41 protein-coding genes, 1 pseudogene and 1 riboswitch are annotated in these 48,343 nt (G+C 71.7%); of the genes and pseudogenes, 15 read left to right on the top strand and 27 right to left on the bottom strand.

Annotated features, from left to right (window positions below; all coding sequences use genetic code 11):
* Nucleotides 1-268 precede the first annotated feature (268 nt).
* On the bottom strand, nucleotides 269-1,693 hold the full coding sequence (locus ACZ44S_RS37115; protein ID WP_466937471.1) for a tetratricopeptide repeat protein: 1,425 nt from the start codon (nucleotides 1,691-1,693) through the stop codon (nucleotides 269-271).
* 172 nt (nucleotides 1,694-1,865) lie between these two features.
* Here ACZ44S_RS37115 and ACZ44S_RS37110 point away from each other — a divergent pair, with 172 nt between their 5' ends.
* From ACZ44S_RS37110 to ACZ44S_RS37100, 3 genes are all read left to right on the top strand, one after another.
* Nucleotides 1,866-2,366, top strand: coding sequence for a DUF6668 family protein (locus ACZ44S_RS37110; protein ID WP_466937468.1), 501 nt, complete (start codon nucleotides 1,866-1,868; stop codon nucleotides 2,364-2,366).
* A gap of 56 nt (nucleotides 2,367-2,422) precedes the next feature.
* Nucleotides 2,423-3,505 (top strand): amidase family protein, encoded by a 1,083-nt coding sequence (locus ACZ44S_RS37105; RefSeq protein ID WP_466937465.1) that lies wholly within the window; start codon nucleotides 2,423-2,425, stop codon nucleotides 3,503-3,505.
* An 81-nt stretch (nucleotides 3,506-3,586) separates the two neighbouring features.
* Nucleotides 3,587-4,171: a flavodoxin family protein gene (locus ACZ44S_RS37100; protein ID WP_466937462.1), complete on the top strand. Its 585-nt coding sequence runs from the start codon at nucleotides 3,587-3,589 to the stop codon at nucleotides 4,169-4,171.
* A 7-nt stretch (nucleotides 4,172-4,178) separates the two neighbouring features.
* On the opposite strand, the gene ACZ44S_RS37095 is transcribed toward ACZ44S_RS37100, so the two are convergent.
* The 4 genes from ACZ44S_RS37095 to ACZ44S_RS37080 all read right to left on the bottom strand — a co-directional run bounded on the left by ACZ44S_RS37095 (nucleotide 4,179) and on the right by ACZ44S_RS37080 (nucleotide 8,530).
* Nucleotides 4,179-5,054 carry an ABC transporter permease gene (locus ACZ44S_RS37095; RefSeq protein ID WP_466937458.1) on the bottom strand — a complete coding sequence of 292 codons (876 nt, stop codon included), beginning with the start codon at nucleotides 5,052-5,054 and terminating at the stop codon, nucleotides 4,179-4,181.
* A complete protein-coding gene (locus ACZ44S_RS37090) occupies nucleotides 5,041-6,015 on the bottom strand; it encodes an ATP-binding cassette domain-containing protein (protein ID WP_466937455.1) in 975 nt (324 codons plus the stop codon). The genes ACZ44S_RS37095 and ACZ44S_RS37090 overlap by 14 nt, the downstream gene beginning before the upstream one ends.
* A gap of 40 nt (nucleotides 6,016-6,055) precedes the next feature.
* Nucleotides 6,056-7,276, bottom strand: a complete 1,221-nt coding sequence (locus ACZ44S_RS37085) for a LolA family protein (RefSeq protein WP_466937452.1) — start codon at nucleotides 7,274-7,276, stop codon at nucleotides 6,056-6,058.
* Nucleotides 7,277-7,519: 243 nt separating this feature from the next.
* A complete protein-coding gene (locus tag ACZ44S_RS37080) occupies nucleotides 7,520-8,530 on the bottom strand; it encodes a polyprenyl synthetase family protein (RefSeq protein WP_466937449.1) in 1,011 nt (336 codons plus the stop codon).
* 525 nt (nucleotides 8,531-9,055) lie between these two features.
* Nucleotides 9,056-9,224: riboswitch (cyclic di-AMP (ydaO/yuaA leader) on the top strand.
* A 3-nt stretch (nucleotides 9,225-9,227) separates the two neighbouring features.
* Between ACZ44S_RS37080 and ACZ44S_RS37075 the strand changes: the two genes are divergently transcribed.
* Nucleotides 9,228-9,716, top strand: a complete 489-nt coding sequence (locus tag ACZ44S_RS37075) for a transglycosylase SLT domain-containing protein (RefSeq protein ID WP_466937446.1) — start codon at nucleotides 9,228-9,230, stop codon at nucleotides 9,714-9,716.
* Here the strand turns inward: ACZ44S_RS37075 and ACZ44S_RS37070 are convergent.
* Nucleotides 9,680-10,552: an HAD family hydrolase gene (locus ACZ44S_RS37070; protein WP_466937444.1), complete on the bottom strand. Its 873-nt coding sequence runs from the start codon at nucleotides 10,550-10,552 to the stop codon at nucleotides 9,680-9,682. The genes ACZ44S_RS37075 and ACZ44S_RS37070 overlap by 37 nt on opposite strands.
* A gap of 222 nt (nucleotides 10,553-10,774) precedes the next feature.
* Here ACZ44S_RS37070 and ACZ44S_RS37065 point away from each other — a divergent pair, with 222 nt between their 5' ends.
* The 6 genes from ACZ44S_RS37065 to ACZ44S_RS37040 all read left to right on the top strand — a co-directional run bounded on the left by ACZ44S_RS37065 (nucleotide 10,775) and on the right by ACZ44S_RS37040 (nucleotide 17,901).
* Nucleotides 10,775-11,845 (top strand): GNAT family N-acetyltransferase, encoded by a 1,071-nt coding sequence (locus tag ACZ44S_RS37065; RefSeq protein WP_466937441.1) that lies wholly within the window; start codon nucleotides 10,775-10,777, stop codon nucleotides 11,843-11,845.
* A 20-nt stretch (nucleotides 11,846-11,865) separates the two neighbouring features.
* Nucleotides 11,866-13,443: a glycosyltransferase family 2 protein gene (locus tag ACZ44S_RS37060; protein WP_466937438.1), complete on the top strand. Its 1,578-nt coding sequence runs from the start codon at nucleotides 11,866-11,868 to the stop codon at nucleotides 13,441-13,443.
* A complete protein-coding gene (locus ACZ44S_RS37055; protein ID WP_466937435.1) occupies nucleotides 13,440-14,270 on the top strand; it encodes a polysaccharide deacetylase family protein in 831 nt (276 codons plus the stop codon). The genes ACZ44S_RS37060 and ACZ44S_RS37055 overlap by 4 nt, the downstream gene beginning before the upstream one ends.
* Nucleotides 14,271-14,352: 82 nt before the next feature.
* Complete coding sequence (locus ACZ44S_RS37050) at nucleotides 14,353-16,269, top strand: hypothetical protein (protein ID WP_466937432.1); 1,917 nt, start codon at nucleotides 14,353-14,355, stop codon at nucleotides 16,267-16,269.
* 43 nt (nucleotides 16,270-16,312) lie between these two features.
* The gene (locus tag ACZ44S_RS37045) at nucleotides 16,313-16,735 is read left to right on the top strand and encodes a hypothetical protein (RefSeq protein WP_466937429.1); all 423 of its coding nucleotides are present in this window, start codon (nucleotides 16,313-16,315) and stop codon (nucleotides 16,733-16,735) included.
* Nucleotides 16,736-16,806: 71 nt separating this feature from the next.
* Nucleotides 16,807-17,901, top strand: a complete 1,095-nt coding sequence (locus ACZ44S_RS37040; RefSeq protein ID WP_466937426.1) for a glycoside hydrolase family 26 protein — start codon at nucleotides 16,807-16,809, stop codon at nucleotides 17,899-17,901.
* On the opposite strand, the gene ACZ44S_RS37035 is transcribed toward ACZ44S_RS37040, so the two are convergent.
* Together ACZ44S_RS37035 and ACZ44S_RS37030 are read right to left on the bottom strand one after the other, a co-directional pair.
* Nucleotides 17,822-20,257, bottom strand: a complete 2,436-nt coding sequence (locus tag ACZ44S_RS37035) for a lipopolysaccharide biosynthesis protein (protein WP_466937423.1) — start codon at nucleotides 20,255-20,257, stop codon at nucleotides 17,822-17,824. The two genes, ACZ44S_RS37040 and ACZ44S_RS37035, sit on opposite strands and share 80 nt — an antisense overlap.
* Nucleotides 20,250-21,509 (bottom strand): DegT/DnrJ/EryC1/StrS family aminotransferase, encoded by a 1,260-nt coding sequence (locus ACZ44S_RS37030; protein ID WP_466937420.1) that lies wholly within the window; start codon nucleotides 21,507-21,509, stop codon nucleotides 20,250-20,252. The genes ACZ44S_RS37035 and ACZ44S_RS37030 overlap by 8 nt, the downstream gene beginning before the upstream one ends.
* Before the next feature lie 293 nt (nucleotides 21,510-21,802).
* On the opposite strand from ACZ44S_RS37030, the gene fahA reads away from it, so the two are divergent.
* Together fahA and ACZ44S_RS37020 are read left to right on the top strand one after the other, a co-directional pair.
* Entirely contained in the window at nucleotides 21,803-23,017 is a 1,215-nt protein-coding gene (gene fahA / locus ACZ44S_RS37025; RefSeq protein WP_466937417.1) for a fumarylacetoacetase, read from the top strand.
* 177 nt (nucleotides 23,018-23,194) lie between these two features.
* Nucleotides 23,195-24,133: a M56 family metallopeptidase gene (locus tag ACZ44S_RS37020; protein WP_466937414.1), complete on the top strand. Its 939-nt coding sequence runs from the start codon at nucleotides 23,195-23,197 to the stop codon at nucleotides 24,131-24,133.
* Nucleotides 24,134-24,271: 138 nt separating this feature from the next.
* Here the strand turns inward: ACZ44S_RS37020 and recQ are convergent, their stop codons facing one another.
* The 15 genes from recQ to ACZ44S_RS36945 form a co-directional block, all read right to left on the bottom strand.
* Complete coding sequence (recQ, locus tag ACZ44S_RS37015) at nucleotides 24,272-26,206, bottom strand: DNA helicase RecQ (RefSeq protein ID WP_466937477.1); 1,935 nt, start codon at nucleotides 26,204-26,206, stop codon at nucleotides 24,272-24,274.
* 158 nt (nucleotides 26,207-26,364) lie between these two features.
* Complete coding sequence (nuoN, locus tag ACZ44S_RS37010) at nucleotides 26,365-28,020, bottom strand: NADH-quinone oxidoreductase subunit NuoN (RefSeq protein ID WP_466937411.1); 1,656 nt, start codon at nucleotides 28,018-28,020, stop codon at nucleotides 26,365-26,367.
* Nucleotides 28,017-29,588, bottom strand: coding sequence for an NADH-quinone oxidoreductase subunit M (locus tag ACZ44S_RS37005; RefSeq protein ID WP_466937410.1), 1,572 nt, complete (start codon nucleotides 29,586-29,588; stop codon nucleotides 28,017-28,019). The genes nuoN and ACZ44S_RS37005 overlap by 4 nt, the downstream gene beginning before the upstream one ends.
* Before the next feature lie 5 nt (nucleotides 29,589-29,593).
* Entirely contained in the window at nucleotides 29,594-31,558 is a 1,965-nt protein-coding gene (gene nuoL / locus ACZ44S_RS37000) for an NADH-quinone oxidoreductase subunit L (RefSeq protein ID WP_466937407.1), read from the bottom strand.
* A 14-nt stretch (nucleotides 31,559-31,572) separates the two neighbouring features.
* A complete protein-coding gene (gene nuoK / locus ACZ44S_RS36995; protein ID WP_037929353.1) occupies nucleotides 31,573-31,872 on the bottom strand; it encodes an NADH-quinone oxidoreductase subunit NuoK in 300 nt (99 codons plus the stop codon).
* A complete protein-coding gene (locus ACZ44S_RS36990) occupies nucleotides 31,869-32,726 on the bottom strand; it encodes an NADH-quinone oxidoreductase subunit J (RefSeq protein WP_466937403.1) in 858 nt (285 codons plus the stop codon). Before ACZ44S_RS36990 ends, nuoK begins: the two co-directional genes overlap by 4 nt.
* A complete protein-coding gene (nuoI, locus tag ACZ44S_RS36985; RefSeq protein ID WP_190166748.1) occupies nucleotides 32,723-33,364 on the bottom strand; it encodes an NADH-quinone oxidoreductase subunit NuoI in 642 nt (213 codons plus the stop codon). The genes ACZ44S_RS36990 and nuoI overlap by 4 nt, the downstream gene beginning before the upstream one ends.
* Entirely contained in the window at nucleotides 33,357-34,730 is a 1,374-nt protein-coding gene (gene nuoH, locus ACZ44S_RS36980; RefSeq protein WP_466937399.1) for an NADH-quinone oxidoreductase subunit NuoH, read from the bottom strand. The genes nuoI and nuoH overlap by 8 nt, the downstream gene beginning before the upstream one ends.
* Nucleotides 34,727-37,231, bottom strand: a complete 2,505-nt coding sequence (locus ACZ44S_RS36975) for an NADH-quinone oxidoreductase subunit G (protein WP_466937396.1) — start codon at nucleotides 37,229-37,231, stop codon at nucleotides 34,727-34,729. Before ACZ44S_RS36975 ends, nuoH begins: the two co-directional genes overlap by 4 nt.
* Nucleotides 37,228-38,574 (bottom strand): NADH-quinone oxidoreductase subunit NuoF, encoded by a 1,347-nt coding sequence (gene nuoF / locus ACZ44S_RS36970; protein ID WP_466937392.1) that lies wholly within the window; start codon nucleotides 38,572-38,574, stop codon nucleotides 37,228-37,230. The genes ACZ44S_RS36975 and nuoF overlap by 4 nt, the downstream gene beginning before the upstream one ends.
* On the bottom strand, nucleotides 38,574-39,434 hold the full coding sequence (nuoE, locus tag ACZ44S_RS36965; RefSeq protein WP_466937390.1) for an NADH-quinone oxidoreductase subunit NuoE: 861 nt from the start codon (nucleotides 39,432-39,434) through the stop codon (nucleotides 38,574-38,576). The genes nuoF and nuoE overlap by 1 nt, the downstream gene beginning before the upstream one ends.
* Nucleotides 39,431-40,753: an NADH-quinone oxidoreductase subunit D gene (locus ACZ44S_RS36960; RefSeq protein ID WP_466937388.1), complete on the bottom strand. Its 1,323-nt coding sequence runs from the start codon at nucleotides 40,751-40,753 to the stop codon at nucleotides 39,431-39,433. Before ACZ44S_RS36960 ends, nuoE begins: the two co-directional genes overlap by 4 nt.
* On the bottom strand, nucleotides 40,750-41,499 hold the full coding sequence (locus ACZ44S_RS36955) for an NADH-quinone oxidoreductase subunit C (protein ID WP_466937385.1): 750 nt from the start codon (nucleotides 41,497-41,499) through the stop codon (nucleotides 40,750-40,752). The genes ACZ44S_RS36960 and ACZ44S_RS36955 overlap by 4 nt, the downstream gene beginning before the upstream one ends.
* Nucleotides 41,496-42,050, bottom strand: coding sequence for a NuoB/complex I 20 kDa subunit family protein (locus ACZ44S_RS36950; RefSeq protein ID WP_006133126.1), 555 nt, complete (start codon nucleotides 42,048-42,050; stop codon nucleotides 41,496-41,498). The genes ACZ44S_RS36955 and ACZ44S_RS36950 overlap by 4 nt, the downstream gene beginning before the upstream one ends.
* Before the next feature lie 13 nt (nucleotides 42,051-42,063).
* On the bottom strand, nucleotides 42,064-42,423 hold the full coding sequence (locus ACZ44S_RS36945; protein ID WP_007490928.1) for an NADH-quinone oxidoreductase subunit A: 360 nt from the start codon (nucleotides 42,421-42,423) through the stop codon (nucleotides 42,064-42,066).
* Between the two features lie 774 nt (nucleotides 42,424-43,197).
* Here ACZ44S_RS36945 and ACZ44S_RS36940 point away from each other — a divergent pair.
* Nucleotides 43,198-44,034 (top strand): C40 family peptidase, encoded by an 837-nt coding sequence (locus ACZ44S_RS36940; RefSeq protein WP_466937382.1) that lies wholly within the window; start codon nucleotides 43,198-43,200, stop codon nucleotides 44,032-44,034.
* 308 nt (nucleotides 44,035-44,342) lie between these two features.
* Here the strand turns inward: ACZ44S_RS36940 and ACZ44S_RS36935 are convergent, their stop codons facing one another.
* A complete protein-coding gene (locus ACZ44S_RS36935; protein ID WP_466937379.1) occupies nucleotides 44,343-45,677 on the bottom strand; it encodes a geranylgeranyl reductase family protein in 1,335 nt (444 codons plus the stop codon).
* A gap of 47 nt (nucleotides 45,678-45,724) precedes the next feature.
* On the opposite strand from ACZ44S_RS36935, the gene ACZ44S_RS36930 reads away from it, so the two are divergent.
* Together ACZ44S_RS36930 and ACZ44S_RS36925 are read left to right on the top strand one after the other, a co-directional pair.
* Nucleotides 45,725-46,243, top strand: a complete 519-nt coding sequence (locus ACZ44S_RS36930; RefSeq protein WP_466937376.1) for a GNAT family N-acetyltransferase — start codon at nucleotides 45,725-45,727, stop codon at nucleotides 46,241-46,243.
* A 119-nt stretch (nucleotides 46,244-46,362) separates the two neighbouring features.
* Nucleotides 46,363-46,686 (top strand): PASTA domain-containing protein, encoded by a 324-nt coding sequence (locus ACZ44S_RS36925; protein ID WP_466937474.1) that lies wholly within the window; start codon nucleotides 46,363-46,365, stop codon nucleotides 46,684-46,686.
* Nucleotides 46,687-46,701: 15 nt separating this feature from the next.
* Here the strand turns inward: ACZ44S_RS36925 and ACZ44S_RS36920 are convergent, their stop codons facing one another.
* From ACZ44S_RS36920 to ACZ44S_RS36910, 3 genes and pseudogenes are all read right to left on the bottom strand, one after another.
* Nucleotides 46,702-47,397, bottom strand: a complete 696-nt coding sequence (locus tag ACZ44S_RS36920; protein WP_466937374.1) for a demethylmenaquinone methyltransferase — start codon at nucleotides 47,395-47,397, stop codon at nucleotides 46,702-46,704.
* A 30-nt stretch (nucleotides 47,398-47,427) separates the two neighbouring features.
* Entirely contained in the window at nucleotides 47,428-48,027 is a 600-nt protein-coding gene (locus ACZ44S_RS36915) for an imidazolonepropionase-like domain-containing protein (RefSeq protein WP_466937372.1), read from the bottom strand.
* Between the two features lie 7 nt (nucleotides 48,028-48,034).
* Nucleotides 48,035-48,343: pseudogene (locus ACZ44S_RS36910) on the bottom strand (dehypoxanthine futalosine cyclase); the annotation flags it as partial.

Genomic DNA, 48,343 nt, shown 5'->3' with positions numbered 1-48,343 from the left:
CCAGCTCGGCCTTCGGCCGTCCCGTCCTCGCCACCCGGCCATCATGCCGAACCAGCACTGACTTACGAAGCGAATTCCCGACTCAGGACACTAGGCCCTGTCGTCATATTCCCGTCTGCCGTGCGACGCCATGCACGCTCCCCCGCTGCCCTGAAGGCGCGTCAGGTGCCCCCATTCGCCGCACCGGGCCCTGACCCGAGTACCTCCCGTACGAGGCCCAGGGCCCGGCACTCCCCCAGCCTTCGGCCGGGGGACCTCCAGAGCCCGCTCAGGGGCGCTGCGTGCGAGCGCGTTCGGTCAGGCGGCCCATGCGGGCGCGGGCGGACTCCAGCTCCTCCATCTCGTCGGCGGCGGGGCCGCCCTCGGCGGTGAGTTCGGTCCACAGTGCGATCAGCTCGTGCCCGAGCTCCAGTCCGAGCAGCGGGTCGCGCACCGCGCGCCATGCGGTGGCGGCGCTGCGGACGTTGCCGTAGGCGGCCTCGGCGTCCTGCGCACGGCGGCAGATCAGGGCGAGGTCGAGGGAGAGGCGGAAGGCGCGCAGCGGCTCACCGGCCAGGTAGGCGATGTACGCGGTGAGTTCGCGCAGGCGGAGCACCTCGGGGTGCTCCGGCCCGAGGGTGGCCGACGCCTCCGCCACGGTCTCCTCCGCCAGGCGGGCGGCCGTGTCGATCCGGCCGGAGCGGACGGCGTCGTTGACCCGGGCCATGGGCTCGGCGAGGTGGTTCTCGCCGGAGCCGGCCGGCGGCTCGTCGCCGAGCACGGCCTCCGCCACGGCGTCGAACCCGCGGGGCGGGGTGGGCTTGGGGTCGGGGTCCGGCTCCGGCTCCCGTTCCTGCTCCGTGGGGTGAGGCCGCACGTCCATGGGCGGGGGCGGGCCGAACTCGCCCGTCGGGGGCACGACCGTGCCCGGCGGCGTCGCCTCCGCCTGCCCGGGCACGGCGCGCAACTCGAACGTCGGTACGGCGTCCTGGGGAGCCCGCGGTTCGGGGACCGGCCGCAGCTTGTAGGTGGGGGTGGCATCCCGCACGGCATCCGGCTCCGCCGGGGCGTCCGGCTCCGGCACAGGACGCAGAAGGTGCGTCGGAAGATTGGCCTCGGCCCCACTCCCCCGCCCGGCCTCCGCCCCGGAGACGGACTCCACACCCCGCGTCGGCACAGCGCCAGGCGTCGGCTCCGAGCCCCGGCCGGACTCCGACCGCCCCCCAGGCACCGGTCCCGGCACGGGCAGCGAGCCCGGAAGGGGACCGGCACCCCGCGCAGGCTCCGCTCCCCGCACGGACTCCGGTCCCGGCACGGGCTCCACACCCCGCACCGGCCCAGCGTCAGGCGTCGGCTGTGGGCCGTGTTGTGGGGTCCGGTTTCCGACCGGACCGATCGGTGCCGGGCGGCTCGTGAAATGGCTGGAGCCGTCCGGGTCGACCTGGAGGGGGACGACGTAGCCGATGCGTTCGTCGTGCACGGTGGCCAGGACCGCGTGCCCGGAGGCGATGGCGATGCGGTGGAGGCGGTTCAGCACCGCCTGCTGGATCTCCTCACCGGGCCCCGCGATCACCGTCACACCGCCGACCGACGCCCCGCCCGTACCGGCCCCGCCGGGGACGGGGACATGAACGTCGATCGGCATCGCCGCAAGGTTCGCCGCATGCGCGGCCTGCTGCTGTTCCCGCTTCTTCTCGCGGCTGAGTCGAGACATCGTCCCCTCATTCGGGTCGTACCACCTACCGTCGAGTCTGTCCGCTCGCCCGCGCTTCTCACGTCACCGCGTTGTCACAGGCTCGTCCCAACGACCGTCCCCGCCGGTTCCCCGTCCCCCCGGCGGCATGAAGATCGAGGTGGCGAGCAGGAGAGGGGGCATGCGGACAGGCATGCGACAGGGACCGGAGATCTGGATCCGAGGGCCGGTGACGGCACCGGAGGCGGAGGCGGCTCCGCCGGAGCCCGCCCCCGCACAGGCGACGGCCCGGCGCTTCTCCTGGGTGGGTCTGCACGGCGGTGCCGGCGTCTCGACACTCGCCGCGGTCTACGGCGGACACGACAGCGGACGCGTCTGGCCCGGCCCCGCAGATCCGCGGTCGGTGCTCCTCGTCGCCCGGACGCACGCCGCCGGACTGGACGCGGTCGTCCCGGCCGCCGAGGTGTTCCGGCGCGGAGAGGCACCCCAAGGGCTCGACCTGGATGCCGTGGTCCTGGTGGCGGACGCGCCGGGACGGCTGCCGCGTCCCCTGGCCCACCGGATCCGGCTGATCGAATCGATGATCGACGTGTACCGCGTGCCCTGGGTGCCCGAGTGGCGGCTGGGCGACCTGAGCGGCCGGCCGCCCCGCGAGACGGAGCCGCTGGCCCGTCTGACGGGCGCGTCGCGCTGAACGGGGACGGTGTCGAGGAGATCGCCTCCGCCGTCCGCGCGCGGCGACGGCGGGCCGTGGAGGTGGTCGCGGGGGCGCTGGAGGGGATCGCGGAGGCCGATCCGAAACTGTGCGCGTTCCTCGAGGTGTGGGGCGAGGCGGCGCTGCGGCAGGCGGACGAGGTGGACGCGCGGGTCGCCGCCGGGGAGCCGCTGCCGCTGGCCGGGGTGCCGGTCGCGGTCAAGGGGCGGCGCGGTGCGGTCGCGGCCGGACCGCTGCTCGCGGCCGGTTGTGTCGCGGTGGGCGCCACCTCGGTACCCGGGCCGGGCACTCCCTGGCAGACATGGGGGCTCGGGGCGCACGGCCGTACCGTCAATCCGTGGCGGGCGGACCGCACGCCGGGCGGTTCCTCGGCCGGGTCGGCGGTCGCCGTGGCGGCCGGGCTGGTGCCGCTGGCGACGGGCAGTGACGGCGCGGGCTCGGTGCGGATCCCGGCGGCGTGGTGCGGGGTCGTCGGGCTGAAGGTCACGGGCGGCCGGCTCCCCTCGCCCGACCGTACGGGTCTCGCGGCGCCGGGGGTCCTCGCCCGCACGGCCTCGGACGCGACGGCGTGGTGGCGGGTGATGTCGGGCCGGCCCGCTCCGGCCGGGCCCCCCGTGACCTTCCCCGTCGCCGCCGTCTGGTCCCCCGACCTCGGCTTCGCCGTGCCCGACCCGGAACCCGTCGCCCTGGCCCGGGCGGCGGTCGGCCGGCTCGTCGACGCGGGGGTCGTGCGGCTGGTGCGGTCGTCTCCGCCACTGCGGCTCCTCGACCCCGCGCCGGCCTGGTTCGCCCTGCGCACCCCCGGCGCCGACCTCACCGACGCCCACCGCGTCCGCGCCGGGAACAACGCCCGCCTGGCGGCCCTCTTCGCCCGCACCCCCCTGCTGCTCACCCCCACGACACCCACGCAACCGCACGGTCACGACGGCCCCGGCGACGTCTACTCGACCGCGCTCACCTGGGCGTTCAACGTCAGCGGTCACCCCGCGTCAAGCCTTGCGGCCGGATTCGGCGCCGACGGCTGTCCGGCAGGGCTCCACCTGGTGGCGCCGCACGGACGGGAGGAGGTGCTGCTCGCCGTGGCGCGGGAGGCGGAGCGGCGCGGGGCCGTCGGCTGAAGTCACCCTTGGCGAATTGCTTGCATGCGCATATGATGCACATGCTTATTACTGGCGTACGCCGAGCATCTGGGGATGATCATGACTCGTCGTTTTCTCTTCGTCCTGGGCAGTGCCCGCCCCGACGGCAACACCGAACTGCTGGCCCGCCGGGCCGCCGAACAGCTGCCCCCGGACGTGGAGCAGCAGTGGATCGACCTCACCGCCCACCCCGTCCCCGACTTCGAGGACCTGCGCCACGACAACGACCACGTCCGCCCCACCGAAGGCGCCGTGGCCCTGCTCCTCGACGCGACACTGGCCGCGACCGACGTGGTCATCGCCTCGCCGCTGTACTGGTACTCGCTGTCCGCGCAGACCAAGCGCTACCTCGACCACTGGTCGGGCTGGCTGCGCACCCCGGGACTGGACTTCAAGGCGGCCATGGCGGGGCGCACCCTGTGGGGCGTCACCGCGCTCGCACACGAGGAGCCGGAGGTCGCCGACCCGCTGGTGGGCACCCTGAACAACTCGGCCGCGTACATGGGGATGCGGTTCGGCGGGGTGCTGCTCGGCAACGGCAGCAAGCCGGGTGACGTACTGAGGGACACCGAGGCGCTGACCCGGGCCAAGACGTTCTTCGCGCGGGAGGCACCGCTCGCCCGCTTCCCCTACGAGGCCGGCTGACGCGCTCCTAGGCGGTGATGTCCTTCGACGTGAACCTCGCCCACGCCGCCGAGCCGAACACGGCCGCGTAGAGGGCCTGGAGGCCCAGGTTCTTCGTCAGGTCGTCCCAGTAGACCGGCTCGCGCATCAGGTCGGCGAAGGACAGCCAGTAGTGGGAGAAGAGATAGGGGTGCAGGGCGTGCAGCTGGGGGATCTGGTCGAGGATCTGGACCGTGATCAGCAGCCCGACCGTGGTCGCCATCGCCGCGATGCCGCTGTTGGTCAGCGTGGAGACGAAGAGGCCGAGCGCCGCCACGCCGATCAGTGACACGGCGACGACCAGGGCGATGAGCAGGGCTCTGGCCAGGCCCTCGCCGAAGCCGATGCGGGTGCCCGAGATGGTCGTGAGGTCGCCCAGCGGGAACAGCAGCGCGCCGACGAGCAGCGCCGAGACGGCGACCACCAGGGTGGCGACCAGACAGAAGGCCATGACCGTCGCGTACTTGGTGAGCAGCAGACGGGTCCGGCCCGCGGGGGCGACCAGGAGGTAGCGCAGCGTCCCGGCGTTCGCCTCGCCGGCGAGGGCGTCGCCCGCGACCACCCCGATCGCCATGGGCAGGAAGAACGGCAGGGTGGCGGCGAGCGCGGTGAAGACCAGGAACAGTCCGTTGTTGGTGATCTGCGAGATGAACGCCGGGCCGCCGCCTCCGCCGCCCCCGTGCCCGGCCGGCGAGCCGTCGCCGGTCTCGATCCGCACGGCGATGCCGACGAGGACCGGCACGGCCGCCAGCACCCCGAGCAGGGCCAGGGTGCGCCAGCGCCGGAACGTGGTGAGCAGCTCGCTGCGGAACAGGCCGAGGGTCCACAGCGGGCTCGCCTTCCGCACCGCTTCAGCCCGCGACATCGAACCCCTCCCCGGTCAGTGCCACGAACGCGTCCTCCAGCGAGGCCCGTTCGACCCCGAACCCGCGGACCCGGACACCGGCGGTGACCAGGGCCGCGTTCACCTCGGCGAGGTCGCGCTCGGGCGCCTCGCCGGTCACCCGGTCCTCCGCCACGACGACATCGGCGACTCCCTGCTCCTTCAGCACCCGGGCGGCGTCCGCCGGGTCCGCAGTGGTCACCACCAGCCGGCCGCGGGCGCCCGCGGCCAGGTCGGCGACCGGGCCCTGGGTGATCAGCCGGCCCTGGGCCATCACGGCGGCGTGCGTGCACACCTGCTCGATCTCGTCGAGGAGGTGGGAGGAGAGGAAGACGGTCGTGCCGTCCGAGGCCAGCTCGCGGATCAGTGTGCGGATCTCCCGCATGCCCTGCGGGTCGAGGCCGTTGGTCGGCTCGTCCAGGACGAGCAGCCGGCGCGGCTGGAGCAGCGCGGCCGCGAGACCGAGGCGCTGCTTCATGCCGAGGGAGTACGCCTTCGCCTTCTTGCCCGCGGCGGCCGTGAGGCCCACCCGGTCCAGTGCGGCGGCCACGCGGGCGCGCCGGGTGCGCGGATCGGCGGTGGGATCGGCGGCGTCGTAGCGCAGCAGGTTGTCCCGGCCGGAGAGGAAGCCGTAGAGGGCGGGGCCCTCGATGAGGGCCCCGACGTGGGGCAGGACGGCGCGCGCGGAGCGCGGCATGGGCCGCCCCAGGACGTGCGCCGTGCCGGAGGTCGGCTCGATCAGCCCCATCAGCATGCGGATGGTGGTGGTCTTGCCCGAGCCGTTGGGGCCGAGGAAGCCGAAGACGCTGCCCGCCGGGACGGTCAGCCGCAGACCGTCGACGGCGAGCTGTCCGCCGCGGTAGCGCTTGGTGAGCGCGCGGGTGGTGATGACTCCCTCACCCGCGTGCTCCCCGTCCGGCTCGCCGGCGGACGCCTCTGCCATCGGCTCCCTCGTTCCCTGTCCTGTCGTACGGTTGTGCGGCCTACTTCCCCGCGTCGGCCGCCTTCACGAGCGCGTCCTTGGTGACGGTGCCCACGTAGACCTTGCCGTCCTCGGTGATCAGGGCGTTGACCAGGCGGGTGCTGAACACCGTGCCGGTGCCGAAGTCGCCCTTGACCTGGTCGCCGAGCGAGCCGAGGAAGCCGCCGAGGTCACCGCCGGCCTCACCGGTGGGCAGGCCGCCCTCGCTGCCGGTGTCGAAGGTGGCGATGGAGTTCCAGCCCTCGCCGAGCATCTTCAGCCCGTCGAGGCCCTTGGCCAGGTCCTCCTCCGACTTGGGGGCCCGCTCCGGCTTTCCGGGGTGCTCCCGGCCGTGGTCGAGTGCGTCGTCCTCGGTCACCTCGGCGCCCTTGGGCGGGGTGAACTCGAAGGTCGACGCGGCCGGCCGGTCGAAGCTCACCTTGGTGAAGCCGACGTCCACGACGGCCGCGCCGCCGCTCGACGGGGTGAGCGTGAACTTCAGCGGCATACCGGTCTTGTGGTCGACCGCGATACTGATCGCGCCGACCGTGGAGCCGGACTGCTTGGGCTCGACGACCAGCTTGTAGGCGTCCCGGCCGGCCACCTGGGCGGTGCCGTCGACGGTCACGGACGTGGTGTCGTCGACCGACTTCAGCGCCTCCTCGGCGAAGTCCTTCGGGGTGGCCGGGGGCTGCTGCTCCCGCTCCTCGCCGGACGTGTCGACGGTGGCGTGGTAGACCGCGTTGGACCCGCTGTCGTAGCCCCAGAGGTCCTCGCCGTTGCGGATCAGGCTGTACTCGGCGGCGTCCTCGAGGAGCGACACCTTCTGCCGGTCGGGGCCGTCGGCGGCGACCCGCAGCGTGTGCGTGCCGGACGCCAGTTCGGTGAGCTTGGCGGACGGGTCGGCCGAGGAGCCGCCCTCCTCGCCCTGCCCCATCGCGCCGGACGCGATGCTGTTCTCCAGGCCGCCGAGGTTCGGCAGTCCGAGGTCCGTGGTGATCTTCACGGTGCCGGACAGCTGCTCGACGTCCGACTTCGCGATCTTCTCGATGAGCTGCGCAGCGGTGATCTCCGGCAGGTCGGGGTCGCCGGAGCTGGCGATCGCGGGGACGAGCCCGATGGTCGCGGCCGCCACTCCCATCACCGTGACCGGGACGACGTACCGCGCGGCCCTGCGCCGCCCCGTGCGCGGCTCGTCGACCTCCTCCGCGGCCGTCGTGTTCTCGGATTCGTACGGTGCCATGTGTGCCCTCCGTGGTCGGCGGCGGCTTCCGTCTCGTGTCCTCGCACCAGTTTCACCCTGAGCCGCCATTCTCACCCGAACCGGTGAGAAGTGGTGTTGTCCGTCGTGGTCCATCTGACCAAATCCCGCACGCGGAAGCGTCAGACCCCGGACGCAACTCCGTGTACTGCTCCGGTATGACACGCGAGGTGGTTTTCTCCCCCGACCAGTAGGGGGCGCGGGGGAGTTCGGGCCCGGCCGGGCTCAGCCGGCGCGGTGCACCACCGCGTCGCACAGCTGCACGAGTGCCGCCTTCGCCTCGCACTCCCGCAGCGGGGCCAGCGCGGCGCGCGCCTCCTCGGCGTACCGCACGGTGTCCCGGCGGGCCTGCTCGAGCGCGGGGTGCGCGCGCAGCAGCCGCAGCGCCTCGGCGTGCCGGGCGTCGTCGGTGAGGTCGGAGTCCAGCAGCTCGCACAGGGCGATGTCCTCGGCCAGTCCCAGCCGGGCCGCCCGCTCGCGCAGCCGCAGCACGGGCAGCGTGGCGATGCCCTCGCGCAGGTCGGTGCCGGGGGTCTTGCCGGACTCGCTGGAGTCGGAGGCGATGTCCAGGACGTCGTCGGCGAGCTGGAAGGCGACGCCGAGCCGCTCGCCGTACTGGGTGAGCACGTCCACGACCGTCTCGTCGGCGCCGGACATCATCGCGCCGAAGCGGCAGGAGACGGCGACCAGCGATCCGGTCTTGCCGCCGAGCACGTCCAGATAGTGGTCGACGGGGTCGCGGCCGTCCTGCGGTCCCGCGGTCTCCAGGATCTGCCCGGTGACCAGCCGTTCGAACGCCTCGGCCTGCACCCGCACGGCCTCCGGTCCGAGGTCGGCCAGGATGTGCGAGGCCCGGGCGAAGAGGAAGTCACCGGTGAGGACCGCGACGGAGTTGCCCCAGCGGGCGTTCGCACTGTCGACACCGCGCCGGACATCGGCCTCGTCCATGACGTCGTCGTGGTAGAGCGTGGCCAGGTGGGTGAGCTCCACGACCACGGCGGACGGCACGATGCCGGGCGCGTAGGGGTCGCCGAACTGGGCGGCGAGCATCACCAGCAGCGGACGGAACCGCTTGCCGCCGGCCCGCACCAGATGCTGGGCGGCACCGGTGATGAAGGGGACCTCACTCTTGGTGGCCTCGATCAGCCCTTCCTCGACAGCCGTCATTCCGGCCTGGACATCGGCTTCCAGAGCCTGGTCCCGCACGCTCAGCCCGAACGGCCCGACGACGGTCACGAGGGGTCTCCTGTCTGCTGGTGTCCACTGGCGGTTACACGGAATGTCGATAGGTCGCTGCCATCACTCAAGTCAGCGTATCCGGTCACGTTTCGATCACCGCCAGCACCCGGGGTTACCGGCAGGGCGGTACCGGATCGGGAGCGGAGCGCTTTTGATCGGTTGATAACAACGGACAATGGCCTCTTTCCCGGACGTAACACCCTGCCAATCATCCTGCCCGGCCGTCCGTCCGATTTGCCGTTATTAGCAAGTGAATTCCTCTTGGCGGTAAATGCTCTCGGGCTCCGTGACCAGTGAAGTGAGTCACGCGCCGCCCGCCGGGTCCACCGGCCCACCCGAAGGGCGTTCCCCCTTCCCCCTGAACCGAGTTGACCCTTGGCACCCGCAAAGGATCAAGCGCCCCAAATCGCCCGATCCAAGATCAAAGGGCTGATTGTGTGATCCCCGTACTTGTTCCCCCCATGTGCTCTCGCATACGTTCCGGGCCTGCCGGGCGGACGCCGAATCCTGCCACCGCCCGCATCACACCCACCGACGAACTCACGCACGGCAGGAGCGGGGGACCCAGGTAAGCCGCCGGGCCGGCCACGCGCCGGAACGGCTAGGGGTGAAGCCATGCCTTCGGAGCATGGCCGGGCACTCTCCCGCCCGAATCCGACAGCTCACCTCGCAGGCGTAGGAGAGGAACCCAGACATGTCCGTTTCCGGTCAGCTCCGTCGCTTCGGCACCCGCCGCCTCGCCCGCTCCCTCGCCGTCGCCGGCACCGGCGTCGCCGTGGTCGCCCTCCCGCTGTTCGGCGCCACCACCGCCTCCGCGGCCACCACGACGGCCACCACGACCGCCGCTTCCACGACGGTGTACGCGGACAACCTCGACGGCTGGATCCGCGAGTCGCTGGACATCATGGCGCAGCAGGGCATCCCGGGCTCCTACGACGCCATCCACCGCAACATCATGCGCGAGTCCTCCGGCAACCCGGCCGCCATCAACCTCTGGGACTCCAACGCCGCCAAGGGCACCCCGTCGAAGGGCCTGCTGCAGGTCATCGACCCGACCTTCCAGGCCTACCACGTGCCCGGCACCGCCTTCGACCCGTTCGACCCGGTCGCGAACATCACGGCGGCCTGCAACTACGCCGCCGACCGCTACGGCTCGATCGACAACGTCTTCGGCGCGTACTGAGCCGACCGCTGACGGCCGAGCACGGCCGGCCCACCGAACAGTCGCTCGAGGACGACGGCCACGCCGTCGTCCTCGTTCGACGTGGTGACCTCGTCGGCCACCGCCTTCAGCTCCGGGTGCGCGTTGGCCATGGCGACGCCGTGCGCCGCCCAGTCGAACATGGGGATGTCGTTGGGCATGTCCCCGAAGGCGATCGTCCGGTCCGGGCCCAGCCCCAGGTGCTCGGCGGCCAGCGCCAGTCCGCTCGCCTTGGTCACCCCGCACGGCTGGAGCTCCACGGTGCCCGGTCCCGACATGGTGACCGTCGCCAGCGAACCGACCACCGCGCGCGCCGCCGCCGCCAACGCGTCGTCGGACAGCCGCGGGTGGCGCAGCAGCACCTTGCTGATCGGCCGCTCCCACAGATCACGCCGCCGCTCGACCCGCACCGCGGGCAGCGTCGGGTGCGGCATCAGATAGCCCGGCTCGATCAGCGTCAGCCCGTCGACCCCGTCCTGGTCGACCGCGGCGTACACCTCCCCCACCTCGGCCTCGATCTTGCCGAGGGCGGTCTCCGCCAGTTCCCGGTCCAGCGTGACGGACCACAGCAGCCGGTCCGCGCCGGCGTCGTACACCTGCGCGCCCTGGCCGCACACCGCGAGCCCCGTGGAGCCGAGATCGTCCAGGAGCGGCCGCACCCTGGGGGCGGGACGCCCCGTCACCACGAGGTGCCGGGCACCGGCCCGCTCCACCCGCGCGAGGGCGGCGAGGGAGCGGTCGGACAGGGTGTCGTCGCCGCGCAGCAGCGTCCCGTCCAGGTCGGTGGCGATGAGTGAAAAAGCGGTGGGTGCGGCCATGATCAGAGAATACGGACAACGCGACCGTCCGATTCACCATGCCCGTTTCCGCTCGCTTTAGGTGCGGTTCCCCTTCCGTCATCGCCGGGTACGGACCGGTTGAGGACTCTTTCACCGTTTGGCAAGAACATCGTCCGCTATCTACCGCCCCCGTGGGCCCGGGCGGTACCTTCCAAGAGTCCAGGGGGGACTTGATCGGGGGGTCAGGTGAGCAGTGGACGCATGCGCGTGCTGAGGCCGGAGGAGCTCGGCGAGGGGGAACGGGAGCGCTGGCGCGAACTGCGCGCCGCGGCGGACGCGCCGCGCAGCCCCTTCATGGAACCGGAGTTCGCCACCGCCGTGGGCCGGGTTCGGCCGGGGGCCCGGGTGGCCGTGCTGTACGAAGGGGCGGACCCGGCGGGCTTCCTGCCCTACGAGCGGGGCGTGGCGGGTCAGGGCCGGGCGATCGGGCTCGGGGTGTCGGACTGCCAGGGCGCGGTGCTGGCTCCCGGTGCCGTCCTGGAGACCGGTGAACTGCTGCGGGCCTGCTCGGTGTCGAGTTTCGCCTTCGACAACCTGGAGGCCGGCCAGGAACTGTTCGTGCCGCACGCGGCCGAGGAGCACGCCACGTTCGTCATCGACGTGGAGAAGGGCTACGAGACCTACGAGTCGGTGCTGCGCACCCAGTCGCCGAAGTTCCTCAAGACCACGCTGGCCAAGGAGCGCAGGCTGGGCCGCCAGGCCGGACCCGTGCGGTTCGTCTTCGACGAACGCGACCCGGCCGCGCTGCGGGCGCTCGTCGAGTGGAAGTCGGCGCAGTACCGCAGGACCGGGCGCCGCGACCGGTTCGCGCAGGAGTGGATCGCCCGGCTCGTGGGCCGGCTCGCCGAGACCCGGACCCCTCAGTGCACCGGCACACTGTCGGTCCTGTACGCCGGTGACCGGCCGGTCGCCGCGCACTTCGGCCTGCGTTCGGCCTCCGTCCTGGCCTGCTGGTTCCCGGCGTACGACCCGGAGTTCGCGAAGTACTCGCCCGGACTCGTGCTGCATCTGCGGATGGCCGAGGCGGCGGCGGCCGAGGGCATCGGGCTGCTCGACATGGGGCGCGGCCGGGCCGCGTACAAGGACTCGCTGAAGACCGGTGAACTCGCCGTCTACGAGGGTGCGGTGACCCGTCCGGGGGCGGGCGCCGCGCTGCACTGGCTGAGCCGCGAACCCGCGCGCCGCGCGCACGCGTTCGTCCGCACCCGCCCGCGCCTCGCGTCGCTGGCGACACGGACCTTGAAGGGCGCGGCCCGGCTGCGCCGCTCGTGAGGAGGGGGAGGGGAGGACGTATGTCCGGCAGAGCACGAGCGCGTACGCAGGCGGAGATACGGCGGTTCCTGTCCATCGGCGCGGTACAGATCGCCGAGCTGGACGTGGCCGCGGGCGGGGACGAGGCCGTGCTCGGACCCGGCCCCGGAAGCCCACCGGTGACCCACGGCGAGGTCTTCCTGCTCGTCAGACGGGCAGGCAGACCGGTGGGCACACTGCTCACCCGGGTACCGGAGGGGGCGGACCCGCGGACGGTACTGACCCGGACGGCACGGCAGGGCTTCCCGGAAACGACACGGCCCACGGGCCCGGATGCCGCCCGTGACGCGGCGGCCTCGCGGGACACGGGCGCGGGCGCCGCACGGGGCACGGCCCCACGGGCTGGGCGGGAACTGAGCGCAGACGCCATCCGAGAAACGCCCCGGCAGGCGACACGGAACGCAGACGCGCTGCCCGCGCGGAACGCAAGCGAGCAGACCGTGCCGGACGCGGGCGAGCAGGCCGTGCCGGACGCGGGCGAGCAGGCCGTGCCGGACGCGGGGGTGTCTTCCGGGACGTCTCGTGGTGGGGCCGGTCGGGCCGTGGACGGTGGCGGTCCGCCGTACGTCTCGGTCGTCGTGGCCACGCGGGAGCGGGCCGGGCAGCTCGCCCGGGCGCTGGACTCGCTGCTCGCGCAGGAGCATCCGCGCTTCGAGGTCGTCGTCGTCGACAACGCGCCCCTGTCCGGCGACACGCGGGACCTGGTGGAGCGGAAGTACGGCGAGCGGGTGCGGTACGTCTGCGAGCCGGCCCCCGGTCTGGCGATCGCCCACAACAGAGGGCTCGCGGCGTCCCGGGGCGAGGTGATCGCGTTCACCGACGACGACGTGGTCGCCGATCCCCGCTGGCTCACCGAGCTGACCGCGCCCTTCGCCGCCGACTCCCGGCTCGGCTGCGTCACCGGACTCATCCTGCCCGCCCGGCTGCGCACCCCCGCCCAGGTCCTGCTGGAGAGCCACGGCGGCTTCGCCAAGGGGTTCACTCCGACGACGTACGACCCTCAGGACCCGCCCCGCGACGAGCCGCTGTTCCCCTTCACCGCGGGCCGCTTCGGCTCCGGCGCGAACATGGCCTTCCGCGCGGACGTGCTGCGTGCCGTCGGCGGTTTCGACCCGGCCACCGGCGCCGGAACACCCGCGCGGGGCGGCGACGACCTGTACGGCTTCGTGCGCGTGCTCGCCGAGGGGCACCGGCTGCACTACACCCCGTACGCGCTGGTGTGGCACCACCACCGGGAGACCTGGGCCGACCTGGAGAGACAGGCGTACGGCTACGGCGCCGGCCTCACCGCCTGTCTCACCGCTGTCCTGGTCAACCGGCCCGCGCTGCTGCCCGCGTTCCTCGCCCGGCTGCCGCGCGGTCTCGCCCACGCCCGCGCCCTGACCGCCGTACGCGACACCGACGGCGGTGGCGGCACACCGGGCGCGCACGACACCCGCACCCACCCCTGGCCGCGCCGGCTGTCGCGGCTGCAGCGCACGGGGATGCTCCACGGGCCGGCCGGATATCTGCGGGCGCGACGGGCGTTGCGGAACGGCGCGGGAAGGGGGACGCGATGAACCCGGCACACAGGACCGCTCCGGCCCGGGACGCCGCACCCGCCATCCCCGTGTTCCTCTACCACGCCGTGATGGACGATCCGCCGGAGTGGATCGCCGAGTTCACCGTCACGCCGAAGGCGTTCGCGGCCCATCTGGACGCGGTCGCCGACAGCGGCCGTACGCCCGTCACCATCAGCGCCCTCGCCGACGGCCTCGCCGGGCGGGCGCCCCTGCCGCCCCGGCCGGTGCTGCTCACCTTCGACGACGGCTTCGCCGACCTGCCCGGCCCGACCGCCGACGTCCTCGCCGGGCGCGGGCTGCCCGTCACCGCCTACCTCACCACCGGCGCCATCGCCCCGGGCGGCCGCAGTCTGCTGCCGCCCGCCCCGATGATGACGCTGCAGGAGGCGAAGCGGCTGGAGGAGGCCGGCATGGAGATCGGCAGCCACACGGTCACCCACGCCCAGCTCGACACGCTCGACGCGCGGCGGTTGCGGGCCGAACTGCTGGACTCCAAGGCCGTTCTGGAGGACGCCCTCGGCCACCGCGTGCCCCACCTCGCCTATCCGCACGGCTACAACAGCCCGCGGGTGCGCACGATGGCCGCCCGGGCCGGCTACGAGACGGCGACCGCCGTGCGGCACGCGCTCAGCTCGGACCGCGACGAGCGCTACCGCATCGCCCGTCTGATCGTCCGCCGCTCCCACACCGTCGCCGATGTCGAGGCGTGGCTCGCGGGCGGCGGCGCACGGATCGCCCCCTACCGGGACGGGCTCAGGACCGTCGGCTGGCGGTGGTACCGCAGGGCCCGCACCGCCCTGCGCGGCCCCGCCTTCGCCGGATGAGCCGGATCGGGGCGAGTGTGACGTTTTTGGTGTGAAAAACAGAGGTAATTCCTATACTCGTTCGGGGGAGGGGAGTCTCGGCGTGCACCACCATGTACCCGTACCGACCGCGGAGAGCAGCGCGCTGCCCGCTCCCGCCCCGGCCACCGGCCCGCCGGACGCGGAACGGCCCGACGGCGGCGGCCACGGCTCCTGGCCGATCCCGCGCCGTCCGCCCGACACCGGTCTGCTGACGCTGCTGCTCGCCGCCGTACTGTGGCTCTACGCGCTGCCGCGCATCGGTTTCCGGGAGATGGGCGACTACGGTCTCCTGGACCGGCTCCCGGCCGCCTACTACCTGTCGTTGCTGGTCCTCACCGCCGGCTTCGTCCTCACCCTGCGCCGCGCGGGCACCGCGCCCTGGTGGCCCGCCCTGCACTGCGCCGCGCTGCTGTTCGCGCTCAAGGCGCCGCCGGCGATCCTGTACGACGCCGTGCGCTACCCGTGGGCGTCCAAGCACGACGCCGTCGTCAACACCCTGCTCGCCAACGGTGAACTGCGGCCGGGCGCCGCCCTGTCGGGCAACATGTCCGCCTACGACCAGTGGCCGGGGTTCTTCACGCTCGACGCCGGTCTGGTGCGTGCCTTCGGCGTGGAGAGCGCCGCCGCGTACGCCAACTGGGCGCCGATCGTCCTCGGCCTGCTGATGATGCCGGTGCTCGTGCTGCTCTACCGCACGTTCTGCCAGGACTGGCGGCTGGTGTGGACGGCCGTGTGGATCTTCCAGCTCGCCAACTGGGTGGGCCAGGACTACTTCGCCCCACAAGGGCTCGCGTTCCTGCTGCATCTGACGGTCATCACGGTGGTGCTGCGGCACTTCGTGCGCCCCGGCTCGGCCGGGCGGCTGCGCGACCGTGCCCACCTCGACCCGGCCGCCGCCGGCGTGCCCCCGCCCACGGGCAACCGGCAGCGCGCGGTCTGCGTGATGATCCTCGCCCCGCTGATCGCCGCGATCAACGCCACGCACCAGCTCACCCCGGTGATGCTGTGCATCTGCCTGTGCGCGCTCAGCCTCACGCGCCGCTACCGCAACTACGGGCTGCTGGCCGTCGCCGTGCTGCTGATGCTCACCTGGGACCTGACCATGGGGCGTCCGCTGTTCGTCGAGACGCTCTCCACCCTCAGGGAGTCGATCGGCGAGCTGACGCAGAACTCCCGCGCCGGATACGCCGGAGAGCTGACCGGACCGGGACCCGAACTCGCCGGCACCGCCAACGTGCTGATGGTGCTCGCGGTCGCCGCCCTCGCCGGAGCCGCCCTCGTACTGCGGCGCCGGCTGGTCCGCAGCGCGCTGCCGCTGCTGCTGGTCTCCGCCGCCCCCGTCCCGCTCTTCGCCGTCAACGACTACGGCGGCGAAATGCTCTTCCGGGTCTATCTGTTCGGCCTGCCCGGAGCGGCGTTCTTCGCCGCCGCCGCGCTCGTCCCCAGCGCCCGCCACGACCGGACGAGGGCGCTGCGGCGCAGAGTCTCGGCGGTCGCGCTGCCCGCCGTGCTGCTCATGCTGCTCGCCGGCTTCATGCCGTCGTACTACGGCAAGGAGAAGATGTACTACACGCCGCCCGAGGAGACCGCGCTGGTCACCCGGGCGCTCGACAACGCCCCCGACGGCTCGCTGATCCTCGCCACCACCGGCTCCTTCCCGCAGGCACTGCACCGGTACGACCGGATCGAGCACTGGTTCTTCGCCGAGCAGGAACTCCCGGAGAACGAGCGGATGCTCGAGGACCCGGCGGGCCATCTCGCCGACGGCATCCCACCGGGTACCAGGGCGTACGTCGTCCTCACCCGCACCCAGGACATCTACACCGCGGGCGAGGGTCTGCTGCCGGCCGGCGGCTTCGAGACGCTGCGCACGAAGCTCTCCGCCTCACCTCTCTTCCGGACTGTCGAAAGCCACGACTACGGGGTGGTGCTCGAGTACCGCCCGGCCGCCCGGGGAACGACCACGACCACAAGGTGATCGAAGTGACGTTGCAGGCCAGTCAGTTCCGTCAGGTCAGCCCATGAGCACCGCCGACTCGCCGCGCGGCGCGGAGCGGCACCTCAGAGTCCTCGTCGGCGCCTCCGGCTGGATCGCGCTGGCCGCCACCACGGTGCCCGGCCCCTCGCCGCTGCGCTGGATCCCGGTGCTGCTCTTCACGCTGTTCGGTCCGGGCTGCGCGGCGCTGTATCCGCAGCCGGGCGGGCTGGCTTCCGGCGCCCGGCTGGAGGCCCTCGCCCTCGCCGCGCCCGTCAGCCTGTCGCTCGGCGTGCTCACCGCCACCTCACTGTTCCTGGTGGAAGCCTTCTCGGCGACCTCCTTCCTCCTCGCGCTCGCCGTCTTCACCACCGTCGTCGCGGCCCTTCCGGGGCTGCCGCTGCCCGCCGCCCGGCGCGGCGCGGCGGAACCCGGCAGGCGCCGGCCCGCGAACGGCGGTGGCACATGACGGGCTCGCACCGGCTGCGGGATCCGCACGCACGCGGCAGGTGGCGGCGCGCGGCGAGGAGGGTGGGGCGTGTGAGGCGCGGCTACGCGGCGGTCGTCCTGGTGACGGTCGCCGCACTGCTGACCGGGCTCGGGTTCTGGGCGGGCCGCTCCGACGACGCGGACGTGCCGGGCGGGGACACGCCCGGCAACGCGGCCTCCGGTGAGCTGCCGACCGGCCCCTGCGCTCCCACCGACACGCTGGTGCCGCCCTGCGGCGCCTGGTGGGGGGCCTATGTGCCGTACGCGGCGAACGGCTCGCTCAAGGACGCCGTGCTCGGCTTCGAGAAGAGGATCGGCCGCCGACTCGACCTCGTCTACAACTACCACGACATGTCGGGCAGCGAACTCGACGGGACGCTGCTCACCCCCGACGAGCAGGAACTCGGCAGGGACCGGCTGCTCATGCTGGCCTGGGAGTCCACCGTCTGGACCGAGCCGCACCACGCGAACTGGACGGAGACCCAGCTCGGCTGGAAGAACATCGCCTCGGGGAAGTACGACGAGGAGATCATCGACCCCCAGATCCGCCGTCTCAAGGCCTACGGCAAGCGCGTCTTCTTCTCGTTCGACCAGGAGACCGACGCCCGCATCAAGGAAGGCGCCGGCACTCCGGAGGAGTTCGTCGCGGCGTACCGCCACCTCCACGACCGGTTCCGTGAACTGGGCGCCGACAACGTCGTATGGGTGTGGACCGTCTCCGGCTACCTCGGCAGCGCGAAGGACATGAAGGCCCTCTACCCCGGGGACGAGTACGTCGACTGGATCGCCATGGACCAGTACAACTACTACGGCTGCCACGACACCACCCACTGGAAGGACTTCCTGCGCAGCCAGCAGCCCAGCTACGACTGGCTGCGCGCGAACATCTCCGACGACAAGCCCGTGATGCTCGCGGAGTTCGCCACCGCCCCCGACGCCGAGAACCCGCGGCGCCAGCGGGACTGGTACACCCGCATCCCCGCCGACGTGAAGAAGCTCCCCGAGGTGAAGGCGCTGGTGCACTGGAACCGGCCGACCTCGCAGGAACCCGAGTGCGATCTGACCGTCAACGACGGGCCGGGTCTGGAGGGTTACCGGGAGGCGGGGAGGAACGGGTACTTCCACCAGCCCGTACCGCCCAGGTGAGCAGCAGGAGGGCCAGGAGGGCGATCAGCGACGGCACGGCGACGGGCACGAGCTCCTGCCGGAACACCCAGCCGGCCACCGCCACGAGATAGAGAACTCCCCAGCCGGCCTGCCCGGTGAGCCGCCCGCCGGCGCGGACGAGCAGCAGCCGCAGCGGTACGAGGCACAGCAGCTGGACCGCCAGGGGCGCCCACCGCAGCAGCGGGCCGGGGCCGTCGAGCCCCACCGCCTGCGCGAGGGAGCGGGCCGCGTCGGCGTACAGGTCCCCCGTCACGGGATCGGGCCGCCACCCGACGGCGACGGGCGCGGCGTGCAGGGCGGTCACGGCGGACGCCAGGGCGGTGCCGGGGAGCCAGGGGACGGGTCTGCGGCTCAACGTCACCGAGGCGACGAAGACGACGATCAGCGCTCCTGCCGCGGCCGACGCGAACAGGGGCAGTCCGGTGAGCAGTTCGCGTCCTGTCGGCTCGTCCCGGCCGGCCCCGTCGCCCCAGGGGAGCCCGCGCAGGGGGATCCAGAAGGCGACGGTCGCCAGGCCGAGCAGCGCCCAGAGGATGACGCCGGTCCGGCGGCCGGAGTCGTCGCCGGGCTCCTCCGGCGGCGGGAGTGGAGCCGGGACGCCGGGGAGGGCCACGTCGGTCCACGGCGTGCGGCTCGCCTCCGCCGGTGTCCAACGCTCCGGCGGGGGCGCAGGCGCGGGGACGGCGTTGTCCACCCCGTCCGGCTTCCCGTCCTCCGGCGAGGACTCGTCCCGGGGCTCGCGCGGCCGCACCTCCGGGTCGCCCTCGGGGCCCGGGGCCGCCGTCCGTTCCTCCACGGCCTGCGGTCGCACGATGAACGCCACCGTGTCCGCGTGGAGCGCTTCCCGTTCGTAGCCGGGGCCGCCGATGAACAGCGTCACGGTGTCCTCGTCCTGCTCCCCCGGCCCCTTGGACTCGTACGCCGCCCGGCGGGCCCAGCTCGTGCCGTACCCGGCGGTGGCGTTCAGCCGGGCCCAGCGCGTGCCGTACTCGGGCGCGGCGGAGGGCCGCTCCACGGGCCCACCGGGCCGCTCGCGCAGCGCCGAACGCAGTCCGAGCACCGAGACGGCCGCGATCAGCGTCATGCCGACCAGCACCGCCCACCCGGCCCCCGCGATCCCCGCGGGGGTGAACAGCACGGTCGCGCTGCCCAGCACCAGCACGCACATCGCCCCTTGGAGCGCGGCGAGCACACCGGTGCGACCCTGCACCCGCAGCACGCCGATGTACAGCTCCACGACCACCCGGGGCAGCGCGCCGAGGGCCAGCAGCCGCAGCACGGTCGAGCCGTGCTCGGCGTAGTCCGCGCTGAACGGCGTGAGGATCTGCGGCGCGAGGACGACCAGCACCAGGACCACCGGCACCAGCAGCAGCGTCATCCGGCGCAGCGCCCCGCGCACCCCGTCGGCGAGCCGACGCGGGTCGTGGGAGGCGTGGGCGGTGAGCGACGAGGCCATGTTGATGGCCATGAACTCCATCGTGCCGCCGACGGTGTACGCCACGTAGAAGTAGCCGTTCTCCGCGGCGCTGAAGCGGACCGCGACCATCACGGGCAGCAGATTGATCATCGCCAGGCTGAACAGCGCGCCGAGCGAGTCACCGGCCAGGAAGCGGCCCATGCTGCGCAGCCCGGGCGGCTCCACGTCCCGGTCGGCCGCGGCCTGGCGCGGGATGAGCCGGCGGAAGATCAGCCAGCCGAGCGGCAGGGTGGAGAACGCGATGGCCACGGCCCAGGACACGAAGATGCCCAGCACGGGCAGCGCGCTCGCGAAGACGGCGAGCAGGACCAGCTTGCCGACGGAGAACACCGCGTTCCCGGCCGGCACCCACTCGGCCTTGCGCAGCCCGGTGAGCACGCCGTCCTGGAGCGTGAGCAGCGCCCACGCCACGCAGGCCGCCACGAACAGCGCCCCCGCGAGCGGTGTGCCGAGGGGCTCGTAGGAGGCACCCCACTGGTCGAGCGTCAGCAGGAACACGCCCGCGGCGAGCGCGACGACCACGGAACTGGCCCCGTACACCCCCCACACCAGGCGTCCGGTCTCGCGGCCCGCGCGCGGTACGAAGCGGACCACGGCGCCGATCATGGTGGTGGCGGTGATGCTGGCGAGCAGCCGCATCGCGGCGATCGCGGCGGAGCCCTGGCCGACGGCGTCCTCGGAGTAGTAGCGGGCGGCGACGAGCCAGAACCCCAGTCCGAGCACCGCCGACACGCCCGTGCTGAGCATCAGGAAGTAGGCGTTCTTGAACAGGGAGTCCGAGCCGGACCGGTTTCCGGCGGGCGGAGGCCGCCCGCCGGCGCGCTGCGCGGCCGGCTCGCGCACCCGGATGTCAGTCACGGGACGGCCCCAGCCTGCCGGCCCTCTCCTCCGGTCCGGCCAGGTCCTCCGGCGGTTCGGCCGGCCGCGCACCGGACCGCTCCAGCACGTCGACGGCCTCGCGGGCCCGCAGCGGATCCACCGGCAGCGCGTGCCGCGCGAACCAGCGGGCGGCGCCGGGCGCGGGCGAGGGGTCGGTGAAGGCGTCCCCCGCGTAGTCGTCGAGGGGCGGGTCGTAGAGGTAGCCCACGACGATCCCGCTCCGTGCCAGCGCCGCGATCGCCGCGTCCCGGTCGGCGACCAGCAGCGGCACCCGGAACAGCGGCTGTGTCCCGCTTCCCGCGCGCGGGCGGGCCCATCGCGTCGCCAGCAACAGCTCGGTGCCCTCCCGGTACGCCGCCAGCACGTCGTCCAGCCGTCCGAGCCCGCGCCCGATCCGCCGCAGCCGCAGCGGGCCGGACTCCCTGCGGTAGGTGTGCATGTCGACGCGGACCCAGGGGTCGTACGCGGTCAGGTCCGGGGCCTCGCGGGCGGCCCGGGCCAGCGCGTCCGGACGCAACGGCATCCTGATCCCGTCGCGCTCGGCCCGCCCCAGCAGCCCCAGCGCCGCCCAGGCGGCCCGCCGCAGTCCCAGCCCCCGCACGGCGGCCTCGGCATACGGCCGTACCGCGTAGGCCAGTTCGGAAGCCGTCCGGCGCGGGGTGAGCAGCTCGTCGCGGGTTCTGCGCACCATGTCGCCCAGGCCCGGGTCGGCCGGCGAGAGGATCCCGCCGGCCTGGGCGCCGACGTGTTTGGACAGGCTGAAGACGGAGGCCTCGCCCCACGCCCCGACCGGCCGCCCGCCGACCTCGCTGCCGATCGCGTGCGCCGCGTCCTCGAACAGCGGGATGCCCAACGCGTCGCAGCGGGCCCGCAGTTCCGGCGCCGGATCCGGATTGCCGTACAGGTTCGTGGTCAGTACGGCGGAGAGCGAGCCCCATGTCTCCTCGGGCACGGCGGCGATGTCGAGGGACGCGTCGAGCGCGTTCAACGGCGCCTGCACCGGCCGCAGTCCCGCCGCCAGCACCACGAAGAAGATGACGTCGTCGTTGACCGGCGACATCAGCACCCTGCCGCCCGGCGGGCACCAGTGGCGCAGCGCCACGTACAGCCCCAGCCTGCATGACGGCACGTACACACATTCCCGGCCGAGCCGGGCACGCATGGTCTCTTCCAGCCTCTTCGGCCGCGACCACGAGCGCGCCGAGCGCGGGCCGGCCTCCCCAATGGCCATCCGCCCCCCTGTGTGCCATCGGAACGCCCCCTCCCCGAGGCCTTCCGGCACCCGCCCAGAGTCGCCCCGTTCGCACCGCTCCGTCAAGATTGCACAACCGTCCTGTGGATAACTTCCGGTAGGCAAGCGGAAGCGGCACTTGGGGCGTTTGCGCCGCGTGCACCCCGCCCACGGCGCCGTCCGCCGCCGCACCACCACTCCGGCTCTGCACAAGAACGCCATGTCACCCGTAACGTGTGGCCTGGCCACGGACACGTGGAGCACCTGCGCACACGAAAGCGAGGCAGCACCCGATGCCCCCCTTCGATGTCCCCGAGGGCGATCCCTTCGGCCCGCACAACCTGCCGTACGGCGTGTTCTCGCCCGCCGGCTCGTCGGAGCGGACCGTCGGCGTCCGGCTCGGCGACCATGTCCTCGACGCCGGCGCGGCGGCGCACGCCCTGGGCTCCCCCTACGCGTCCCTGCTCGCCCGCCCGACCCTCAACCCGCTGCTGGCGGCGGGCCGTACAACCTGGTCGGACGTGCGGCGGGCGCTCACGGCCTGGGTGACCGTCCCCGCGCACCGGGAGACCGTCGAGCCGCTGTTCCACCCGCTGTCCGAGGTGACCCTGCACCTCCCCTTCGAGGTCGCGGACTACGTCGACTTCTACGCCTCGGAGAACCACGCCCGGAACGTCGGCCGGATGTTCCGCCCCGACGCACCGGACTCGCTGACCCCCAACTGGAAGCATCTGCCGATCGGCTACCACGGCCGCTCCGGCACGGTCGTGGTGTCCGGCACCGACGTCGTACGCCCCTCCGGCCAGCGCAAGGCACCCGCCGACGCGGCGCCGGTGTTCGGGCCGTCCGTCCGGCTCGACATCGAGGCGGAGGTCGGGTTCGTGGTCGGTGTGCCGTCCGAGCTGGGCCGGCCGGTGCCCCTCGGCGACTACCGCGACCACGTCTTCGGCCTGTGCCTGCTCAACGACTGGTCCGCCCGGGACGTCCAGGCCTGGGAGTACGTCCCCCTCGGTCCGTTCCTCGGCAAGTCCTTCACCACCTCGGTGTCCGCCTGGATCACCCCGCTGGACGCCCTGGATGAGGCCCGCGTCGCACCGCCGGAGCGCACGCACGAGCTGCTGCCCTACCTGGACGACGCGGACGAGGAACCCGGCGGCTACGACCTGCGGATCACCGTCGCGGTCAACGGCCATGTCGTCTCCGAACCCCCTTTCTCCACCATGTACTGGACGGCCGCCCAGCAGCTCGCCCACATGACCGTCAACGGCGCCTCCCTGCGCACCGGCGACCTCTACGGCTCCGGCACGGTGAGCGGCCCCTCCGAGCGGGAACGCGGCTCGCTGCTGGAACTGACCTGGAACGGCCGCGATCCCCTGGAACTTCCCGACGGCAAGCGGACGTTCCTGGAGGACGGCGACGTGGTCACGCTGTCGGCCTGGGCGCCGGGCCCGGACGGCGTCCGCGTGGGGCTCGGCGAGGTCACGGGACGGGTGGTTCCCGCGCCCTGACCCGTCCTGCCCTGTCCGATCTCTCACGACCCCTGACTCACACCGCCCTTCGCCGTCATAATTGGCGTCGGGCGGTGTGCGCGTTTCCGCGCCGCGCCCTCTCGGCCTCACGCACGCCCCCCGCACGACCCGCACGCCCCCGAGCCGCCCCTTCCGACAGGATCCGGAGCCCGTGGCATGACCGTCTGCCTGCTCCTGCTGAGCGTTGTCGCCGTGACGGCCGCCGTGCCCGTCCCCCGATCACTGACCAGGGCGAAGTGGCCGGAAAGGGAACCGGTCGTCGCCCTGTGGGTGTGGCAGTGTCTGGTCGCCACCGTCCTGCTGTGCTGTCTGACGGCCCTCGCGCTGGGCGCCGCGGCCGTCTTCGGCACCGTCCGCGCCCAGCTCTTCGCTCCGGCGCCGCCCGCGGTGACCGCGGCGTACGACCTGTCCGCGGCCTCGCCCTGGACGACCGTCGTCACCGTGCTGCTGGCCTGCGGGGCGGCCTGGACGACGGCCATGCTCGGACGGGAACTGGTCGAGGCCCGCCGGCGCCGCACCCGGGCCCGCGCGCAGCTGCGGGAACGCGCCCCCGATCTGCCCGCCGGTCTCCCCGCCGCCCGCGGCCCCCTGCTGGTGCTGGAGGACGAGTATCCCGACGCCTGGTGGATGCCGGGCAGCCCGCCTCAGCTGATCGTCACCACCGGGGCGCTGCAGCGCCTCACCGACCACCAGCTCGACGCCGTCCTCACCCATGAGCGCGGTCACGCCCGCGCCCGCCACGACTGGCTGCTGCACCTCTCCACGGCCCTGGCCACCGGTTTCCCGCGGATCCCGCTGTTCGCCCACTTCTGCGACCAGACCCACCGCCTGGTCGAGCTGTCCGCCGACGACACGGCGTCCCGCCGCTGCGGTCATCTGACCACGGCGCTGGCGCTGATCGAGCTCAACCAGCACCGTGGGGTGCTGTCCTGCTCCTCCAGCCACCGTCTGCTCGGTGAACGCGTCGACCGCCTCCTGGAGCCCCCGCCCCGTCTCGGCCGCCGCCACCGCGCCCTGACGACGGCCGCGGCGGCCCTGGTCCCGCTGGTACCTCTGCTGATCACCTTCGCCCCGGGCCTGACGGCACTCCCGTAGCCGCAAGTGCGGGCAGTCGTGCCTCCCCAGAGCCTTAAGGGCCTGGGAGGTGCCCCCAGGGCGGCACGGGTGGGCGCACCAGCACCCCGCAAACGCCGGGCTGCGCACCCACCCCCGCCCAGCCCCAGCAAGCGGCGCCTATGTCCAGTCGGGCTCGGGCTCGACGTCGACGTCGCCTCCGGCACCGGCGTCCCCGGGCGGGGCCAACCCGGCCAGCACCCCCACCACCCCCTCCCCGTACGTCACCAGCTTCTTCTCCCCCACCCCGCTGATCCCGCCCAGCTCGTCCACCGACGTGGGCCACACCGTGGCGATCTCCCGCAGCGTGGCGTCGTGGAAGATGACGTAGGCCGGGACACCCTGCTCCCGGGCCTGCTCCGCCCGCCACGCCCGCAACGCCTCGAACGCGGGCTGAAGCTCCTCGGGCAGCTCGGCCACCGCCGCCTTGGCCTTGCGCTCGCCCCGGCCGCCGCCCGTGCCACGCACCGCCGCCGGCTTCTTCGGCTCCTTGCGCAGCGGCACCTCCCGCTCCCGCCGCAGCACCGCCCCGCTGGCCTCGGTCAGCACGAGCGTGCCGTACTCCCCCTCGACGGCGAGCAGCCCCTGGGCGAGCAACTGCCGCACGACGCCGCGCCACTCGGCCTCGCTCAGCTCCTCGCCGATGCCGAACACCGACAGCTGGTCGTGGTCGAACTGGATGACCTTGGCGGTTCGCCGGCCCAGCAGGATGTCCACGATCTGCACCGCGCCGAACTTCTGCCCGCGCTCCCGCTGCAGCCGCACCACCGTCGACAGCACCTTCTGCGCCGCGACGGTCCCGTCCCACGTCTCCGGCGGTGTGAGACAGGTGTCGCAGTTGCCGCAGCCCTCCGCGCCGGCCTCCTGGCCGAAGTAGGCGAGGAGCTGTCCGCGCCGGCACCGGACCGTCTCGCACAGCGCCAGCATGGCGTCCAGATGCTGGTTGGCCCGCCGTCGGAACGCCTCGTCGCCCTCCCCCGACTGGATCAGCTTCCGCTGCTGGATGACGTCGTTGAGCCCGTAGGCCATCCAGGCCGTGGACGGCAGTCCGTCCCGCCCCGCGCGTCCGGTCTCCTGGTAGTAGCCCTCGACCGACTTGGGCAGGTCGAGGTGGGCGACGAACCGCACGTCCGGCTTGTCGATGCCCATGCCGAAGGCGATGGTCGCGACCACGACCAGCCCTTCCTCCCGCAGGAAGCGCGACTGATGCGCGGCGCGCGTCCCCGCGTCGAGGCCCGCGTGGTACGGCACCGCCTCGACGCCGTTGCGCGAGAGGAACTCGGCCGTCTTCTCCACCGAGTTGCGCGAGAGGCAGTAGACGATGCCCGCGTCCCCGGCGTGCTCCTCGCGCAGGAAGCTCAGCAGCTGCTTCCTGGGGTCGGCCTTGGGCACGATCCGGTACTGGATGTTGGGCCGGTCGAAGCTGGCCACGAAGTGCCGGGCCGCCGGCATCCTCAGCCGGTCGGTGATCTCCCGGTGCGTGGCGTCCGTGGCCGTGGCCGTGAGCGCGATGCGGGGCACGTCCGGCCACCGCTCACCCAGCAGGGACAGCGCGAGGTAGTCCGGGCGGAAGTCGTGCCCCCACTGGGACACGCAGTGCGCCTCATCGACGGCGAAGACGGAGATCTTGCCGCGTGAGAGCAGATCCAGGGTGCTGTCCAGCCGCAGCCGCTCCGGCGCGAGGTACAGCAGGTCCAGCTCGCCGGCGAGGAACTCCGCCTCGACCACCCGCCGCTCGTCGAAGTCCTGCGTGGAGTTCATGAACCCCGCGCGCACGCCCAGCGCCCGCAGCGCGTCCACCTGGTCCTGCATCAGGGCGATCAGCGGGGAGACGACGACTCCCGTGCCCGGTCTGACCAGGGCCGGGATCTGGTAGCACAGTGATTTGCCGCCACCGGTCGGCATGAGCACGACGGCGTCGCCGCCCGCGATCACATGCTCGACGACCGCTTCCTGCTCACCCCGGAACGCCTCGTACCCGAACACCCGGTGAAGCGCGGCCAGCGCCTCACCATCCGTCACTGTCATCTCGGCGATACCGCCCGTCCCCTGCATCGTCCCGTCCCCCGTGCGTCGTCCCTCGACCACTGCGTCCACGATAGGCGCCCGCACCGACAGGCCCGGAGTTGTCCACAGGCCCGCCCGGAACGGCGGAGCGGCCCGGCACCCCGCCCACGGGGTACCGGGCCGCTCGGCGCTCTCCGGGCGCGGTGTCAGCGGACGAACACGCCCGCGTCCCCGGCCAGCTCCAGGAAGTACTGCGGCGCCACACCGAGCACCACCGTGACCGCCACACCGACCCCGATCGCCGTCATCGTCAGCGGTGACGGCACCGCGACGGTCGGGCCCTCGGGGCGCGGCTCGCTGAAGAACATCAGGACGATGACGCGGATGTAGAAGAACGCCGCGATGGCCGACGCGATCACACCGACCACGACCAGCGGGACCGCACCGCCCTCCGCCGCCGCCTTGAACACGGCGAACTTCCCGGCGAAGCCGGAGGTCAGCGGAATGCCCGCGAAGGCCAGCAGGAAGACGGCGAACACCGCCGCGACCAGCGGGGAGCGGCGGCCGAGCCCCGCCCACTTCGACAGGTGCGTCGCCTCACCGCCCGCGTCCCTGACCAGCGTGACCACCGCGAACGCGCCGACGGTCACGAACGAGTACGCCGCCAGGTAGAACAGCACGGACGAGATGCCCGACGGGGTGGCGGCGATGACACCGGCGAGGATGAAGCCCGCGTGCGAGATCGCCGAGTACGCCAGCAGCCGCTTGATGTCGGTCTGCGTGATCGCGACGATCGCGCCGATCACCATGGTGACGATCGCCACGGCCCACATCACCGGCCGCCAGTCCCAGCGCAGGCCCGGCAGCACGACGTACAGGATCCGCAGCAGCGCGCCGAACGCGGCCACCTTGGTCGCCGCCGCCATGAAGCCCGTCACCGGCGTCGGGGCGCCCTGGTACACGTCGGGCGTCCACATGTGGAAGGGCACCGCGCCGACCTTGAACAGCAGGCCCATGACCAGCAGCGCGGCGCCGATGAGCAGCAGCGCGTCGTTGCCCATGGTGTCGGCGAGCGCCGGGGTGACCTCCGGGACGGTGCCGTCGACGACCTGCGCGATCGCCGCGTACGACATCGAGCCCGCGTAGCCGTACAGCAGGGCGATGCCGAACAGCAGGAACGCGGAGGCGAAGGCGCCGAGCAGGAAGTACTTGACCGCCGCCTCCTGCGACATCAGCCGCTTGCGGCGGGCCAGCGCGCACAGCAGGTAGAGCGGGAGGGAGAGGACCTCCAGCGCCACGAACAGCGTCAGCAGGTCGTTGGCCGCCGGGAAGACCAGCATGCCGGCGACCGCGAAGAGCAGCAGCGGGAACACCTCGGTGGTGGTGAACCCGGCCGTGACGGCCCTCTTCTCGCTGTCGCTGCCCGGTACGGACGCGGCCTGCGCGGCGAAGGAGTCGACGCGGTTGCCGTGCGCCTCCGGGTCGAGTCGCCGCTCGGCGAAGGTGAACAGGCCGACCAGGGCCGTCAGCAGGATCGTGCCCTGCAGGAACAGGGCCGGTCCGTCGACGGCGATGGCGCCCATCGCCGCGATGCCCGCCTTGGTCGTGGCGTAGCCGTTCGCGGCGAGGGCCACGACCGCGGCGAACGCGGCGGTGAACGCCACCACGGAGACGAACATCTGTGCGTAGTAGCGGAACTTTCGCGGGACGAACGCCTCCACCATGATCCCGACGACCGCCGCGCCGACGACGATCAGGGTGGGGGCGAGCTGTCCGTACTCGATCTTCGGCGCGTCGATCTTCGAGATCGGGTCGGCCGCCGCCGTTGTCCACAGGCTGTGGACGGCTACTGCTGTGCTCACTTGGCCGCCTCCACCTCGGGCTGGGGGTCCTTCTTCTCCACGTCGGACATGGTGTGCTTCACCGCCGGGTTCACGACGTCAGTGACGGGTTTCGGATAGACGCCCAGGAACACCAGCAGCACGACCAGCGGCGCCACCACCGCGATCTCCCGCACCCTCAGGTCGGGCATCGCGGCCACCTCGGGCTTCACCGGGCCCGTCATCGTCCGCTGGTAGAGGACGAGGGTGTAGAGCGCGGCGAGGACGATGCCGAAGGTGGCGATGATCCCGATCACCGGGTAGCGGGTGAACGTGCCGACCAGGACCAGGAACTCGCTGACGAAGGGCGCGAGCCCCGGCAGTGAGAGGGTCGCGAGGCCGCCGATCAGGAACGTGCCGGCGAGCACCGGGGCGACCTTCTGGACGCCGCCGAAGTCGGCGATGAGCCGCGAACCGCGCCGCGAGATCAGGAATCCGGCGATCAGCATCAGCACGGCGGTCGAGATGCCGTGGTTGACCATGTAGAGCGTCGCTCCGGACTGGCCCTGGCTGGTCATGGCGAAGATGCCCATGATGATGAAGCCGAAGTGCGAGATCGAGGCGTACGCGATCAGCCGCTTGATGTCGCGCTGGCCGACCGCGAGCAGCGCTCCGTAGATGATGCTGATGACCGCCAGCACGAGGATCGCCGGTGTCGCCCACTTGCTGGCCTCCGGGAACAGCCCGAGGCAGAAGCGGAGCATGGCGAAGGTGCCCACCTTGTCGACGACCGCCGTGATCAGCACGGCCACCGGCGCGGTGGACTCCTGCATGGCGTTGGGCAGCCAGGTGTGCAGCGGCCACAGCGGCGCCTTCACCGCGAAGGCGAAGAAGAAGCCGAGGAACAGCCAGCGCTCGGTGCTGGTCGCCATGTTCAGCTCACCGCTGGCCCGTGCCTCGGCGATCTCGGTGAGCGAGAAGTTCCCCGCGACCACATAGAGCCCGATGACCGCGGCCAGCATGATCAGACCGCCGGCCAGGTTGTAGAGCAGGAACTTCACCGCCGCGTACGACCGCTGGGTCGCCGCCTTCTCCTCGCCGTGCTCGTGGGCACGGTCCCCGAAGCCGCCGATGAGGAAGTACAGCGGGATCAGCATGGCTTCGAAGAAGATGTAGAAGAGGAAGACGTCGGTGGCCTCGAAGGAGAGGATCACCATCGCCTCGACGGCCAGGATCAGGGCGAAGAAGCCCTGCGTCGGCCGCCACCTCCTGCTCCCCGTCTCCAGCGGGTCGGCGTCGTGCCAGCCCGCGAGGACGATGAAGGGGATCAGCAGGGCGGTCAGCGCGATCAGCGCCACCGCGATGCCGTCCACACCCAGTTCGTAGCGGACGCCGAAGTCCGCGATCCAGGCGTGGGACTCGGTGAGCTGGTAGCGGTCGCCGTCCGGGTCGAAGCGGACCAGGACGGTGATCGCCAGGGCGAGCGTGGCGAGCGAGAACAGCAGGGCCAGCCACTTGGCGGCCGTGCGCCTCGCGGCCGGCACGGCGGCCGTGGCGATCGCCCCGATGGCCGGGAGCGCCGCCGTCGCTGTCAGCAGAGGAAAGGACATCGGTATCAGACCGCCCTCATCAGCAGGGTCGCGGCGGCGAGGACCGCCGCGCCGCCGAACATGGAGACCGCGTAGGACCGCGCGAAGCCGTTCTGCAGCCTGCGCATCCGCCCGGACAGGCCGCCCATGGAGGCCGCCGTGCCGTTGACGACCCCGTCGACCAGGGTGTGGTCCACGTACACCAGCGAGCGGGTGAGATGTTCACCGCCGCGCACCAGGACCACGTGGTTGAAGTCGTCCTGGAGCAGGTCGCGCCGGGCGGCCCGGGTGAGCAGCGACCCGCGCGGGGCGACGGCCGGCACCGGACGGCGCCCGTACTGGGCCCAGGCGATCGCCACGCCGATGACCATCACGGCGACGGTGGAGAGCGTCACCGTCAGGGCGCTGACCGGCGGGTGGCCGTGGGCGTGCCCGGTGACGGGCTCCAGCCAGTGCACGAAGCGGTCCCCGATGCTGAAGAAGGCACCGCCCGCGACCGATCCGACGGCCAGCACGATCATCGGGATCGTCATGGACCTCGGCGACTCGTGCGGGTGCGGCGGCTCGTAGGTGCCGCGCGTCTGTGCGGCCGGCTCCACGTCCGGCGCCGCCGGGGACGGCGTCGGCGCGTTGCGCCAGCGCTCCTCGCCGAAGAACGTCATCAGCATCACGCGCGTCATGTAGTACGCGGTGATGGCCGCGCCCAGCAGGGCGCAGGCGCCGAGGATCCAGCCCTCGGTGCCGCCCTTGGCGAACGCCGCCTCGATGATCTTGTCCTTGGAGAAGAAGCCGGACAGGCCCGGGAAGCCGATGATCGCGAGGTAGCCGAGCCCGAAGGTGACGAACGTGACCGGCATGTACTTCCGGAGGCCGCCGTAGCGGCGCATGTCGACCTCGTCGTTCATGCCGTGCATCACCGAACCGGCGCCGAGGAACAGACCGGCCTTGAAGAAGCCGTGCGTCACCAGGTGCATGATCGCGAAGACGTAGCCGATGGGGCCCAGGCCCGCGGCCAGCACCATGTAGCCGATCTGCGACATGGTCGAACCGGCCAGCGCCTTCTTGATGTCGTCCTTCGCGCAACCGACGATCGCACCGAACAGCAGCGTGACCGCGCCGACGATGGTGACGACCAGTTGTGCGTCGGGGGCGCCGTTGAAGACGGCGGCGGAGCGGACGATCAGGTACACGCCCGCCGTCACCATCGTCGCGGCGTGGATGAGGGCCGAGACCGGGGTCGGGCCCTCCATCGCGTCCCCGAGCCAGGACTGCAGCGGCACCTGGGCGGACTTGCCGCAGGCGGCGAGCAGCAGCATCAGCGCGATCGCGGTCAGCTTGCCCTCCCCCGCCTCACCGGCGAGACCGGCTTCCCCGTGGCCGCCGAGCACCGGCCCGAAGGCGAAGGTGCCGAACCACAGGAACATCAGCATGATCGCGATGGACAGGCCCATGTCGCCGACGCGGTTGACCAGGAAGGCCTTCTTCGCGGCCGTGGCGGCGCTGGGCTTGTGCTGCCAGAAGCCGATCAGCAGGTAGGAGGCGAGACCGACGCCCTCCCAGCCGACGTACAGCAGCAGGTAGTTGTCGGCGAGGACGAGGATCAGCATCGCCGCGAGGAACAGGTTCAGATAGCCGAAGAAGCGACGGCGGCGCTCGTCGTGCTCCATGTAGCCGACGGAGTACAGGTGGATCAGCGAGCCGACGCCGGTGATCAGCAGGACGAACGTCATCGACAACTGGTCGAGCCGGAAGGCGACGTCGGCCTGGAAGCCCTCCACCGGGATCCAGCTGAACAGGTGCTGCGTGACGGTGCGTTCCTCGGCGCCCCTGCCCAGCAGGTCGGTGAACAGCACCAGGCCGAGCGCGAAGGAGACGGCCGCGAGCAGCGTGCCGATCCAGTGGCCCACGGCGTCCAGCCGGCGTCCGCCGCACAGCAGGACCGCCGCTCCGAGCAGGGGCGCCGCCACCAGCAGCGCAATCAGGTTCTCCACGATTCAGCGACCCCTTACAGCTTCATCAGGCTGGCGTCGTCGACCGAGGCCGAGTGGCGGGAACGGAACAGGGACACGATGATCGCCAGCCCGACCACGACCTCCGCGGCGGCGACCACCATCGTGAAGAAGGCGATGACCTGGCCGTCGAGATTGCCGTGCATCCGGGAGAAGGCGACGAACGCGAGATTGCAGGCGTTGAGCATCAGCTCGACGCACATGAAGACCACGATCGCGTTGCGCCGGATAAGCACTCCGGTGGCGCCGATCGTGAACAGCAGCGCGGCGAGGTACAGATAGTTGACGGGGTTCACTTCGACGCCTCCTCGGCCCGCTTGAACGTCGGCGGCTCGATCGCCTTGCGCTCCAGGCGCTCCTCCGCACGCTGCTCCAGCGCCCGCAGGTCGTTGAGCGCCTCCTGTGACACGTCACGGACCTGTCCGCGCTCCCGCAGCGTCTTGCTGACGGTGAGGTCCGAGGCGGTGCCGTCGGGCAGCAGGCCGGCGATGTCCACGGCGTTGTGCCGGGCGTACACGCCGGGCGCCGGGAGCGGCGGCAGGTACTTGCCGTCGCGGACGCGTTGCTCGGCCAGCTCCCGCTGGGTTTTGGCGCGCTCGGTGCGCTCGCGGTGGGTGAGCACCATGGCACCGACGGCGGCCGTGATGAGCAGGGCGCCGGTGATCTCGAAGGCGAAGACGTACTTGGTGAACAGGAGGGCGGCGAGGCCCTCCACATTGCCGCCCGCGTTCGCCTCGCCGATGCCGCTGAACTCGCTGAGCGAGGCGTTGCCGATCCCGCCGACCAGCAGGATGCCGAAGCCGAGACCGCACAGCAGGGCCAGCCAGCGCTGGCCCTTGATGGTCTCCTTCAGGGAGTCCGCCGCGGTGACGCCGACCAGCATCACCACGAACAGGAACAGCATCATGATCGCGCCGGTGTAGACGACGATCTGGACGACGCCCAGGAAGTAGGCGCCGTTGGCCAGGTAGAACACCGCCAGGACGATCATGGTGCCGGCGAGACAGAGCGCGCTGTGCACGGCCCGCCGCATGAACACGGTGCACAGGGCGCCGATCACGGCGACCGTGCCGAGGATCCAGAACTGGAAGGCCTCTCCGGTGGAGGTGCCCGCGGAAAGAGTCGCTGCGGCGGCGAGCTGTCCCGTCATCGCCTGATCACCTCATCCGACGCCGGTTCCTCCGGCCCGAACGTCGAGGCGGCCTCCTGCACCACCTCGCCCTTGGAGTGGGCGACCTGCTGCTCCGTACCCGGCGCGGCCTCGGTCACCAGGCCCCGGTAGTAGTCCTGCTCGTCGGTGCCCGGGTACATCGCGTGCGGCGAGTCGACCATGCCCTCCTCCAGACCGGCGAGCAGCTGCTCCTTGGTGTAGATGAGGTTGGCGCGGCTGGAGTCCGCGAGCTCGAACTCGTTGGTCATCGTGAGCGCGCGCGTCGGGCACGCCTCGATGCACAGGCCGCACAGGATGCAGCGGGCGTAGTTGATCTGGTAGACGCGGCCGTACCGCTCGCCGGGCGAGTAGCGCTCCTCCTCGGTGTTGTCCGCGCCCTCGACGTAGATCGCGTCGGCGGGACAGGCCCAGGCGCACAGCTCGCAGCCGACGCACTTCTCCAGGCCGTCCGGATGGCGGTTGAGCTGGTGCCGTCCGTGGAAGCGCGGAGCGGTGGTCTTCTGCTGCTCCGGGTACTGCTCGGTCAGCCGCTTCTTGAACATGGCCTTGAAGGTCACGCCGAAGCCGGCCACGGGGTTCAGGAAACCGGGCTTGGTCTCCTTGGGCTCCTCAGCCATCGGACGCCTCCTTTCCATCCGTAGGTCCACCCGGAGATTCGTCACTCCGAGTATCGGGGCCGCCACTGACAATCAGCTCCCGCTCCCGGTGCGAGCGGCGTCGCGGCACCGGCGGCAACTCCTGTCCCGGCAGCGGCGGTACGGGGAACCCGCCCGCCATGGGGTCGAAGGCGGCCGGGCCCTCGGGCCGCTCGGACTCCTTCGCCCGGGACCGGAACATGTCGGCCACGAAGGAGAGCAGCAGCAGGGCGAGGACGCCCGCGGCGATGTACAGCGCGATGTCCGCGAAGTCGTAGTTCTCGTTCCGCAGCGCCCGCACGGTGGCGACCGCCATCAGCCACACCAGGGAGACCGGGATGAGGACCTTCCAGCCGAGCTTCATCAGCTGGTCGTAGCGGACCCGCGGGAGCGTGCCGCGCAGCCAGACGAAACCGAACAGCAGGCTCAGCAGCTTGCCGGTGAACCAGAGCATCGGCCACCAGCCGTGGTTGGCTCCCTCCCAGAAGGTGCTGATGGGCCACGGGGCCCGCCAGCCGCCCAGGAAGAGCGTCACGGCGACGGCCGAGACGGTCACCATGTTGATGTACTCGGCCAGCATGAACATCGCGAACTTGATGGACGAGTACTCGGTGTTGAAGCCGCCGACCAGGTCGCCCTCGGACTCCGGCATGTCGAAGGGTGCGCGGTTGGTCTCGCCGACCATCGTGACGATGTAGATGAGGAAGGAGACCGGCAGCAGCAGGATGTACCAGCGGTCGTTCTGCTGCTCGACGATGGTCGAGGTCGACATCGACCCGGAGTAGAGGAACACGGAGGCGAACGCGGCGCCCATGGCGATCTCGTACGAGATCATCTGCGCGCAGGAGCGGAGGCCGCCGAGGAGCGGATAGGTGGAGCCGGAGCTCCAGCCCGCCAGGACGATGCCGTAGATGCCGACCGAGGCGACCGCGAGGATGTAGAGCGCCGCGATCGGCAGGTCGGTGAGCTGCATCGTGGTGCGCTGGCCGAAGATCGAGATTTCGTTGCCGGCCGGCCCGAAGGGGATCACCGCGAACGCCATGAAGGCGGGGACGGCCGCGACGATCGGCGCGAGGACGTACACCGCCTTGTCCGCGCGCTTGACGACGACGTCCTCCTTGAGCATCAGCTTCACGCCGTCGGCGAGCGACTGGAGCATGCCCCAGGGCCCGTGCCGGTTGGGGCCGATGCGCAGCTGCATCCAGGCGACGACCTTGCGCTCCATGACGATGGAGATCAGCACGGTCACCATCAGGAAGGCGAAGCAGAACACCGCCTTGACGAGGATCAGCCACCAGGGATCGCGGCCGAACATCGACAGGTCTTCAGCGGCGAGGTACGGGCTCATGCCTCCACCTCCTTGGGGGCCTCGCCGGCGAGCGTCGCCGGGCCGATGCGGACGAGGGAGCCGGGCAGTGCCCCGGCGGCCGAGGGGACGCCGCCGCCGACGGAGTTCAGCGGCAGCCAGACCACCCGGTCGGGCATGTCGGTGACGGCCAGGGGCAGTTCCACCGATCCGGCGCTGCCGGTCACCGACAGCAGGTCGCCGTCCTTGACGCCGACCTCGGCGGCCGTGGCGGCCGACACCCGCGCGCGGGCGGCGTGCCGGGTGCCGGCCAGCGCCTCGTCACCGAGCTGCAGAAGGCCCTGGTCGAGCAGCAGCCGGTGTCCGGCGAGCACGGCCTCTCCGGCGGCCGGCCGGGGCAGGGCGCCCGCGGTCTCCGTCGGGTCGGTGGCCCGGGGACCGTCCCAGACGCCGATCCGGTCGAGCTCCGCGCGGATGGTGCGCAGATCCGGCAGGCCCAGGTGGACGTCCATGGCGTCGGCCAGCATCTGCAGCACGCGCGCGTCGGTGGGCGGGAGCCGCCGGGTCATCTGGTCGGGCTTGAGCGCCGCCTCGAAGAGACGGACCCTGCCTTCCCAGTTGAGGAAGGTGCCGGGCTTCTCGGCGACCGCGGCGACCGGCAGGACGACGTCGGCGAGCTCGGTGACCTCGCTGGGCCGCAGCTCCAGCGAGACCACGAACCCGGCCTCGGCGAGCGCGGCACGCGCGCGTGCCGGGTCGGGGAGGTCGGCGACCTCCACACCGGCGACAAGGAGCGCCTGGAGCTCACCGCGGGCCGCCGCCTCGACGATCTGACCGGTGTCGCGGCCGAAGCGGTGCGGGAGTTCGGCGACGCCCCAGAGGGCGGCGACCTCCTCACGCGCGCGCGGGTCGGTGGCCGGGCGGCCGCCCGGCAGCAGCGCCGGCAGCGCGCCCGCCTCGACGGCGCCCCGCTCCCCGGCCCGGCGCGGGATCCACACCAGCCGGGCCCCGGTCGCGGCGGCGAACCGTACGGCGGCGGTCAGGCCGCCCCGTACGCCCGCCAGCCGCTCGCCGACGACGATCACCGCGCCGTCGGCCCGCAACGCCTCGACGGCCGCGGCTCCGTCGCCCTGCAGGCCGACGCCGCTCGACAGCGCGTCCAGCCATTCGGTCTCGGTGCCGGGCGCGGCCGGCAGCAGGGTGCCTCCGGTTTTCTCGAGTCCGCGCGTGGCGTGCGTGGCCAGGGCGAAGGTCTGCTGCCCGTGCCCGCGCCAGGCCTTGCGCAGCCGCAGGAAGACGCCGGGCGCCTCCTCCTCCGACTCGAACCCGACCAGGAGGACGGCGGGTGCCTTCTCCAGGGCGGTGTACGTGACGCCCGTGCCGTCGAGGTCCCGGCCGCGGCCGGCGACCTGCGCGGCGAGGAAGTCGGCCTCCTCGGCGCTGTGCACGCGCGCGCGGAAGTCGATGTCGTTGGTGGCGAGCGCCACGCGGGCGAACTTGCTGTACGCGTAGGCGTCCTCGACGGTGAGCCGGCCGCCGGTCAGCACCCCGGTGCTGCCCCGCGAGGCCAGCAGCCCCTGGGCGGCGATCTGCAGCGCGTCCGGCCAGGAAGCCGGTTCCAGCTCGCCCTCCGCGTTGCGCACGAGCGGGGTGTCGAGGCGGTCCCGCAGCTGCGCGTACCGGAACGCGAAGCGTCCCTTGTCGCAGACCCACTCCTCGTTGACCTCGGGGTCGTTGCCCGCGAGCCGCCGCATGACCTTGCCGCGCCGGTGGTCGGTGCGGGTGGCGCAGCCGCCGGAGCAGTGCTCGCACACCGACGGCGACGAGATCAGGTCGAAGGGGCGGGAGCGGAACCGGTAGGCGGCCGAGGTGAGCGCGCCGACCGGGCAGATCTGGATGGTGTTGCCGGAGAAGTACGACTCGAACGGGTCGCCCTCGCCGGTGCCGATCTGCTGGAGCGCGCCCCGCTCGACCATCTCGATCATCGGGTCGCCCGCGATCTGGTTGGAGAAGCGGGTGCAGCGGGCGCACAGCACGCACCGCTCGCGGTCCAGCAGCACCTGCGTGGAGATCGCGACGGGCTTCTCGTAGGTGCGCTTCTTGCCGTCGAAGCGGGACTCGGCGTTGCCGTGCGACATCGCCTGGTTCTGCAGCGGGCACTCGCCGCCCTTGTCGCAGACCGGGCAGTCCAGGGGGTGGTTGATGAGCAGGAGCTCCATCACACCCTTCTGGGCCTTCTCGGCGACCGGCGAGGTGAGGTGGGTCTTCACCACCATGCCGTCGGTGCAGGTGATGGTGCAGGAGGCCATGGGCTTGCGCTGGCCCTCGACCTCCACGATGCACTGGCGGCAGGCGCCGGCCGGGGCCAGGAGCGGGTGGTCGCAGAACCGGGGGATCTCGATGCCGAGCTCCTCGGCGGCCCGGATGACCAGGGTGCCCTTGGGCACGCTGATCTCGGCGCCGTCGATCGTCAGCGTGACGAGGTCCTCGGGCGGGACCGCCGCCTCTCCCCCGCCGGAGGGAGCGTTGGTGGTCACAGTCATGCGTGCACCTCCGTACGGTCGGCCCAGGCCGTGGACTTGGCCGGGTCGAAGGGGCAGCAACGGCCCGTGATGTGCTGCTCGTACTCCTCGCGGAAGTACTTGAGCGAGGAGAAGATCGGCGAGGCGGCGCCGTCGCCGAGGGCGCAGAAGGCCTTGCCGTTGATGTTGTCGGCGATGTCGTTCAGCTTGTCGAGGTCGGACATCTGTCCCTTGCCGGCCTCGATGTCCCGCATCAGCTGGACGAGCCAGTACGTCCCCTCACGGCAGGGGGTGCACTTGCCGCAGGACTCGTGGGCGTAGAACTCGGTCCAGCGGGTGACGGCGCGCACGACGCAGGTCGTCTCGTCGAAGCACTGCAGTGCCTTGGTGCCGAGCATGGACCCCGCGGCGCCGACTCCTTCGTAGTCGAGGGGGACGTCGAGGTGCTCGTCGGTGAGCAGCGGCGTCGAGGAGCCGCCGGGCGTCCAGAACTTCAGCCGGTGGCCCGGCCGCATCCCGCCGCTCATCTCCAGCAGCTGGCGCAGGGTGATGCCGAGGGGCGCCTCGTACTGGCCGGGGCTCGCGACATGGCCGCTGAGGGAGTAGAGCGTGAAGCCGGGCGACTTCTCGCTGCCCATCGAGCGGAACCATTCCTTGCCCCGGTTCATGATGGCGGGAACCGACGCGATCGATTCGACGTTGTTCACCACAGTCGGGCACGCGTAGAGGCCCGCGACGGCAGGGAAGGGGGGACGGAGCCGCGGTTGACCCCGCCGGCCTTCGAGCGAGTCGAGCAGTGCGGTCTCCTCACCGCAGATGTACGCGCCCGCGCCCGCGTGCACGGTGAGCTGGAGGTCGAGTCCGCTGCCCAGGATGTTCTCGCCCAGGAAGCCGGCCGCGTAGGCCTCGCGCACGGCCTCGTGCAACCGCCGCAGTACGGGGACGACTTCCCCCCGCAGATAGATGAAGGCCTGGGACGACCTGATGGCGTAACAGGCGATGACGATGCCCTCGATGAGGCTGTGCGGGTTCGCGAAGAGGAGCGGAATGTCCTTGCACGTTCCGGGCTCCGACTCGTCGGCGTTGACAACGAGATAGTGAGGCTTGCCGTCCCCCTGCGGGATGAACTGCCACTTCATTCCCGTCGGGAAGCCGGCGCCGCCGCGGCCGCGCAGTCCGGATTCCTTGACGTACGCGATGACGTCGTCCGGTGACATCGCGAGCGCCCTGCGGAGCCCCTCGTACCCCTCGTGCCTCTGGTAGACGTCCAGCGTCCAGGACCTGTCCTCGTCCCAGAAGGCCGACAGCACGGGTGCGAGCAGCTTCTCCGGGCTCATGTCCTTGAGTTCGGGTGCCAAGGTCATCACTCCCCCTCCTCGGCGACGGGTCCCGACGGATGCGCCGGATCGGAGGCCGACGTGTCCTGCGGCGCGTCGTGCGAACTGAGGTGCTCGGTGGGCGACGGCTCGTGCGGCGGGGTGTCCCGGGGCGCCTCACCGCGCGGGTGCACCACGCGCGCGGGTGCGGCCTCCCCCTTGGCCAGCTTCAGGCCGGTCAGGGAGGCGGGTCCCGCGCTTCCGGTGGCCTCCACGGCTCCCTCGCGCCCGTCGGGGAATCCGGCCAGGATGCGGGCGGTCTCCTTGAAGGTGCACAGGGGCGCACCGCGCGTGGGCGCGACCGGGCGGCCGGCGCGCAGGTCGTCGACCATGCGCTTGGCGCTTTCGGGGGTCTGGTTGTCGAAGAACTCCCAGTTGACCATCACCACGGGGGCGAAGTCGCAGGCCGCGTTGCACTCGATGTGCTCGAGGGTGACCTTGCCGTCGTCGGTGGTCCCGCCGTTGCCGACGCCCAGGTGCTCCTGGAGCTCCTCGAAGATCGCGTCGCCGCCCATGACGGCGCACAGGGTGTTGGTGCACACCCCGACCTGGTAGTCGCCGCTCGGCCGGCGCCGGTACATGGTGTAGAAGGTGGCGACCGCGGTCACCTCGGCGGTGGTCAGGTCCAGCATGTCCGCGCAGAACTGCATACCGGTGCGCGTGACGTGGCCCTCCTCCGACTGCACGAGGTGCAACAGCGGCAGGAGGGCGGACCGGGAGTCCGGGTAGCGGGCGATGACCTCGCGCGCGTCGGTCTCCAGCCGGGCCCGGACGTCGTCCGGGTAGGCGGGCGCGGGCAGTTCGGGCATGCCCAGGCTGACGCCCCGCTCCGAAGAAGAGGTGGTCACCGGTCGACGCCTCCCATCACGGGGTCGATGGACGCGACGGCGACGATGACGTCGGCGACCTGGCCGCCCTCGCACATCGCCGCCATGGCCTGCAGGTTGGTGAAGGACGGGTCGCGGAAGTGGACCCGGTACGGGCGGGTGCCGCCGTCGGAGACGACATGCACCCCGAGCTCGCCCTTGGGCGACTCGACCGCCGTGTACGCCTGTCCCGGCGGAACGCGGAAGCCCTCGGTGACCAGCTTGAAGTGGTGGATCAGGGCCTCCATGGAGGTGCCCATGATCTGCTTGATGTGGTCGAGGGAGTTGCCCAGTCCGTCGGGGCCGAGGGCCAGCTGGGCGGGCCAGGCGATCTTCTTGTCCTCGACCATGACCGGGCCGGGCTGGAGCCGGTCCAGGCACTGCTCGACGATGCGCAGCGACTGGCGCATCTCCTCGAGCCGGATCAGGAAGCGGCCGTAGGAGTCGCAGGTGTCGGCGGTCGGGATGTCGAAGTCGTAGGTCTCGTAGCCGCAGTACGGCTGCGTCTTGCGCAGGTCGTGCGGCAGGCCGGTGGAGCGCAGGATCGGGCCGGTGGCGCCGAGGGCCATGCAGCCGGCCAGGTCGAGGTAGCCGACGTCCTGCATCCGGGCCTTGAAGATGGGGTTACCGGTGGCGAGCTTGTCGTACTCCGGGAGGTTCTTCCGCATCTTCTTCACGAACTCGCGGATCTGGTCCACCGCCCCGGGCGGCAGGTCCTGGGCGAGTCCGCCGGGGCGGATGTACGCGTGGTTCATCCTCAGGCCCGTGATGAGCTCGTAGATGTCGAGAATCAGTTCACGATCACGGAATCCGTAGATCATGATCGTGGTGGCGCCGAGCTCCATGCCGCCGGTGGCGATGCACACCAGGTGGGAGGAGAGCCGGTTCAGCTCCATCAGGAGCACCCTGATGATCGACGCCCGGTCGGGCACCTGGTCCTCGATGCCGAGGAGCTTCTCCACCGCGAGGCAGTACGCCGTCTCGTTGAAGAACGGCGTCAGGTAGTCCATGCGCGTCACGAACGTGGTGCCCTGGGTCCACGTCCGGTATTCGAGGTTCTTCTCGATGCCGGTGTGGAGGTAGCCGATGCCGCAGCGGGCCTCGGTGACCGTCTCGCCGTCGATCTCCAGGATCAGACGGAGCACTCCGTGGGTGGACGGGTGCTGCGGACCCATGTTGACGACGATGCGCTCGTCGTCGGTCCAGGCCGCGCTCTCGACGACCTCGTCCCAGTCGCCGCCGGTGACGGTGTAGACGGTTCCTTCGGTGGTCTCCCTGGGGGAGGCATGCGACGTGCTCACGAGTACGACCTCCGCTGGTCCGGAGCCGGGATCTGGGCGCCCTTGTACTCGACGGGGATGCCGCCGAGGGGGTAGTCCTTGCGCTGGGGGAAGCCCTGCCAGTCGTCCGGCATCATGATCCGCGTCAGGGCCGGGTGACCGTCGAAGACGATGCCGAAGAAGTCGTACGTCTCGCGCTCGTGCCAGTCGTTCGTCGGATAGACCGGGAACAGCGACGGGATGTGCGGGTCGCTGTCGGGGGCGCTGACCTCGAGCCGGATCACCCGGTTGTGGGTGATCGAGCGCAGGTGGTAGACGGCGTGCAGCTCGCGGCCCGTGTCGTTCGGGTAGTGCACCCCGCTGACGCCGGTGCACAGCTCGAAACGCAGGGCGGGGTCGTCGCGCAGGGTCTTCGCCACGCGGACCAGGTGCTCGCGTTCGATGTGGAAGGTGAGTTCGCCGCGGTCGACGACCGTCTTCTCGATGGCGTTGGCGGGGAGCAGGTCCTGCTCCTCCAGCGCGCCCTCCAGTTCGTCGGCGACCTCGTCGAACCAGCCTCCGTAGGGGCGGGAGGCGGGTCCGGGCAGCCGGACCGAGCGGACGAGTCCGCCGTAGCCGGAGGTGTCGCCGCCGTTGTTGGCGCCGAACATCCCGCGCTGGACGCGGACCTCCTCGCCGCCCTGGCCGCGCTGGCCGGGGAGGTTCTGGGCGGAGAGGTCCTTCTCGGGATTCACGTCGTCACCCGCGGTGTTGTTCGCGTCGCTCATCGCAGCAGCCCCTTCATCTCGATCGTGGGCAGGGCCTTGAGCGCCGCCTCCTCCGCCTCGCGGGCCGCCTCCTCGGCGTTCACGCCGAGCTTGGAGCTCTGGATCTTCTGGTGGAGCTTGAGAATGGCGTCCATCAGCATCTCGGGGCGGGGCGGGCAGCCGGGGAGATAGATGTCGACCGGGACGACGTGGTCGACGCCCTGGACGATCGCGTAGTTGTTGAACATGCCGCCCGAGGAGGCGCAGACCCCCATGGAGATCACCCACTTGGGGTTCGGCATCTGGTCGTAGACCTGCCGGAGCACCGGCGCCATCTTCTGGCTGACCCGCCCGGCGACGATCATGAGGTCGGCCTGCCGCGGTGAGCCGCGGAAGACCTCCATGCCGAAGCGCGCCAGGTCGTAGCGGCCGGCGCCGGTGGTCATCATCTCGATGGCACAGCAGGCGAGGCCGAACGTGGCGGGGAAGACGGACGACTTGCGCACCCAGCCCGCGGCCTGCTCGACGGTGGTCAGCAGGAATCCGCTCGGCAGCTTTTCTTCGAGTCCCATGACTAGTGGCCCCTCAGTCCCATTCCAGGCCGCCGCGCCGCCATACGTACGCGTACGCGACGAAGACGGTGAGCACGAAGAGCAGCATCTCCACGAGCCCGAAAAGCCCCAGGGCGTCGAAGGTGACGGCCCAGGGGTAGAGGAAGACGATCTCGATATCGAAAATGATGAAGAGCATCGCCGTCAGGTAGTACTTGATGGGGAAGCGCCCGCCGCCGGCCGGCGTGGGGGTCGGTTCGATACCGCACTCGTAGGCTTCGAGCTTGGCGCGGTTGTACCGCTTCGGACCGATCAGCGTGGCCATGACCACGGAGAAGATCGCAAAGCCTGCCCCGAGGGCTCCCAGTACGAGGATGGGCGCATACGCGTTCACCGCTCCTCGCTCCTCTCAGTCGGCACTGACTGCTGGCGGTTGTGCAGCGGGCTCGACCGGCCTCAACTGCCCCACGAACCACGCCCGCCCCGGCGAAGATCGAGAACATGTGAAGCAGGTCACAAGCCCAACCGCTCCGCATCTTATGCCCGAGGGTCTGTGATCTGCGACACGGGGTATTGCACAAGCTTTGTGATCTCCACCACCTGACGAACGATCATGAAGTCGGATGAGCGGTGATCTTCGCACGCCAAGCGTCCGCGCGATCACCAAAGGTGACATTTTGACTGGTCAGTGCAGCTCAGAGGGGTCGCCTCCATATCAAGAGGCTTCTCGTGCATGCAAATTGGCGCTGGACTTGATCTCTTGGTAGTAGCCGCGTTCACACCTCGGAGGGGCCCCGGGGCGGGGTGTGGACGTGTGCACGCGTTCACGAAGTCGGAGGGTCACGATCCAGTCACATTCCGCCCTCGAGGTCTCCGGCGGTCGACTCCACCCCTCCGCCGGGTCGTCGGCGGCCCGCCGGACGCGACGATCGAGGTAATCGTTCCGTGACCTCTGTCACATTGATGAGAGCCGCATGAGAGCGGGGGTTGGCCAACCAACCCAACCAGTGGTAGTCGCGGGGCAATTCGGGCGTAACGATGAAAGTGCGTGATCACGGGCCGATCACGGGCGCCCGCAATGTCCGTTACGGCGTCAATAAAGAACGACACGCCCGGGATTCGGGCCCTCGATTGAACAACTGTGGCGCAGCACACGTTTCTTGAAGATATGAAGCAGCCCCTGGTACCGGTTGTTCCCATGTCCCACACCGCTCACATACGCAGCCACCGGAAACCCCGCCGCACCGCCCAGACCACTATGGCGATGCGGGCCGGAGTTGCCGGTGGCGTCCTCAGCACCCTGGCAGTGGCCGGGGCGTCGGGTTCGGCGAACGCTGCCGAGCCGGTGACGCAGACCCTTGAACTGCCCACCCTGACGGCAGACCTGGCCGCCCAGGTCGCCCAGTCCGCGGACGCCACCCAGCAGGCCGCCGCGAACTACCAGCTGCAGGCCGAGCGTGACGCGGCCGCCGCCAAGGCCGCCAAGAAGGCCAAGGCGGACCTCGCCGAGGCCAAGGAGAAGGCCGAGGCGAAGAAGAAGGCCGCGGAGGAGGCTCGCAAGGCCGCCGCCGAGCGCGCCGCGCGCGACGCCGAGCGCCCCTCCCTGTCCACCTCCACCGCCACCGCCACGACCGCCTCCGCGCCCGCCAGCGGCAGCGTCGCGACGGTCATCTCCTTCCTCAAGGCACAGGTCGGCGACGCCTACGTCATGGGCGCCACGGGCCCCAACGCCTGGGACTGTTCGAGCCTGGTGCAGGCCGCGTTCAAGCAGGTCGGCGTCGACCTGCCGCGCGTCTCGCAGGACCAGTCGACGGTCGGCACGGACATCCCGCTGTCGCAGATCCAGGTCGGCGACATCCTGTACTGGGGCGGCAAGGGCTCCGCTTACCACACGGGTGTCTACATCGGTAACGGCCAGTACCTGGACGCCGCCAACCCGTCCAAGGGCGTCGTCATCCAGGACCTCTCCGGCTACCCGGCTTCGGGTGCCGTGCGCGTGCTCTGAGCCGCGCCCACACGAGCTGAAGGGCCGCTGCCGCTCGGGGGCAGCGGCCCTCCCTCATGCCCTCGCGCGCCCCGCCGCGCTCACCGCGCACACCAGGGGCAAGATCACCCCATTGTCCGAATCGTCCCCCGTCCGCGGCGCGTTGACCGCGCCCACTCGCGCCCCCACAGCGCCGTACGGGCCCGTGACGGCCCTTCACAGCGCCTCGCGCAGACACCGACGGCCGGTGTCCGCATCCAGGACTCCGGCCGCCCACAGCGCCGCTCAGGACGCCGGCATCGGACGGGGGTCTGCCCCGCCCGGGAACGTCACGCCTTCGGCGCCACCTTGCTCAGACCGTTGATGATGCGGTCCATCGCGTCGCCGCCCGTCGGGTCCGTCAGGTTGGCGAGCAGCTTCAGCGTGAACTTCATCAGCATCGGGTGCGTCAGTCCCCGCTGGGCGGCGATCTGCATGACCTTCGGGTTGCCGATGAGCTTCACGAAGGCGCGGCCGAGCGTGTAGTAGCCGCCGTAGGTGTCCTTCAGGACCCGCGGGTAGCGACGGAGCGCGATCTCCCGCTGGGCCGGCGTCGCCCGCGCGTGCGCCTGCACGATGACGTCCGCGGCGAGCTGCCCGGACTCCATGGCGTAGGCGATGCCCTCGCCGTTGAACGGGTTGACCAGACCGCCCGCGTCGCCGACGAGCAGCAGCCCGCGCGTGTAGTGCGGCTGGCGGTTGAAGGCCATGGGGAGCGCGGCGCCGCGGATCGGGCCGGTCATGTTGTCCGGGGTGTAGCCCCAGTCCTCCGGCATAGAGGCGCACCAGGCCTTGAGGACCTCCCGCCAGTCCAGCTCCTTGAAGGAGTCGGAGGTGTTCAGCACGCCCAGTCCGACGTTGCTGGTGCCGTCGCCCATGCCGAAGATCCAGCCGTATCCGGGCAGCAGCCGGTCCTGGGGGCCGCGGCGGTCCCACAGCTCCAGCCAGGACTCCAGGTAGTCGTCGTCGTGGCGCGGCGAGGTGAAATACGTCCGCACGGCGACGCCCATCGGGCGGTCCTCGCGCCGGTGCAGTCCCATCGCCAGGGACAGCCGGGTGGAGTTGCCGTCGGCGGCCACGACCAGCGGGGCGTGGAAGGTGACCTCCCGCTTGTCCTCGCCGAGCTTGGCCTTGACGCCCGTGATGCGCCCGGTGCGGTCGTCGACGATCGGCGCGCCGACGTTGCAGCGCTCGTACAGCCGGGCGCCCGCCTTCTGGGCCTGCCGGGCGAGCTGCTCGTCGAAGTCGTCGCGCTTGCGGACCAGTCCGTAGTCGGGGAAGGAGGCGAGATCCGGCCAGTCCAGCTGGAGGCGCACCCCGCCGCCGATGATGCGCAGGCCCTTGTTGCGCAGCCAGCCCGCCTCCTCGGAGATGTCGATGCCCATCGACACCAGCTGCTTCACGGCGCGCGGGGTGAGGCCGTCGCCGCACACCTTCTCGCGCGGGAACTCGGTCTTCTCCAGCAGGAGCACGTCGAGGCCGGACCGGGCCAGGTGGTAGGCGGTGGTGGAGCCGGCCGGCCCCGCGCCTACGACAATGACGTCGGCGGTGTTGTCGGAGAGGGGCTCGGTCACGGCGGGATCTCCCCAAGGTTCGAAATCTGCGTGCCGACCGGCACTGGACATGGGCAGTCTATTCAGCAGGACTGATCACCCGGCTGAAGGGCTGCCCCGTGAACCGAGCTCTCCCCGCTGTACGGCTGCGTGTCCCCACCCACGAGGACGCCTTCGCCTGGCACCGGATCTTCGACGACCCGGACGTCATGGAGTTCCACGGCGGAAGGGCGGCGGACCTGTCCGTCTACGAGGAGCTCACCGCCCGCCAGCGCCGGCACGACGCCCAGCTCGGCTTCTGCCTGTGGACCATGCTCGACGAGTCCGGGCAGGTCATCGGCTTCACCGGCGCCCAGCCGTGGCCACGCGACTGGGGTCCGACCGGCGAGATCGAGATCGGCTGGCGCCTCGGGCGGGAGCACTGGGGCAAGGGGTACGCCACCGCCGCGGCCCGGGAAACCCTGGAACGGGTGCGCGCGGCGGGCCTCGACGGCGTGGTCGCGATGGTGGACGCCCGCAACACCCGCTCCACAGCGGTCACCCGGCGACTGGGCATGCGCCTGGCCGAGACCTTCATGACACCGGTCTCGCGGCGCGAGGCCCACTGCTATCGCCTCGACTTCCGTCACACCGAGTAACCATTTGTCACGGAACGCCACTTGATGCTTCCGGCGGGCGCCGCACCGGTCTACTCTGCCGGTACCGCTGGGGGGTGACGTCCGTGCGTGTGGCACCCAAGGGATTCGGGACACCCGAAGTGCGCGTTCCGCGCCTGGTCGGTCTGATGGCCGTGGACGCGCGCGAGTCGGCCCGGGCACAGGGCCTGTCCGTGAACGCCCCGGACCGGCCGGACTTCCATCTCGCCGTCGTGGACTACGTCGTACGCCAGTATCCGCAGCCCGGCACCGAGGTCCCCCGGGACTCCGTGGTCCACGTGTGGTTCGACTTCGGTGAGGGCGACGGCGGAGGCGGGGGCGTGCGCGAACCCCGGGGGCCCCTGCCGCCCACGGGCGGGCTCCAGCGGGAACTGGAGGAGCCGCGCGGCGGCGGCCCCCACGCCGTGGTGCTCAGCTGCCCCTGACGCACGCCGCCGTGCTCAGCCCTCCTTGTAGCCCCGGTGCAGCGCCACCACACCGCCCGTCAGGTTGCGCCACGCCACCCGCGACCAGCCGGCGCCCTTCAGCCGGTCGGCCAGCCCGGGCTGGTCGGGCCAGGCGCGGATCGACTCGGCGAGGTAGACGTACGCGTCCGGGTTGGACGACACCGACCGGGCGACCGGCGGCAGGGCGCGCATCAGGTACTCGGTGTAGACGGTGCGGAACGGCGCCCACGTCGGGTGCGAGAACTCGCAGATGACGATCCGTCCGCCGGGCCTGGTCACCCGGTGCATCTCGCGCAGCGCCGCGTCCGTGTCCTGCACGTTGCGCAGGCCGAAGGAGATGGTGACGGCGTCGAAGACGTCGTCCTTGAAGGGCAGCCGGGTGGCGTCGCCCGCGGTGTACGGCAGCCAGGCGCGGTTGCGCTTGCCGACCTTGAGCATGCCGAGGGAGAAGTCGCAGGGCACCACGTAGGCGCCGGTGCGGGCGAAGGGCATCGACGACGTGCCGGTGCCGGCCGCCAGGTCCAGGACCTTCTGCGCGGGCCGCGCGTCGACGGCCCTGGCGACCTCCTTGCGCCATCTGCGGTCCTGGCCGAGGGACAGCACGTCGTTGGTCAGGTCGTACCGTTCCGCGACGTCGTCGAACATCGAGGCGACTTCGTGCGGCTGCTTGTCCAGGCTGGCTCGGGTCACCGGGCCATTGTGGCAGGCGGCCTCCGCCGGCTACGCGCGCCGGTACACCATACGGCCGCCCACGACGGTGACGACGCAGGTGGACGCGCCGTCCCGCACGAGGGCGTCCCGGTCGGGCACGTCGAACACCGCGAACCGGGCGGGCTTCCCGGCGCCGAGGCCCGGCAGCAGCACGAGCGGCACCGGGGAGAGCGCCGGGGGCCCGGGCAGGGCGGCCGGACGCCCCGCGAGGGCGAGCCCGGCCCTGCGCACCGCGTCCAGGGCCGCGCGGCTGCGCAGTTCACCGGCGACCGCGACCGTTCCGTGCGCCAGCATGCGCTGCACCCCCCGGCGTGCGCTGGCGCCCCGCGCGGACGGAGCGGCGTCGAGCAGGGCCCGCGCGCGCTCCCCGAACAGCGGCTCGGTGCCGAGCCGGTCCGCCTCGCGCGGGTCGGGGTGGTACGCCTGCTCCAGCAGTTCCGGGCCGTACGGGTTGAGCAACCCGGGCGTCAGGATGCCGGGCCACCGCCGCAGCCGGGCGTCCGGGTGGGCGGCGGCCAGCTCTTCGCAGGGGCCGACGGCGGCGATGTGCGCGCCGTCGACCACAACGGCGGCCTCGGGCGAGGCGTCGGCGGCGTGAAGGGTCAGCACGCCGACGTCAGTTGGAGGCGAGGAGCTTCAGCTCCGGATGGGCCGTGCCGCCCTCGATGGCGGTGGAGGAGATGTGGGAGACCACACGGTCGTCGACGGGGTCGTTCGCCGGGTCGTCGTGCACCACGAGGTGCTCGTACGTCGTCGACCGCTGCGCCGGGACCCGGCCCGCCTTGCGGATCAGGTCGATGATCTCCAGCCGGTTGGAGCGGTGCTTGGCACCGGCGGAGGAGACGACGTTCTCCTCCAGCATGATCGAGCCGAGGTCGTCCGCGCCGTAGTGCAGGGACAGCTGGCCGATCTCCTTGCCCGTGGT

This window comes from Streptomyces malachitofuscus (genome assembly GCF_055571035.1).
This window is presented reverse-complemented; position numbering and strand designations above follow the sequence as displayed.

Bases quoted from the DNA above. Each gene is read 5' to 3' on its own strand.
- ACZ44S_RS37115 (WP_466937471.1), bottom strand. From the start codon at position 1,693: ATGTCTCGACTCAGCCGCGAGAAGAAGCGGGAACAGCAGCAGGCCGCG.
- ACZ44S_RS37110 (WP_466937468.1), top strand. From the start codon at position 1,866: ATGCGACAGGGACCGGAGATCTGGATCCGAGGGCCGGTGACGGCACCG.
- ACZ44S_RS37100 (WP_466937462.1), top strand. From the start codon at position 3,587: ATGACTCGTCGTTTTCTCTTCGTCCTGGGCAGTGCCCGCCCCGACGGC.
- ACZ44S_RS37095 (WP_466937458.1), bottom strand. From the start codon at position 5,054: ATGTCGCGGGCTGAAGCGGTGCGGAAGGCGAGCCCGCTGTGGACCCTC.
- ACZ44S_RS37090 (WP_466937455.1), bottom strand. From the start codon at position 6,015: ATGGCAGAGGCGTCCGCCGGCGAGCCGGACGGGGAGCACGCGGGTGAG.
- ACZ44S_RS37085 (WP_466937452.1), bottom strand. From the start codon at position 7,276: ATGGCACCGTACGAATCCGAGAACACGACGGCCGCGGAGGAGGTCGAC.
- ACZ44S_RS37075 (WP_466937446.1), top strand. From the start codon at position 9,228: ATGTCCGTTTCCGGTCAGCTCCGTCGCTTCGGCACCCGCCGCCTCGCC.
- ACZ44S_RS37070 (WP_466937444.1), bottom strand. From the start codon at position 10,552: ATGGCCGCACCCACCGCTTTTTCACTCATCGCCACCGACCTGGACGGG.
- ACZ44S_RS37065 (WP_466937441.1), top strand. From the start codon at position 10,775: ATGCGCGTGCTGAGGCCGGAGGAGCTCGGCGAGGGGGAACGGGAGCGC.
- ACZ44S_RS37060 (WP_466937438.1), top strand. From the start codon at position 11,866: ATGTCCGGCAGAGCACGAGCGCGTACGCAGGCGGAGATACGGCGGTTC.
- ACZ44S_RS37055 (WP_466937435.1), top strand. From the start codon at position 13,440: ATGAACCCGGCACACAGGACCGCTCCGGCCCGGGACGCCGCACCCGCC.
- ACZ44S_RS37045 (WP_466937429.1), top strand. From the start codon at position 16,313: ATGAGCACCGCCGACTCGCCGCGCGGCGCGGAGCGGCACCTCAGAGTC.
- ACZ44S_RS37030 (WP_466937420.1), bottom strand. From the start codon at position 21,509: ATGGCCATTGGGGAGGCCGGCCCGCGCTCGGCGCGCTCGTGGTCGCGG.
- fahA (WP_466937417.1), top strand. From the start codon at position 21,803: ATGCCCCCCTTCGATGTCCCCGAGGGCGATCCCTTCGGCCCGCACAAC.
- ACZ44S_RS37020 (WP_466937414.1), top strand. From the start codon at position 23,195: ATGACCGTCTGCCTGCTCCTGCTGAGCGTTGTCGCCGTGACGGCCGCC.
- recQ (WP_466937477.1), bottom strand. From the start codon at position 26,206: ATGCAGGGGACGGGCGGTATCGCCGAGATGACAGTGACGGATGGTGAG.
- ACZ44S_RS37005 (WP_466937410.1), bottom strand. From the start codon at position 29,588: ATGTCCTTTCCTCTGCTGACAGCGACGGCGGCGCTCCCGGCCATCGGG.
- ACZ44S_RS36990 (WP_466937403.1), bottom strand. From the start codon at position 32,726: ATGACGGGACAGCTCGCCGCCGCAGCGACTCTTTCCGCGGGCACCTCC.
- nuoI (WP_190166748.1), bottom strand. From the start codon at position 33,364: ATGGCTGAGGAGCCCAAGGAGACCAAGCCCGGTTTCCTGAACCCCGTG.
- nuoH (WP_466937399.1), bottom strand. From the start codon at position 34,730: ATGAGCCCGTACCTCGCCGCTGAAGACCTGTCGATGTTCGGCCGCGAT.
- ACZ44S_RS36975 (WP_466937396.1), bottom strand. From the start codon at position 37,231: ATGACTGTGACCACCAACGCTCCCTCCGGCGGGGGAGAGGCGGCGGTC.
- nuoF (WP_466937392.1), bottom strand. From the start codon at position 38,574: ATGACCTTGGCACCCGAACTCAAGGACATGAGCCCGGAGAAGCTGCTC.
- ACZ44S_RS36955 (WP_466937385.1), bottom strand. From the start codon at position 41,499: ATGAGCGACGCGAACAACACCGCGGGTGACGACGTGAATCCCGAGAAG.
- ACZ44S_RS36950 (WP_006133126.1), bottom strand. From the start codon at position 42,050: ATGGGACTCGAAGAAAAGCTGCCGAGCGGATTCCTGCTGACCACCGTC.
- ACZ44S_RS36940 (WP_466937382.1), top strand. From the start codon at position 43,198: ATGAAGCAGCCCCTGGTACCGGTTGTTCCCATGTCCCACACCGCTCAC.
- ACZ44S_RS36935 (WP_466937379.1), bottom strand. From the start codon at position 45,677: ATGTCCAGTGCCGGTCGGCACGCAGATTTCGAACCTTGGGGAGATCCC.